Raw genomic sequence first — 57,671 nt, 5'->3', positions numbered from 1 at the left:
CCGCGGCAGGGCGGCGCTACCGCAGCAAGATAACGCTACATTTCGGACTTTCGGCGCAGGGCTGACGCCCTGGGGCGCCGGGTGTCCGGCCGGCTCAGACCTCGGGGCGCAGCATCGGCGGGTTGAGCAGGGTGGCCCCACCGGCCCGGAAGAGCTGGGCGGGGCGGCCGCCCTGGCGCGTGGTGGTGCCGCCGGCCGGGACCAGGAAGCCCGGTGTGCCCGTCACCTTCCGGTGGAAGTTGCGCGGGTCCAGGGACACGCCCCACACGGCCTCGTACACCCTGCGCAGCTCGCCGACCGTGAACTCCGGCGGGCAGAAGGCCGTGGCGAGGGAGGAGTACTCGATCTTGGAGCGGGCCCGCTCCACTCCGTCGGCGAGGATCCGGGCGTGGTCGAAGGCGAGCGCGCCCTCCCCCTCGCCCTCGGCGCCCTGGCCGAGCACCTCGTCGACCGGCGCCCAGCGGGCGCTGTTGGCGTCCCCGCCGGCCCTCGGCGCGGGCAGGTCGGGGGCGAGCGCCAGGTGCGCGACGCTGACCACCCGCATGCGCGGATCGCGGTCGGGGGCGCCGTACGTCGCGAGCTGCTCCAGGTGCGCACCGTTGTCCGGAACGGGCCGCGGCGCGGCCGGGTCGTGGGCGCACAGCCCCGTCTCCTCCACCAGCTCGCGCGCGGCGGCGGCGCCGAGATCCTCGTCCGCGCGGACGAAGCCCCCGGGCAGGGCCCAGTTCCCCTGGAAGGGCGGCTCCCCCCGTCGTACGACGAGGGTGCAGAGCGCGTGGCGCCGCACGGTGAGCACGACCAGATCGACGGTGACGGCGAAAGGCGGATAGGCCGACGGGTCGTAGGGAGACATGCCGCGATCATAGTCGTCTTCCTGACGATAAACACGCCCCGTGACGATCTCCGCGGAGACTTCCCCGCCCCTCAGCGCCGCTTCCCTCGTCTCTGCGCCCGGCATTCCGTCACACCCCCAGTTGAAGACCCTCGGCGGCCTCCTCGACCATACCGAGGCCGAGACGCCCGACCCGCACGGCGAAGGGCTCGCCCGCCACCACGAGGCCCGACAGTCGGATCGCCCCGAGCGGCGCGGAGGCCGGCGGGCGGACCGCCACGGAGCGGCCGGGCGCGTCGGGCCTGATCCCCACGAGGGCCGTGAGGACGTGGACGGCTCCGGCGGCGGCGACCGCGGCCGGCCGGCACGCCGCCGGGTGCGGCACGGGCCGTCCTCCGGCGGTGCGCTGCTGTCCGCCGTACATCTCGGGGAGCCGGTGGCCGAAGTACTCGGCGGCGTCGAGCAGCCCGTTGACGAGGGAGGAGGCCTCCCGCTCGTATCCGGCGGCGACGAGGCCCGAGACGGCGACCGCCGTGTCGTGGACGCGGACGGCGCCCGCCCGGTGGCCGAAGGGATTGTGTCCCGGCTCCTTGGCGCCGAGGCCGCGCAGCCCCCACCCGGTGTCGAACGCGGGGGTGCCGAGGAGGCGCGCCACCTGCTCCGTCTCGGCTTTGTCGAGGAGCCCCTCCGCGGACTGCCCGGCGCCGAGCAGTCCGGTGTCGAGGAGGTGGGCCGCCCAGCCGCCGGCTCCCGCCCAGGTCCGGCCGTCCGCCGCGCGGGCGACGGCGGGCCGCCCGCCCGACCGGTCGTCGATCCAGAACTCCCGGCGGAACCGCTCGCGCAGCGCCCGTGCCACGGCGCGCAGCTCGTCTCCTCCGGGCCGCCCGCAGCCGTCCAGCAGATCGGCGCCGAGCAGGGCCGCGCGGTGGGCGTGGGCCTGGGTCTCGGCCCGCCAGGGTCCGGTCGGCCCCGGGTCGGGCACGAGTCCGTCCTCGGCGGTCGCGCGCCGCAGCCAGCCGAGGCACCGCTCGGCGACGGGAAGCAGCTCCTCCAGGTCGGCCGGAGGAAGCCCCCAGCGGCGGGCTTCGGCGAGGACGACGGGGAAGGCGAGGGTGGCCTCGATCCCGGAGCAGCGCGGCGGAAGGTTCGGGCCTCCGTCCCTGAGGGGTCCGGGGATGCGGCCCGAGTCGGCGGCACCTTCCGGGAGTTGGGCGCGGCCGAGGGCCCTGAGGGTGGTGACGGCGAGCCGGGTGCCGAGGGGCAGGGCCATGCGGGCGGCCCAGAGCGCCTCGGCGGTGACGGGTCCGCAGCGCCAGGGGACGCCTGCGGCGAGGTGGACGTCGGCGGGGTGGCCGGGGTCGCGCTGGAGGAGGGCCCGCAGGTCCTCGACGGAGGCGCGCAGGAGCTCTCCGGCGCGCGGGTCGTCGCACTCGGCGAGCGCCTCCGCCAGGAGGTGGCCGCCGGGCCGTCCGGCACCGCCGCCGCCCGCTGCCGCCCCGGCGCCGCTCGGCCGGTCCGCCCGCACCTGGAGCCGCAGGGTGAAGGAGCCGCCGGGCGCGAGCTCCACCTCCCAGCGGAGCACCCCGGCCGCCGCCAGCGCGTCCATGGGCGGCGGGTCGGCCGTGACGGCGACGGACCGCCCGTCGGCGGCGGTCCAGCGCAGTCCGGTGCCGTGGACGCTCGCGCCGAGCTCCGGCCCGGGTCTGCCCGACGCCACCGTGCCCAGGTCCGCGAGGTCCGTACCCAGAGCGACCTCCACGGGGAGGCGGAGCGGCCGGGTGACGGCACTGCGCAGGGTGATCCGTTCGGTGCCGTCGGCGCTCCTGGTGCGCTCGACGGTGAGGGCCGGGTCGGGGCCGATGTCTCCGGGGACGCGGAGGGCTCCGAGGAAGACGGCGCGGTCGGCCGCGGCGAGGCGGCCCTGGAGGGCGACGGGTTCCCGTCCCGCCACCCGGAGGACGCTGCGGGAGAGGAGCCGCCGCCCCGCGGCGTACACCCCTTCGGCACCGCGGCCGGTGAGCTGTCCGTGCTCGGCGCTGACGGCGAGGGCGGGCAGCGCCACGCAGAGGAGGGCGTCGTGCACGGAGGGCAGCTCGCCCGACCGCTGTGCCCGTGCGGGGCCCGCGGGGCCGGCCGGCGCGGGTCGGTGTCCGGTCGGGTGTCCCGCGGAATGCCCGGGGGCCGGGTGGGGGCTGGGGGCCATGACGGGTGTGAGGTGCTCTCTGTGCGTTCCGGGCGGCCGACGGGACGTCGGTGGCACGGTGCGCGCGACTCCGCCACCGTGGAGAACGCGCCCGCGGGCGACCGGGTCACGGGTGTCATCCGCCGCTCCTCGTTCCGCGCGGACCACCGCTGCGCGCCGGGCCGCCCGCGGGCTTCGCGCGCTCCCGTCCGGCCGGCCGCACCCCGGCGGGCGGCGTCTGGCCCCGCGCGGTCCGGCGTCCGGGCCCGCCCGGCGCCTGCCGGGTGCTCCGGGGGCGGGCGGCGCGGGGCGCGGAGGGCGCCGCCGTCGGGGCCGTCCCGCCCTCGGCCGTCCGCTCCGTGGCGGCCCGGGCGTCCCGCTCGCCCCTCAGGCAGGCGCGCAGCGACTCGGGATCGAGCCCTTCGTTGCACGCCTTGTGCAGCAGCCGGGCGAACGTGTACTCGGAGTCCGCGTCCAGCGCGAGGTCCAGCGCCACACGCGCGGTCGGCTCGTCGCCCAGGGACCAGGAGACCCAGCCCGCGAGGCTCAGGGGCGCGGCGGCGTGCTCCACGTACGGGCCGACGCAGCGCCTGGCGAGCACCCGCCAGAGGCGCAGGGCAGCCGCGCCCTCCCGCCCCTCCATCCATTCGGCCGCCCGGTCGCGGGTGGCGCGGTCCTGGAGGCCGATGACGAGCGCGGCCGCCTCGTCCACGGTCACCAGGGCGTCATCGGCCGCGTCCGCCTCCGCCGCGCCGGCGCCGCCCGGCCGCTCCGGACCCTCGGGGGCTTCGAACCGCCGCAGCACCTCCCGGGCGAGCCGCAGGGTCGACTCGCGCACCTCGCTCCGGCCGCGGTCTCCCGCGGCTTCGAGGATGCGCGGCACGATGGCGGTCGCCGCCGCGTCGAGGGCCGCCCGCTGGTGCTCGTCCCGGGGCGTGCCGGCGGGCTTGAGTCGCGCCTCCATCTCGCGCAGCGAGCCCCGCACCTGGATGCCGGCGTAGGCGGCGGCCGCGGCCATGACGGAGGTGCCGGTGAGCGCGAGCGGAGTTCCGTCGGGCGGGCAACAGCGCGCGTCGGGGCAGCAGTAGGAGAAGTACAGGCCGTCGGAGATGCAGAGGACTTCGTAGACCGGGATGTCGAGGGCTCCGCAGGCCGTGCGCAGGCGCTGCGCGAAGGGCCGCAGCCGCTCCATGGCCCGGCGCGCCGTCTCGCCGGGGGCGGGGTCCTGGCAGAGGAAGGCGACGACGCCGTCGGGGGGCGTGCCCTGCCGGGCGCATCCCTCGACCAGGCAGTCCGCCAGGTGGTCGGCGGTGGACTCCCACTCGCGGGGCGAGCGGGGGATGCCGAGCCGGACGCGGCCGCCGAAGCGGCCGTGCTCGCCGTGGAGCGCGACGAGGACGACCGAGTCCGTGGGGTGGAAGCCGAGCATGAAGGGGAGGGCGTCGGCCAGCTCGGCCGGGCCGCGCAGGGTGATCTGCTGCGTACGGGACGGTCCGCCGAGCCCGCTGGTTTCGTGGTGATTCGCGTTCATGGTCACGACCGTCTCGTGATCTCCCGAAATCCGAAACCCCTGTGGATAACTCCCGGTCCGGGCCGACTTCGTACCATCGGTTTGTCCACAGGTGCGCACTCCGGGCTGGGCGCCCCCACCCTCAGGCACCCGACGCCCCCAGGGTCAGTCCCCGGGCACCGCCGCGCCTCCCGACCCGTCTCCAGGCCCGCCGCCCCGCTCCGCCCCGCCGCTGCACGTGGTGCGGCCGAAGGCGCCGGTGGCCGTGGCGCGTTGGACGTGCTTGCCGCGCACGGTCAGCGCGCAGCTGGCCGTGCCGCCCTTCTCGCCGAGGGTGACGTGGACGATCGGCACGGCGTCGAGCGGGACGGTGACGGTCTTGCGCCAGGGCAGCCCGACGCGCGTCGCGACGTCCGCCTTGTCGCCGTCCGCCCCCCGGTAGGAGATGTCGGCCGCGCCCTCCCCCAGCACCTCGTACGTCACCTCGTGAGTGGCGACGGGCGCCGCGTCGCGGGCCGCCTCGGCACCCGAGGTCGCCGCCCGCCCGTCCGCGGTTTCGTCCCCCGCCAGCCGGACGCCGGCGAGGACCAACGCGCCGCCGACGAGCAGCAGGGCCGCCGCCACGGCCGCCGCGCCGCCCCTGCGCCGACGACGCGACGGAGCTTCCGCTTCCGCCACTTCCGCCAGTTCCGCCGCCTCTTGGGGTTCCGCCGGGCCTTCCGATTCCGACCGATCTTCCGACTCCGCCGGACCTTCCGACTCCGCCGGACCTTCCGACTCCGCCGGACCTTCCGATTCCGCCGGACCTTCCGATTCCGTCGGACCTTCCGATTCCGTCGGACCTTCCGATTCCGCCAGGTTCTCCGATTCCACCGGGTCCCTGGACTCCGGCACATCCTCCGGTATTTCGATCTTCTCCGACATGGCGGCACTTTCTGTCGAGTCGGTCGTGAGGGCCGCGACGGCGGCCGAGGTGAATGCGCGTGACTTATACACCACCCGATTCAGCGTGCGCCAGGCGACGGAGAATTCGGGCAACGCACCCCAATCACCATGGAGGGGCGAGCTGAAATGCCCTGAATGGGCGCATGGTTGACGGCGCGTCGATCCTGTGGTGAAGAATCCGTCCGCCGCGACCGGCACGCCCCGGCCGAGGCCACTTCCCCCTGGGGAAGGTGGCCTGGTTCCGCATGCCCCGAGGCGCTCCGTTCGAGGTCAAGTCCATCGCGACCGGTCGGCACAGCGCCCGGACCGGCGCGTCGGGTGCACCCTTCCGCCCTGCGCGGAGGGTGCCGAAGAAGGGATTGGCGTGAAAGTGAGATACGGGCGGGCGATATCCTGCCTCGTTGTTTCTGCCGTCGTCAGCACCATGATTCCCCAAGTCGCCCAGGCGGCACCGGTCTCGACCAATGACGGCGAAGGCATCTTCGACACCTTGACCGGCTGGTTCTCGGACGACGAAAGCGCCGCGGCCGGAAAGCCGGCGCAGCCGTCGACCGGCGGAACGCCCATACTGCCGAGCCGCGAAAAGCTGCCGCCGGGCAAAGCGGCCGGAAAGGCCCACCGCGTCGCGGAACTGACCGCCGACCGCACGCCGAACGCCCGTTACTGGAAGATGTCCGACGGGCGCGTCCAGGCCGAGGTGTCGGCGGTGCCGACGGCCTACCGGTCGGGGTCCTCGTGGAAGGACATCGACCCGACGGTCATCCCGGCCCGCTCCGGCGGTTTCGCCTTCACCAACACCACCAACCTCGCCCGCAGTTCCTTCGGCACCGATCCGGCGAAGCTGCTGCGCTTCGAGGCCGACGGCGGCCACGCCGTGACCCTGGGCCTGGCCAGCGGCTCCGGCAGGCTCACCCCCGTCGCCGAGGGCGACACCGTCACGTACAAGGACGCGGTGGCCGGCGCCGACCTGACGTACCAGGTGGGTCCGGGGCGGGTGAAGGAGAACATCGTCCTGGACGCGAAGCCGTCCGGACCGGTGTCCTTCACCTTCACGCTGGACCCGGGCGGTCTCACGCCGAAGCAGAACAAGGACGGCTCGGTCCACTTCTACGGCGAGGGCGCGGACCCGGTCCTCGTCATCCCCGCCGCGTTCATGACGGACGCGCGAAAGGACGCCTCCTCGCCGTACGGCACGGGCTACAGCTCCGCGGTCCAGCAGAAGCTCACCCGGGCGGGCCAGGGCTGGAAGCTGACCGTCACGCCGGACGCGAAGTGGCTCGCCGCGCCCGAGCGGCGGTATCCGGTCACCATCGACCCGACGATCTCGATCTCGCCGACGCCGAGCACGGCCCAGGACGTGATGATCTCCTCGGACGGCCCGGGGACGAACTACACGGACAGCTGGCGCCTTTCGGTCGGCAACACCCCCACCGGCTCCTCGCGCGCGCTGCTGCGGTTCCCGCTGACCGGCGTCCCGTCGGGAACCCGGCTCGATTCGGCCGATCTGAAGCTCTACTACGACCAGAGCCACACGACCCAGGACACCGCCGTCCCGCTGGAGGCGCACCGCGCCACCCAGGCGTGGTCCGAGGAGACCGCCACCTGGAACAACGCGAACGCCCTGACCGGCGAACTGTCGGGCACGGCGGTCGTGGTGGACGACGGTGACACCGGCCGGACGGCCGCCGTCGGCGCCTGGCCCACGTCGGGCAACGCCGCCTTCACCCAGTACGCCGTCAACCAGGACTACCTGTACAACAAGGACTCGGTCGCGGGTGACTCGTACACCTGGCAGCCGAGCCTTCCCGAGGACGGCACCTACCAGGTCGAGGCGCACTACGTCCCGGCCTCGGACCGCGCCACCGGCGCGCCCTACACCGTCACGTACGACGGCGGCTCGAAGACGTACACGGTCGACCAGCAGGCCGGTACGGGCGGGGTGTGGAAGACCCTCGGCTCGCATCCCTTCAAGGCGGGCACGCTCGGCAAGGTCGTCCTGGGCGACGGCCCGGCCTCGACCGGCACCTCGGTGATCGCGGACGCCGTCCGCTTCACCAAAGCCAGTGTGGTCACCAAGAAGGTGGGCGAGGCGAACACCTGGCACAGCTTCCCCGTCACCAAGACGGTCCAGCAGTGGATCGACGGCACGTACGCCAACAACGGCTTCGTGATCAAGGCGGCCGACGAGACCGCGACCGGCCCCAAGGGCGGTCCGCGGTACGAGGGCAGCGAGTACGCGTACGGCGGCGAGACCGCCACCTACCCGCGACTCGTCCTGACCTTCGGCCGGCAGGGCGTCGACCTGGCCAACCCGACCACGATCCACGCCACCGGCGCGGCGCTGGACTGGTCCGCCTACCAGGACCCGAACCCGGTCGCGACCGGTGACGACCTGGTCGAGTACCAGGTCCACCGCTCGATCAGCCAGACGTTCACCCCGTCCGCCGCCACGCTCGTCGCCCCCGTCGCACCCGGCACGACGTCCTTCACGGACACCACCGCCGTGCCGACGAGGGCCGACGACCCGGACCCGTTCGGCCGCGCGTACTACTACATGGTCGCGGTCAAGACGCGGGACGGTCAGGTCGTCGGCGCGCCGACCCAGCTCGTCCGGCTGCCGAAGGCCGGCCGGACGACGAAGGTGCTGTACGCGACCCAGGACACCACCCTGTCCTCCGCGCAGCCCTCGTCCCCGCACGACACGATCGAGGAGCTCGGCCCGAAGAACTGGCTGAGCGTCGGCAACAACTCCACCTCGCTCGGCGACACCCGCGCCGTCCTGAAGTTCCCGGCCCTCGGCCTCCCCGCCACCGCGCGCGTCCTCGACGCGCAGGTGCGCCTGTGGAGCATGCAGACCACGACGGACAGCCCGGGGGCGACCTACCAGCTCCGTCCGCTCACGCGGGACTTCGACGAGGCCGCCGCCACCTGGGGCAAGGCGGACGCCGCCACCAACTGGACGTCCGCCGGCGGTGACTTCGGCGCGGTCGTGAGCGACCTGGGGTCCTTCACAAACGACCCGACGCGGCACAACTGGGACGCCACCTCACTGGCACAGTCCTGGGTGACCAGCCCGTCGTCGCAGCGGGGCGTGGTCCTCAAGACGGCCGACGAGTCCGTCTCGCAGGAACGCACGATCTTCCTCTCCTCCGAGGCCGCCGAGGACCGGCTCCGTCCCCGGATCGCGGTCACCTACATCGACTCGACCACCGAGTCGACGTACTACGCGCCGCAGACCCCGGCCCGGATCACCCCGAACAGCGACCACGCGGTCGAGTTCACCCTCACCAACACCACCACCTCCGTCTGGAAGGCCGGCACGCACGCCCTGAGCTACCGCTGGGCGCTGCCGGACGGCACGGACGTCACCACCGGCGGCAACCAGCTCCAGACGGCCCTGCCCGCCGACCTGCTGCCCGGCGACTCGGTCACGCTGCAGGCGAAGCTGCGCGCCCCCGTCAACTCCGACTCCGGCAACAAGCGCACCGAGTACGTCCTCACCTGGGACGTCCGGGACACGGCCGCGGCCACCTGGCTCTCCGGCACGAGCGGCATCCCCGGACTCCGGCAGAACGTCACCGTCGAGGACCCGACCTCGGACCAGCTCGGTCTGGAGAAGTACTACTCGTACAACGGTAAGAACACCGGCGCGGGTTCCTCGCTGATGAACAACACCGCCGCCGGCAACAGCGTCTGGCAGTACAACGCCCTCAGCAACCCGGGCCGCGGACTGAACACCTTCGTCCGCTTCGCGTACAACACCCAGGACACCTCGGACACCGTCGCGGGCCACGGCTGGTCCGTGCAGGCCGCGGGGCCGATCCGGCTCGGCGCCCCGCTGGACTTCCACCCCAACCCGCATCCGCGCGAGGTCCGCCTGCCCGACGGGGACGGCACCACCCACGTCTTCCGTCTGCAGGCCGACGGCACCTGGAAGGCCCCCGCGGGCGTCCACTTCCGGCTGACGTCGAAGCCGGGGCTCGACTGCACCCCGGCCAAGGACCCGGTCCCGGACGCCTGGACGCTGACGCGCCCGGACGGCACCCGGTTCGTCTTCGGCTGCGACGGCTACCAGACGTCCGTCGTCGACAAGAACGGCAACACCCAGACGTTCACGTACGTGGAACGCAAGTCAAACAACAAGCCGACGAAGTTCCTCACGTACATCACCGACCCGACCGGTCGCCAGACGCTGACCGTCACGTACTACAGCAAGTCGGACACCAGCAGCCCGAAGATCATCGACCACCTCAGGTCGATCACCGACATCTCGGGCCGGAAGCTCACCTTCGAGTACTCCGACAAGGGCCTGCTGACGAAGCTGACCGACGGCGCGGGCTCGTCCCAGCCGAAGGTCTTCGGCTTCACGTACGACGCCACCCAGGGCAACAAGAACGTCAAGCTCGTCTCGGTCACCGACCCGCGCGGCAACGCCACCGGGCTCGACTACTACTACCCGAGCGAGGGCGACGACCCGAAGTACCACTGGTGGACCCAGACGATCACCGACCGTCTCGGCGGCACCACCGGCTTCGCCTACGCCCCCGACGCGGCCAACACGCGCTTCACCTCCACGGTCGTCACCGACGGCGAGGGCCACCCGAGCACGTACGTCACCGACGACTTCGGGCGTCCCGTGCGGTCCGTCAACGCCAAGGCGCAGCAGACGAAGCTGGCGTGGGACGCGGACAACAACGTCACCTACATGGAGGAGAACAACGGCGCCGTCACCGCGTACTGCTACGACGCGCTGACCGGCTACCCGCTGTGGAAGCGCACCGCCGAGCAGAACAAGGCCGGCGTGCCGCCCCGGAGCGACTGCGCGCCCGGCACGTACCCGGCCGGCGCCCAGAAGTTCGAGTACGTGAAGCGGCTGGACGGCTACTCCTCCGACCTCTTCCGCAAGACGTCGCCGGAGGGCCGGACCTGGCAGTTCGGCTACGACACGTTCGGCAACCTGAAGACGGTCACCGACCCGAAGGGCGTCGCGACGCCCACCGAGGGCGACTACACCACGCGGTACGAGTACGACGCCCACGGCCAGCTCACCAAGGCGACCGACGCCAACGGCAACGCCACGGTGAACAGCGAGTTCGCCCCGACCGGTTCTCCGGCACGGATCACGGACGCGCTGAACAACAGCTCGACCTACGAGTACGACGTCCGCGGCAAGGTCACCGCGACGACCGACCCGCTGGGCCACCGCACCACGCAGACGTACGACACGTACGGCCGGCCGCTGGTCAGGACGGTGCCGAGGGACCAGGCCAAGAACGACCTGATCACCGTCCCGGCTCCCGACTACGACGCCAACGACAACGTCACCAGGGCGACCGCGCCCACCGGGGCGGTCTCCACCGCGGTGTACGACGCGGCCGACCAGATCACCGAGGCCACCTCGCCGCAGGACTCGCCGACCGCGCCGCTGCGCCGGACCCGGTACACCTACGACAAGACCGGCCACCTGAAGACGACGACCGAGCCGAAGGGCGTGGCCACGCCCGAGGTCCCGGACGACTACACCACGACCCAGTACTACGACGAGATCTACCAGCTCAGCGCGGTGGTCAACGCCGCCGGTGAGAAGATCTCGTACACGTACGACTCGGTCGGCAACACCGTCAAGGTCGTCGACCCGAAGAAGAACCGCACGGCGGACCCCGACGACTTCTCGTCGAAGATGACCTACGACCTGGAGCACCGGGTCACGTCGGTCACCGACCCGCTGGGCAACGTGACGCGCCGCGGCTACGACAAGGACGCGCTGGTCGTCGTCGACACCGACCCCGACGGCAACACGACCCTGTCCAGCTACGACGAGCGGGGCCGCAAGACCGAGGTCAAGGTGCCGCACACGGGCACCGCCGGCGCGATCACCTACCGGACCACCCGCTACGAGTACGACCAGGTCGGCAACGCCACCCGGGTGATCACCCCGCGCGGCACGGAGACCGCGAACGCCGACGACTTCACCCGGCGCACCGAGTACGACGCGCTGAACCGGCCGGTCAAGCAGTACCTGCCGTACGACCCGTCGGACGCCCGCTACAACGACCCCAACGTCTACACGCAGACGTTCTACGACGCGGCCGGCCGCGTCACCCGCACCTCGCTGCCGCCGTCGGAAGGCCAGACGGTCCGCAACGACACCGAGTTCACCTACTACGACAACGGCTGGACGAAGTCGTCCACCGACCCCTGGGACATCCGGACCAGCTACGCGTACAACGACCTGGGGCTGCAGACCTCCAGGACGCTCAGCTCCGCCGGGGGCTCCGTCAGCCGCACCATGGGCTGGAGCTACTACCCGAACGGCAAGCTGAAGGAGAAGACCGACGACGGCGTGCCGGTCGGCACCTCCGTGCCGCTCGTCGACAACTCCGACTTCCAGCACACCGGCTCCACGGGCACCTGGACCACCGCGAGCGCCGCCGGTCAGCAGGGCTTCGACCACCGCGTGCACGCGGCGGGCACCGGGACGGACGCGTACTCCTGGGCGCTGAACGTCCCGAAGAACGGCAAGTACACCGCCTATGTGAAGTTCCCGCAGGTCACCGGGGCCAGCAAGACCGCGAAGTACAAGGTCACCCATGCCGCGGGAAGCACCGAGCGGACGGTCGACCAGACCACCGCGGCGGGCACCTGGGTCGCCCTCGGCACGTACGACTTCATCCAGGGCAACGCCGCGAAGCTGGAGCTGTTCCAGGCCGCCGACGGCAAGGTCGTGGCCGATGGGGTCAAGCTGGTGCGCGACCTGACCGGCGACATCGACGCGGAGAAGCACCACTTCCGCTACGCCTACGACCTCAACGACAACCTCTCGCTGATCGACGACCTCTCGAGCGGTGCCGAGGTCGACACGTACACGATCTCCTACACCGGTCTGAACCGGGTGTCCCGGATCACCGAGACCCTGGCCGGCCAGGAGAAGACCACCACCTCCTACACCTACGACCCCAACGACCAGCCCGAGACGATCACCCACCCCGACCAGTACTCGAAGTACACCTACGACCTGAGGGAGAAGGTCGCCTCGGTATCGGTGGGCACCTCGCCCACGGACACCGACCCCAAGGTCACCTCCTACACCTACGCCGACCGCGGTGAGGTGCTGAAGGAGACGAAGGACAACGGCAACACCGTCGACTTCGCCTACTACCTCGACGGCACGGTGCGCTCCAGCACCGAGAAGAAGGCCGACGGCACGCTCGTCGCCTCGCACGCCTACGCCTACGACGCCAACGGCAACAAGGCGAAGGACACGGCGAAGAAGATGAACGCCGACAACCACTCGGCGTATCTGGAGTCCACCACCGACTACACCTACGACCCGGTCGACCGGATCGCGAAGTCGGTGAAGACCGGCAACGGCGCCGCCACCGAGACGTACGTCCACGACGACAACGCCAACGTCGTCCGGCAGACCGTCGGCGGGGCCACGACCGACTTCCGCTACGACCGCAACCGGCTGCAGACGTCCACCACCGCCGGGTCCGTCACCTCCTTCACCTACGACCCGCTGGGCCGCCAGGAGTCGACGACCCAGAACGGCCAGATCGTCTCGCGCAGCGTCTACGACGGCTTCGACCACGTCGTGGAGTCCCAGCAGCGCGGCGCCGACGGCGCGATGAAGTCGACGACGTACACCTTCGACCCGCTCGACCGCACGTCCTCGAAGACCGCCGAAGGGAAGACGACCGACTACCGCTACCTCGGCCTCTCCCAGGAGGTGCTGACCGAGGAGGTGGCCGGCAAGCTCACCAAGTCCTACCAGTACAGCCCGTGGGGCCAGCGCCTGTCGCAGGTCAAGCACAACGACAACGGGACGACCGAGGACGCGTACTACGGCTACAACAGCCACACCGACGTCGAGACCCTGACCGACACCAGCGGCAACACCAAGGCGACGTACGGCTACACCGCCTACGGCAACGACGACTCCTCGGAGTTCACCGGCATCGACAAGCCGGACGCCGCCAACCCGACGAAGGAGGACTACAACTCCTACCGCTACAACGCCAAGCGGTGGGACGCCGGTTCCGGCACGTACGACATGGGCTTCCGCGACTACGACCCGGGGCTGAACCGCTTCACCAGCCGGGACATGTACAACGGGGCCCTGGCCGACATGGGTCTGGGCAGCGATCCCTTCACGGGCAACCGCTACGCCTTCACCGGCGGCAACCCGATCAGCAACGTCGAGATCGACGGTCACTGGTTCGCGCTCGCGATCCCGGCGGTCGCGGTGGCGTTCGTCGCCGCGGTCGTGGTCACGGTCGCCATCATCGCCGTGGCCGCCGCCGTCGAGTACGTCGTCAACGAGGTGCGGGACCGGATCGACGAGGCCTCGCGGAGCCGGGACGACACCGACGACCAGCCCGCACCCGACCCGCGGCGCGTCCCCCGGCCCCAGCCGGAGCCCGACAGCGGCGACGACGACGATGACTCCCGCTGCGGAGAGGGCTGGATCCAGTACGGCGAGCGCGACGCGGCCAACGGGAACCGGGCCACGGCGGCCGAGGCCTGCCTGACCAAGGAGTACCTGCAGAAGAACAAGGGCACCGCGGTGGGCTCGAACCCGCCCGGCTACCAGTGGGCGCAGGACTTCGCCAAGGGCAAGGGGCTCGACGCGCAGAAGAACGTCAACGCCTGCCACCTCATCGGCAACAAGCTGGCGGGCAAGGGCGTCCTGGCGAACCTCTCCCCGTGCGCCCGCGGCGCCAACGCCAAGCAGGTCGGCTCCACCCAGGGCGACGACCACATGCGGAAGTACGAGGCCATGGTCTACGACGCCGTGATGGCCGGCCAGGACGTCATGTACACGGTGTCGCCGCGCTACGAGGGGAACCGCACGGTGCCGACCGGGTACGACATGTCGGCGTACGGCATCAACCCCGACGGCTCGGTCGGGATCAACTTCACGACGTTCATCCCGAACGAACTGAGCACGGGAGACAATCTGGGAACCCAATTCGACAACACCGGTGCGCAGGCGCCCACGGGGAGCACCCCATGACGCGGGCCGACGCCACCGGCCGGACCGACGATCACGTCGGGACCGACGGAATCCGAACGGACACGGAACGAGGTACCGATGAGTGAGCCGACCGACCTGGACGCGCTGCGACGGCTCATGCCGCCGCCCGCGGACGGGGGCACGACGGTCGACTGGGCCGCACTCGCCACGTCGTGGGGCAGGCCGTTCCCGCCCGACTACCGGCGCTACATGGAGGTCTACGGCGCCGGAGCCGTGCAGAACTACCTGTCGATCGGCAGCCCGGAGCCCAAGGTGCCGCTGGAGCGGGCGCAGCGGGACGGCATGGTGATCGAGACGGCGAACGCGGAGGCCGACTGGGAGACCGAGGACAAGACGCCCGAGCTGGAGGGCACGTCCCCGACGCTGATCTCCTGGGGGGTCTCCGCCACCGCGGACATGCTGTGCTGGGACGCCACCGACGAGGACCCCGCCACGTGGCCGGTCGTCGTCTACCAGCGCAACGAGTCCCTGTGGAGCCGGTACGACTGCGGAATGGTGGAGTTCCTCGTCCGGAACTTCCGTGCCGAATGGCCCGAGAACCCCCTGGGCGGCACCTTCCTCTGGGACGTGAGCGAGGTGACGTTCCAGCCGCAGGGCTGACGTCCCCGTCGTCCGACAGGCGCCCGGCCGGGTCTCCCCGGCCGGGCGTTCCGCTGCCGCGGCAGCCCGATCAGCCGGCCGCGGCGAGGACCAGGGGGAGGACCTCACCGCTGCCCGCCCGGCGGAGCAGCCGGGCGGCGACGGCGAGGGTCCAGCCGGAATCCGTGCTGTCGTCCACGAGCAGGACGGGTCCGGCGGCACCGGCCAGTGCCGCGGCCAGCTCGTCGGAGACGGCGAAGGCTCCGGAGAGTGCTCTGAGGCGCTGGGCGGAGTTGCTGCGGCGCGCCGCGTGCGCCCCGTCGGGCCCGGTGTACGTGAGGGAGCCGAGGTACGGCAGGCGCCCGACGTTCGCGATGCCCCGGGCGAGGGAGTCGACCAGCTGGGGCCGGGAGAGCGACGGCACGGCGACGACGCCCACCGGCCGCGCCCCGGCGTCCGGCACGTTCGGAGCCCAGCCGCCCGGCGAACGGGCCCAGTCGGCGAGGACGGCGACGGCGGCCTTCAGGACGTCGTCGGGGACGGGGCCGTCCGGCGCGTTCTCGGCCAGCAGGGGGCGCAGGCGGTTGCCCCAGCCGATGTCCGAGAGCCGGCCGAGGGCCCGGCCGGTGGAGCACTGCTCTCCGGCGGGGATGCGGCCCTTGAGCTCGATCCCGAGGGCCGGCATGCCCGTCGGCCACATGCGCCGGGGCTCGACCTCCACGCCGGGCCGGTCCAGCTCCTTCGCGGCGCCCGTCAGCGCCTCGTTGGACACCGAGGAGCCGATCCAGACACCGGCGCAGTTGTCGCAGCGCCCGCAGGGGACCGCGCCCTCGTCGTCCAGCTGCCGGCGCAGGAACTCCATCCGGCACTCGGACGTGCTCACGTAGTCGCGCATGGCCTGCTGCTCGGCGGCCCGCTGCCGCGCCACCCACGCGTACCGCTCGGTGTCGTACGTCCAGGGCTGCCCGGTGCTCTCCCAGCCCCCCTTGACCCGTCGCACGGCCCCGTCCACGTCGAGGACCTTGAGCATCGTCTCCAGCCGGGTGCGCCGGAGGTCCACCGCGGCCTCCAGGGCCGGGACGGAGAGCGGCCGTCCGGCGTCGGCGAGGGCGGCGAGGGTCTGGCGGACGAGGGTCTCCGGCGGGAAGGCGGTGTCGGCGAAGTAGCGCCAGATCGCCTCGTCCTCCTTGCCGGGCAGCATCAGCACCTCCGCGTGCTCCACGCCGCGGCCCGCGCGGCCCACCTGCTGGTAGTAGGCGATCGGGGACGACGGCGAGCCGAGGTGGATCACGAAGCCCAGGTCGGGCTTGTCGAAGCCCATGCCGAGCGCCGAGGTGGCCACGAGCGCCTTCACCCGGTTCTGCTGGAGGTCGGCCTCGGCCTGGAGCCGGTCCGCGTTCTCCGTGCGGCCGGTGTACGAGTCCACCCGGAAGCCGCGCTGGCGCAGGAAGGCGGTGGCCTCCTCGGCCGCGGCCACGGTGAGCGTGTAGATGATCCCGGAGCCCGGCAGCTCGTCCAGGTGCTCGGCGAGCCAGGCGAGCCGGTGCGCCGCGTCCGGCAGCCGTACGACCCCGAGCCTGAGGCTCTCCCGCTCCAGCGAACCGCGCAGGACCAGCGCCTCGCCGGCGCCGGTGCCCAGCTGCTCGGCCACGTCCGCGGTCACCCGGGCGTTGGCCGTCGCCGTGGTCGCCAGCACCGGCACGCCGGGGGCGAGGTCGCCGAGCATGGCCCGCAGCCGGCGGTAGTCGGGGCGGAAGTCGTGGCCCCAGTCGGAGATGCAGTGCGCCTCGTCGACCACGAGGAGACCGGTGGTGGCGGCGAGCTTGGGCAGCACCTGGTCGCGGAAGTCGACGGAGTTCAGGCGCTCGGGGCTGACGAGGAGGACGTCGGTCTCGCCGCGCTCGACCTCCTCGTAAATCGTGTCCCACTCCTCGGGGTTGGCCGAGTTGATGGTGCGCGCGCGGATCCCGGCCCGCTCCGCCGCCTCGACCTGATTGCGCATCAGGGCGAGCAGCGGGGAGACGATCACCGTGGGGCCGGAGCCCCGCCGTCGCAGCAGGGCGGTGGCGACGAAGTACACCGCCGACTTGCCCCAGCCGGTGCGCTGCACCACCAGCGCGCGGCGGCGCTCCTCCACCAGGGCGGCCACGGCCTGCCACTGGTCCTCGCGCAGCCGCGCGGAGCCGCTCGGGGCGCCGACGAGCTCGGCGAGGATGGCATCGGCTTCGGCGCGGAGGTCCAGGTTGTCCATGCCTCCATGCAACCCGATGGCACTGACAATCGGCGAATCCACCGGCCGTGACGCGGGGGCTCCGGAGCGGAAGGGGTGTTTCCGTCGGTGCGCGCCGTCCAGGGGTGAAACAGGTGGGGAAACGGGGCGTGAACAATGGGCAACTGGGCAGGGATATGAGTGTCATACCGACGCAATCCCGTCAGCGGCCTCAATTGCTCGTTGCCGCTCGCGCACGGCCCAAGCAAGAATTGGGAAACCGCCCCGCACGGCCAGTCGAGCGGTCCGGAAGGACTGTGCCGTGGTGCGCCCTCACCCGACCTTGCCCGCCGCGCGGGCGTGTATCCGAAGGGAGGACCGTGACCCTCGGATTCGCTCCGCCCACAGCCACCTCGATCAGATCGTCGTCCGAGTCCGCCAGCCGCCTCGCCCGGGTACTCGAACCAGCCGAGTGGGCCGCGGCGGGAATCCCCCTGCTGCGCAGTCCGCGCGAGGTCGTCAGCGGACTGCACTCGCGTCACCGGCCCACGCCCGCGACCGCGGTGGTGGCGGTCCTCGACCACGAGGAACGGCTCGCCGCCAGCGCCTCCTTCGTGCGCCGTCCCGTCCCGGCCGACGGCTGGGAGTTCCGCAACGCGCTCCTCGCGCATCTGCGGCGGGTCATCCCGCACGACCTCCGGCGCCGCACCCCGGTGCGGACGGCGGTCCTGCTCTACTGCCGCGACGGCGACGAGCGGTGGACGGAGGAGGACGGGGCCTGGATGTGGGGGCTGCGGGACGCCTGCACGCTCCACGGGCTGCGCTGCGGGGCGTACATCACGCTGACCACGGGAGGCTGGCAGGTGCTCGGGGAGGGCCGTGGAGGCCGTCACCCGAGCTCCGGCTCGTCCCCGCTGGAACTCGGCGACGAGGCGGCCGAACTCGGCCGCCTCACCCCGCGGACGGCCGGCGGGGCGGCCGAGCCCCTGCGCCGCGCCGCGGCCCGCTGAGCCACTGACGCCGGTACCGCCGGGTCCTGCCCGGGACGCCCGACCCGGGACACCCGAGACGCCCCGGACGCCTGACCCGGACACCCGAGAGGCCCCGGACGCCGCGCCGGGCCCGTACGGACCCGGCGCGGCACCGCATGACACCGGTCGCCGGAAGCGGGTGGCCGGACCCGGTCTCAGACCAGGTGCGACCGGCCGGACCCCGTCGGTCAGACCCCGGCACCCAGCGCGGCGGTGATGCGCTGGGGGTCGCCGCAGACGACGAACAGCGCGGTCGCGCGGGTCATCGCCGTGGGCAGGATCCGGGCGGTGGCCTCGTCGTCGCCCCCGTTGACGGCGACGATCACGACGGGACGGGCCGCGGCCCGCTCCACGGCGGCGGCGTCCGCGAAGAACACGTCCTCACGGGTGTCCTGCTGGCCCCAGTAGGCGGCCTCGCCGAAGGACAGCTCGTGCGTGGCCCACGGGTGCGGGTCGCCGGTGGTGAGCACCAGGACGTCGCCCGGGGCGCGCCCGCTCTCCAGGAGCATGTCCAGCGCCTCCTCGGCGGCGTCGAGAGCGCCGTCGGCGGGGGCGGGGATCAGCTGGAGCTGCGGGGCGTCGCGCCGGTCGGAACGATTCTCCTGACGGCCGGACGGGGACTGCCCGGCACCGGGGTGCGGGCGGGGCGCCGGCGGGGCGGGCCTGGCGGGGCCAGGACCCGGGCTCCCGGGGCGCGGGGAGGCCGCGGAACGCGGACCGGGTACGGGACGGGGGGTCGGCGCGGGGCGGCCGGCGGCCGGAGTGGCGCGGGGACCCTGGGCACTCTCGTGAATCTGAGGCTCCTCGGGGATGAGAGGCATGAGTGGATGTCTATCAAATGTCGCTGCGCGCGGCAGCGGCGGGTGGGCACACAGGTGCCCACCGGCTGTCGTGTCGGCCCGGGACGGGCTCGGCAGCCGGAAGTTCAGAAGTCGAAGCCGAGTTGGCCCCCGCTCTCCAGCGCGGCCGCCTCGGCGGAGAGGCGGACCTTCTTGAGGTGCCGCCACCGCGGCAGGGCGTCCAGATAGGACCAGGAGAGCCGGTGGTGCGGGGTGGGCCCCAGCTCCTCGAGGGCGGCCTTGTGGACCGGCGAGGGGTAGCCCGCGTTGGCGGCGAATCCGTACGGCACACAGGCCGCGGACTCGGTTCCGAGCCCGGCCATGAGGTCGTCGCGGCGGACCTTGGCGATGACGGAGGCCGCGGCCACGGCGACGCAGGACTGGTCGCCCTTGATCACCGTGCGGACCTGCCACGGGGCGCCGAGGTAGTCGTGCTTGCCGTCGAGGATCACCGCGTCGGGCCGCACCGGCAGCCCTTCGAGGGCCCGGACGGCCGCGAGCCGCAGCGCCGCGGTCATGCCGAGGCTGTCTATCTCCTCGGGGGAGGCGTCGCCGAGCGCGTAGGCGGTGACCCACCGCTCCAGCTCGGCGGCGAGCGCGGTGCGGCGCTTGGGGGTGAGCAGCTTGGAGTCCGTCAGGCCCTCGGGGGGTCGGCGCAGGCCCGTGACGGCCGCGCAGACCGTGACGGGGCCGGCCCATGCCCCGCGCCCGACCTCGTCGACCCCGGCGACGATCTTGGCGCCGGTGGTGGCTCGGAGCGATCGCTCGACGGTGTGGGTGGGGGGTTCGTACGGCATGGCGCCAGACAGGTTACGCCGCCTGGTGCCGCCCGCGACACCCGGATTCCCCCCGGGCGCCGCCGGCTCCCGTCCCGCGCGTCTCGATTCGCTGCCGCGCACACCGGAACGCGCACGGAACCCCCGGACACCGGCCCTCACGGTCGTACGGCATCACCTTCGCGAAGGGAGGGCGAGGGAGCGGGTTCCGGCGGCCTCAGCCGGTGGCCGACGGCACCCACTCCGGGAGCGCCTCGGTCCGGTCGAGCCATGCCGCGGGCGGGGCGCCCGCGACGGTCGCGGCCACCACTCCTCCGGCGATCGCGCAGGTCGTGTCGACGTCACCGCCGACCTGGGCCGTGGTCCAGAAGACCTGCTCGAAGTCGCCGAGGGCGCGCGCCGCCGACCAGAGGGCGAACGGCACGGTGTCGTGCGCGCTCGTCCGCCGCCCGCTGCCGAGGACGGCCGCGACCGTGCCGGCGTCGCCGTAGTCGAGCATGTCGCGGGCCCTGCGCAGTCCGGCGCCGACCGCGCTGCGCGGCACGAGGGCGACGACGCCGTCGAGCAGGGCCTCGGGGGTGGGCGGCCCCGCCGGGTCGGCCGCGAGGGCCGCCGCGGCGGCGACCGCCATGGCGCCCACCACGGCCTCACGGTGCTGGTGGGTGGTGTACGCCGAGATCTCGGCCTGGTGGGTGGCCTGCTCGGGGTCGTCCGCGTACCAGGCGCCGAGGGGCGCGATCCGCATGGCGGCGCCGTTGCCCCAGGAGCCCTGCCCGTTGAAGAGCGCGGCGGCGAGTTCTCGCCAGTCGCCGCCCTCCCTGATGAGCCGGAGCATCCGGTTGACCGCGGGCCCGTAGCCCCGGTCGAAGTCGTGGTGTGCGGCGAAGGACGCGGCGAGCGCGTCCTGGTCGATCCTGCCGTGGTGGGCGAGGACGGCCAGCACGGAGCAGGCCATCTCCGTGTCGTCGGTCCACTGCCAGGATCCGGACGGCAGCTCGCGCCGCTTCAGCAGGGGGTAGTGGGCGGGAACGAAGAACTGGGAGCCCAGGGCGTCTCCCACGGACAGCCCGCGCAGGCTGGCCAGGGCGCGGTCGAAGCGCCGGTCGAGAGAGGAGTCAGCGGTCATCGCTCCGCCACTCTATCCGGTGGACCCGTACGGTTCCGGGGTGCGCCAGCGTTCGAACGGCCGGTCAAGGCGGTACCTGCCGTCCTCACCGAGCAGCAGCGTCCGCGTCTCGGCGTTGCCCGGGTTCGACAGCGACTCGAAGTCGGCGACGGTCCAGTGGAACCAGCGCATGCAGAACAGGCGCATGGTCAGCCCGTGGGTGACGAGGAGGACGTTCGGCGGGTGGTCGGGCGCCTCGAAACTGCGGTACAGGCTCTCCAGGAACGCCCCGACGCGGTCGTAGACGTCGGCCCCGGACTCTCCCTGGGCGAAGCGGTAGAAGAAGTGCCCGTACGCGTCCCGGTAGGCCTTCTGGAGGCGCACGTCCTCCCGGTCCTGCCAGTTTCCCCAGTCCTGTTCCCGCAGCCGCGGCTCCTCGCGCACCCGGACGCGGTCCGGCGGCAGCCGGAAGGCGCGGAGCGTCTCGTGGGTCCTGCGGTACGGCGAGACGTAGACGCTGACCGCCTCCTCGCCGAACAGCGCCCGCAGCCGCTCCCCGGTCGCCTCCGCCTGGCGCCGTCCGGTCGCGGTGAGCCGGAGGGCGTGGTCGGGCTCCCGTTCGTACACCGTGTCATCGGCATTGCCCTCGGACTCTCCGTGCCGTACGAGGACGATGCGCCGCGGTCGTGCCATACCCCGACCCTAGATCGCCGCCCGGGAGGGGGCGCGGCCGAGGGGGGCCGAGGTGCCAGGAGGGAGGGTCAGACGGTCCAGGAGGGCTCGAGCTGCACCACGTCCCCGGTCAGCGCGGCCACGTCGGCCTCCGTCTGGGCCCGCAGACCGAGCCGTTCGATCCGCTCCACCCGGTACTTCCCGTGCTCCGCCTCCGACCGCCACAGCGACAGCACCAGGAACTCACTGCCCGGCGCCTCGCCGAACAGCCCCCGCAGCATGCCGGGCGACCCGGCCATCGCCGGATTCCACACCTTCTCCTGCATCAGGGCGAAGTGCTCGGCGCGCTCCTCGTGGACCCGGCAGTGCGCCACGCGCGCCACGTCGGCGTCCGCGAACCGCGGTTCGAAGCCCGTCTTCACGTCGAAGCGGTGGTCGAACAACGTGACCTGCGCGTCCTTGAACGTGCCGGCCTGCGAGGCCGCCAGCCGGTCGTGGGACCGCGCCATGAAGGAGTCGTAGAAGGCACGGCTCTCCCAGAACGCGAAGACGTGGGCGACGTCCGGCCGACTCCGGCTCCACCCGCCGCCCTGCCCCCGGAACCCCGGCTCACCGAGCAGCCCCGCCCATTTCCGCTGCCCCCGCTCGAAACCTCGGCGGTCCGTCACGGTGCAGCGAATCCACTTGACCAGCACCGCGCCATCGTACGGGCCGGGGAACCGCCCAGACAGACCGTCTCGGCGACCCGTCGGGCGCGGGCGCCCCACGCCGAGGCACCTCGGCGTCCCGGGCGAGGGGCCGAGAGCCGATTCGAGCCAGAGGTGCGTCGGAATCCGGCTCCTCGGAGCTCCCTGGGGCGCTCCGTCCCGCCGGCCCCGGCCCTTCTGTCGGACCCCCGTGACACCATGAACCGACAGCCCGTCACCAAGGGCTGCGGGCGGAGCGAGGTTCGGGGAGAGCATGCGCGCGAGGGCGCGCGTGGAGAGGGGGAAGCACCGTGAGCGGATTGAACAAGGGCGTCGGCAAGGTCGAGGTGGCGCTCCGATGGGACCCGGCGCCCGCCGGCGCACCGGCCCACGACCTGGACCTCGTGGCCGGGGTCTTCACGGCTGAGCAGCCCTACGGGCCGCCGGCGTATCTGGTGCACTTCGACAGCCGCTCCCCCGACGGCACGATCACCCTGCACCGCGACAGCCAGACGGGCCAGGGGTTCGGGTACGACGAGGCGATGACCCTGGAGCTGAACCGGCTGGCGCCGCGGTACGCCCGGGTGGTCGTGGGGGTCGCCATACAGCAGGGCGGCGGGCGCCTCACCTTCGGCGACATAGCAGGCGCGGGCGTGCGGGTGCGCGAGGGGTACACGGACCTCGCCCTGCACGACTTCGCCGACGTGGCGGAGGCTCGGTCGGCGACGGTCGCCGAGTTCACGCGGGGCGCGGACGGCTGGTCGCACCGGCCGCTGCGCCACGGCTTCGACGCGGACCCGCGGCAGTTCGCGTCGCTGCTCGGCGCCGACCGCTCCTGACCCCTCACGTCCGGGACGGGACCGGCTCCCGCAGCCTCCGAAGACCCCGAAGGGGCACCGACCGGTGGTCGGCGCCCCTTCGGAAGTCGCCCGGATCAGCTGCAGCCGCTGGTCGAGCCGCAGCCCTCGCAGATGTAGCAGGAGCCGGCCCGCTGCATCTTCGTGCCGCAGGAGAAGCAGAGCGGCGCGTCGGCGCTGATGCCGAGCTGCATCTCCACGAGCTCCGCGGAGGTGTGGGCCTGCTTCGGAGCCAGGGCCGGAGCGGGCGCCTCGGCCTTCGGGGCCGGGGCCGCGACGGCCTTCAGCTCCTGGGTGCGCGGGGCGGACTGGGCCAGGGCCTCGACGTCGACCTCGTCCTCGGCCGGCTCGTACGAACCGGTCTCCAGGTGGCGCTGACGCTCCTCGGCCGAGTGGATGCCGAGCGCGGAGCGGGTCTCGAAGGGGAGGAAGTCGAGCGCCAGGCGGCGGAAGATGTAGTCGACGATCGACTGCGCCATCCGCACGTCCGGGTCGTCCGTCATGCCGGCCGGCTCGAAGCGCATGTTGGTGAACTTCGAGACGTACGTCTCCAGCGGGACGCCGTACTGCAGACCGACGGAGACGGCGATGGAGAAGGCGTCCATCATGCCGGCGAGGGTCGAACCCTGCTTGGACATCTTCAGGAAGACCTCGCCGAGACCGTCGTCCGGGTAGGAGTTGGCGGTCATGTAACCCTCGGCGCCGCCGACGGTGAAGGAGGTGGTGATCCCCGGACGGCCCTTGGGCAGGCGCTTGCGGACCGGGCGGTACTCGACGACCTTCTCGACGGCCTCGCGGATCGTCGCCTCGGACTTCGCGGTGACCTCGGCCTTCTCGTCCTCCTTCTTCTTGGCGGAGAGCGGCTGGCCGACCTTGCAGTTGTCGCGGTAGATCGCGAGCGCCTTGACGCCGAGCTTCCAGGCCTCGAAGTAGATCTCCTCGACCTCCTCGACGGTCGCCGTCTCCGGCATGTTGACCGTCTTGGACAGGGCGCCGGAGATCCAGGGCTGGATCGCGGCCATCATGCGGACGTGGCCCATCGCGGAGATGGAGCGCTCGCCCATGGCGCAGTCGAAGACCTCGTAGTGCTCGGTCTTCAGACCGGGGGCGTCGATCACGTTGCCGTGGTCGGCGATGTGGGCGACGATCGCCTCGATCTGCTCCTCCTGGTAGCCCAGGCGGCGCAGGGCCTGCGGGACGGTGCCGTTGACGATCTGCATCGAGCCGCCGCCGACCAGCTTCTTGAACTTGACCAGGGCGAGGTCGGGCTCCAGGCCGGTGGTGTCGCAGGACATCGCGAGACCGATGGTGCCGGTCGGGGCGATGACGGACGCCTGGGAGTTGCGGAAGCCGTTCTTGGCGCCGAGGCGGATCACGTCCTGCCAGGCCTCCGTGGCGGCGGCCCAGATCGGGGTGTCCAGGTCGTCCATGCGGACGGCCTTGTCGTTGGCGTCGGCGTGCTGCCGCATGACGCGCTGGTGCGGCTCGGCGTTGCGGGCGTAGCCGTCGTAGGCGCCGACGACCGCGGCGAGCTCGGCGGAGCGCTTGTACGAGGTGCCGGTCATCAGGGAGGTGATGGCACCGGCGAGGGCGCGGCCGCCGTCGGAGTCGTACGCGTGACCGGTCGCCATCAGCAGGGCGCCGAGGTTGGCGTATCCGATGCCGAGCTGGCGGAAGGCGCGGGTGTTCTCACCGATCTTCTGGGTGGGGAAGTCGGCGAAGCAGATGGAGATGTCCATCGCGGTGATGACGAGCTCGACGACCTTGGCGAAGCGCTCGACGTCGAAGGACTGGTTGCCCTTGCCGTCGTCCTTGAGGAACTTCATGAGGTTGAGCGAGGCGAGGTTGCAGGACGTGTTGTCCAGGTGCATGTACTCGCTGCAGGGGTTCGAGCCGTTGATGCGGCCGGACTCCGGGCAGGTGTGCCAGTGGTTGATCGTGTCGTCGTACTGGATGCCCGGGTCGGCGCAGGCCCAGGCCGCCTCGGCCATCTTGCGGAAGAGGGACTTGGCGTCGACCTCCTCGATGACCTCGCCGGTCATGCGGGCGCGCAGACCGAACTTCCCGCCGGACTCCACGGCCTTCATGAACTCGTCGTTCACGCGGACGGAGTTGTTGGCGTTCTGGTACTGGACGGACGTGATGTCGTCGCCGCCCAGGTCCATGTCGAAGCCCGCGTCGCGCAGCGCGCGGATCTTCTCCTCCTCCTTGACCTTGGTCTCGATGAAGTCCTCGATGTCGGGGTGGTCGACGTCGAGGATGACCATCTTGGCCGCGCGGCGGGTGGCGCCGCCCGACTTGATCGTTCCCGCGGAGGCGTCGGCGCCGCGCATGAAGGAGACCGGGCCGGAGGCGTTGCCGCCGGAGGAGAGGAGCTCCTTGGAGGAGCGGATGCGGGAGAGGTTCAGGCCGGCGCCGGAGCCGCCCTTGAAGATCATGCCCTCTTCCTTGTACCAGTCGAGGATCGACTCCATGGAGTCGTCGACGGCCAGGATGAAGCAGGCGGAGACCTGCTGGGGCTGCGGGGTGCCGACGTTGAACCAGACCGGCGAGTTGAAGCTGAAGATCTGGTGCAGGAGGGCGTAGGCCAGCTCGTGCTCGAAGATCTCGGCGTCGGCGGGCGAGGCGAAGTAGCCGTAGTCCTCGCCGGCCTTCGTGTACGTCTTCACGATCCGGTCGATGAGCTGCTTGAGACCGGTCTCGCGCTGCGGGGTGCCGACGGCCCCGCGGAAGTACTTGCTGGTGACGATGTTGACCGCGTTCACCGACCAGAAGTCGGGGAACTCGACGCCACGCTGCTCGAAGTTGATCGAGCCGTCGCGCCAATTGGTCATGACGACGTCACGGCGCTCCCAGGTCACCTCGTCGTACGGATGCACGCCGGGGGTGGTGTGGATGCGCTCGATTCGCAGGCCCTTGCTCGCCGCCTTGGTTCCCTTGGTGCGGGAACCACGTGCCGGACCGCTCGCCGTCTCTGTCATGCCGCCTCCCATATACGGGCAAAACACCCTTTGGCACCCAGATAGTCCCAGGGCACCGTCTTCTGTACTGCGTTCTGTACTGCTGCCACGAGCGCCGCGCTGGTCTGCTCGGGGCACGTCTGTCGGGGCCGCCCGGCACCCGGTCACCGGGCCGCCGCCGGCCCGGTCCGCCGATCAGTCGGCGGCGGTGGCGGGAACGGGGACCTCGGGGGTCGCACCGGTCCCGCGATTCTCAGCGGGAGGCCGCTCGCGGAGTTCCGCGATCGCGGCCTCGAAGTCTTCGAGGCTGTCGAAAGCCTTGTACACGGACGCGAAGCGCAGGTACGCGACGAGGTCGAGTTCCTGCAGCGGGCCGAGGATGGCCAGGCCCACGTCGTGGGTGGTCAGCTCGGCGCTCCCGGTGGCGCGCACCGCCTCCTCGACCCGCTGGCCGAGCTTGGCGAGGGCGTCCTCGGTGACCGGCCGCCCCTGGCACGCCTTGCGCACGCCGGAGATGACCTTGGTACGGCTGAAGGGTTCCGTGACGCCGGACCGCTTCACCACCATGAGGCTGCACGTCTCCACCGTGGTGAAGCGGCGGGAGCAGCCGGGGCACTGGCGGCGGCGTCGGATCGACGTGCCGTCGTCGGTGGTGCGACTGTCGACGACCCGGCTGTCGGGGTGCCTGCAGAAGGGGCAGTGCATTGGTTCCGACCCTCCCTCACGGCACGACTGACTGACCTCGCCGGTCCCGTCAAGGCCCTGCGAGGCGACCCCCAGCATAGGCGATGCGAGGACCCCCGGCAGACCGGGGACCACTACCCCTGGGTGGTCGGTGACATCCAACCACTAGATCTTGGGTTGAGGGCGACTTGGATGCCCTCCGCGTGTCGCGGGCGGCCAGGCCCCGCTTCCCCCGTACGGATGGGAGACTGGAGGGGCACACCCGGCGCGCCGGGCCCAGCGGCGAAGGCTACCGTAGGGGCCGGTTCGGGCCGCGGGCGAGTTCGCCCATACACCCCCGCACATGCGCACGTAAGGCAATCTGCGGATTTTCACTCGAACGTGTGTTTGGCGCAACCTTTCGAAAGCCACTACCGTTGTGCCAGCCAGGGAGACCATTCGAGAGGGGCCGACGACGTGACCACCACCGCAGACAGCGCCACCATCACCGCCCAGGACCGCTCCCAGGGCCGACTCGAGCCGGTGCACTCGATGAATGACACGGGCATGAACGACGAGGAGGCAGGGCGCCCCGCCCGCGCCCTCCCCGGGCGCCCCCCAGGCATCAGGGCCGACAGCTCCGGCCTCACCGACCGCCAGCGCCGGGTGATCGAGGTCATCCGCGACTCCGTCCAGCGTCGTGGCTACCCGCCGTCGATGCGCGAGATCGGCCAGGCGGTCGGACTGTCCAGCACGTCCTCGGTCGCCCACCAGCTGATGGCCCTGGAGCGCAAGGGCTTCCTCCGTCGCGACCCCCACCGCCCCCGGGCCTACGAGGTGCGCGGTTCCGACCAGCCCAGCACCCAGCCCACCGACACCACGGGCAAGCCGGCCGCTTCGTACGTCCCCCTCGTCGGCCGGATCGCCGCCGGTGGCCCCATCCTGGCGGAGGAGTCCGTCGAGGACGTCTTCCCCCTCCCCCGGCAGCTGGTGGGCGACGGCGAGCTCTTCGTCCTGAAGGTCGTCGGCGACTCCATGATCGAAGCCGCCATCTGTGACGGCGACTGGGTCACCGTGCGCCGCCAGCCCGTCGCGGAGAACGGCGACATCGTCGCCGCCATGCTCGACGGCGAGGCCACCGTGAAGCGCTTCAAGCGCGAGGACGGCCACGTCTGGCTGCTCCCGCACAACGCGGCGTACCAGCCCATCCCCGGCGACGAGGCCACCATCCTCGGCAAGGTCGTGGCGGTGCTTCGGCGGGTGTGACCCCATCCGCCGGTTCGACCGGGCCCCGGGACCCACTGCGCCGGTCCCGGGGCCCGCTCCGTGCCCGCGCCTCTCCCCCGCCGTACGGCCGACCCGTCAGGCCCCGGCCGCCTGCGAGGCGGCGTCGATCGCCGCGAGCGACTTGCGCACCTGGTTCCGGTCCGTGGTGTACCAGAAGTCCGGGAGCGAGGCCTTCAGGTAGCTGCCGTAGCGGGCCGTGGCGAGGCGCGGGTCGAGCACCGCGACCACCCCTCGGTCACCCGTGGCCCGCACGAGCCGGCCCGCTCCCTGGGCCATCAGCAGGGCCGCGTGCGTGGCGGCGACGGCCATGAAGCCGTTGCCGCCCGCCTCCTCCACCGCCTTCTGGCGGGCGCTCATCAGCGGATCGTCCGGGCGCGGGAACGGGATCTTGTCCATGACGACCAGCTGGCAGCTGGGCCCCGGCACGTCCACGCCCTGCCACAACGACAGCGTGCCGAAGAGACACGTGCGGGGATCCGCCGCGAAGTTCTTGATCAGCTCGCCGAGCGTGTCCTCGCCCTGGAGGAGGATCGGCAGCTCGGGAACCCGGACCCGCAGCTCCTCGGCCGCCTGCTGGGCCGCGCGCATCGACGAGAAGAGACCGAGGGTGCGCCCGCCGGCCGCCTGCATCAGCTCGGCGAGCTCGTCCACCATGTCACCGCGGTCCCCGTCCCGCGCGGGCCGCGCGAGGTGCTTGGCGACGTACAGGATGCCCTGCTTGGGGTAGTCGAACGGCGAGCCGACGTCGATGCCCTTCCAGACGGGCACGTCCTCGCCCGTGGTGCCCTCCGGGGCGAGGCCGAGCGAGGCCCCCACTCCGTTGAAGTCGCCGCCGAGCTTCAGCGTGGCCGAGGCGAGCACGACCGAACGCTCCGAGAACAGCTTCTCGCGCAGCAGGCCGGAGACGCTGAGCGGGGCGACCCGCAGCGACGCACCGAAGCGGTCGTGGCGCTCGTACCAGACGACGTCCCACTCCGAGCCCTGCGTGATGCGCTCCGCGACGCCGTGCACGGTCTCGACGGAGGCCATGGCCTGCCTCCGCACGGCGTCCTCGTCCTGGACGGACCGGTCCCGGGTGGAGCCAAGCGCCGTGATCACGGCCCTGGCGGCGTCCCGCAGCGCCATCAGCGCGTACGAGAGGTCCTCCGGGATCTTCTCCAGACGGCCCGGCAGGGCCAGCTCCATGACCCGCTCGAATCCCTCCGCAGCGGTCTGGAGCTGGTCGGCGACCTTCTCGTCCACCAGCTTCGCCGCCCGGCGCACGGCACGGTTGACCTGGCCGGGGGTGAGCTCGCCGGTGGCGACGCCGGTCACCCGGGAGACCAGCTCGTGGGCCTCGTCGACGATCAGCACCTCGTGCTGGGGAAGGACAGGGGCGCCCTCGATGGCGTCGATGGCGAGCAGGGCGTGGTTGGTGACCACGACGTCGGCGAGCTTGGCGCGCTCGCGCGCGGACTCGGCGAAGCACTCCGCCCCGTACGCGCACTTGCTCGCGCCCAGGCACTCCCGGGAGGAGACCGAGACCTGCGCCCACGCCCGGTCGGAGACGCCGGGCGTCAGGTCGTCCCGGTCACCGGTCTCCGTCTCGTCCGCCCAGTCCCGCAGCCGCAGCAGGTCCTGCCCCAGCTTGCTGGTCGGCGCCGCCGCCTCGAAGGGGTCGAAGAGGCCGTCCTCCTCGTCCTGCGGCACCCCCTCGTGGAGCCGGTGCAGGCAGAGGTAGTTCGACCGGCCCTTGAGCATGGCGAACTGCGGTCGGCGGCGCAGCTGCGGGTGCAGCGCCTCGACCGTCCGCGGCAGGTCGCGCTCGACCAGCTGGCGCTGGAGCGCCAGCGTGGCCGTGGCCACCACGACACGCTCTCCGTGGGCCAGCGCCGGCACGAGATAGCCCAGGGACTTTCCCGTGCCGGTGCCCGCCTGGACGAGGAGGTGGGAGTTGTCGTCGATGGCCTCGGCCACGGCCTCGGCCATGGTGACCTGGCCGGGCCGCTCCGTGCCGCCGACGGCGGCGACGGCGGCGTGGAGGAGGTCGGGGAGGGATGGCTTCGTCATAGCCCTTCCAGCCTACGGGGCGGCACCGACAGCCCGGTCACGCGCGCACCTCAGGCGAGGGGGTTCGGGACCGTGCCGTGGACCGCCGCGTGGGGGCGCTCGGGCCGGTCGCGGTAGCCGTCGAGGTGGAGTCGGTTGCGGTTGAGGCAGAGCCGCTCGATGCGGGGGGTGAGGAGATCGAAGAGCTCGAACCGTTCCTTCAGCTCGGGGAAGCGTGCCTGGTGGCCGAGGATCTCCGCGCGCACGAGCTCCCAGAAGTCCTCTTCGGCGACGCCGAGTTGTTCCTGGCAGAGCGGGGCGAGATAGCGGAAGACTCCGACGAAAAGCCCCGAATGGATGAACTGGACGAGGAAGTCGGGCTCCTCGGTGAGCAGCACGGCACGGACGTCGTCCGGCATGGTGGCGTGCTCGGGCAGCGGCCGGGCGCTGACGTTGACGTCGTCGACGAAGTCCTTGATCGCCAGGCGTACGGGTACGTCGTGCTCGTCGTAGACGACGATGGCGTTCTCGCCGTGCGGGGAGAAGACCGTGCCGTACCGGTAGAGGAAGTGCAGCAGGGGCGGCAGCAGCGCGGCGAAGAGGTGCCGGAGCCAGACGGCGGGGGCCAGCCCTGACCGCTCGACGAGTTCCGCGACGAAGGCGCGGCCGTCCGGGTCGGTGTGGAGCAGGGCGGCGAGCGTGCGAGCGCGCTCGCCGGGGGGCAGCCGGAGGGGCTCGCGCCAGATCGCGCCGAGCAGTTCCTTGTACTGGTACGGGACTTCGGGCAGCCGGTCGTAGAGGGGGTGCTCGACGGTGACGGAGGCGACCTCGCCGAGGAGGATCACGCCGCATTCGTCGCGGAGGAAGGGGTCGGCGTCGCGAAGGCCGTGGACCCAGGCGGTCACGGCGGGTGCGGCGAGTGTCCGCTCGGTGGGGAGGCCCCGCCAGACGAGGGTGTTGAGGACCGAGAGCGGGAGCTTCACGGTGTGCCGGTCGGGGCGGGTGGTGTTGAGGAAGGTACGGACGGACTGCTGGGGCAGGCGGAGGTCCGCGTCGGCGGAGAGCGGAACGACGGCGCCGGCCGCGACGGCGGGGGCGTAGAGCGGGAGCACGGTCTCGTCCCACTGCCAGGGGTGGACGGGCAGCAGGAGGTATTCGTCGGGCTGGTGGCCGCGGGCGGCGAGTTCGGTCCGGAAGGCCTCGTGGACCTCGGGGTCGAGTTCCCGGGCGTAGAGGCGGTCGGGGGTGTCGAGGCCGGGGACGCCGCGGTAGGCGGCGATGCGGTTGCTGACGGCGATCCAGGGGAGCCGGGTGGCCCGGCGGGCCTCGGGCGCCCACTGGGCGGCGTCGCCGGCGGAGAAGCCGATGCGGCCCTTGTTGAGGACGAGCCAGGGGTGGCCGGTCTGGTGGCCTTCGAGTGCGGCGTAGGAGAGGTCGGCGAGCCGGGTTGCGGGCAGGGCCGTGCGGTCGAGGCGGGCGTCGGCGGCGAGCGTGGCGGAGAGCTCGCGGATGAGGTGGCCGAGCGTGGCGCCGTCCAGGGCGAGGAGGCGCCGGGCGCGGACCAGGAAGTCGAAGGGGTCGGTCCAGGGCCGGCCGTCGTGGGTGATCGACGCGGGGTCGACGCGCCAGCTGTCGTAGGCGCCGCGGCGGGCGGTGAAGGTGAGCGTGGTGCCGTCGTCGAGGGTGAGCGCGTAGCGGTCGGGGCCGTCCTGCGGGAGGGGGACGGGGGTGAGGATCTGTTCGTAGGAGAACTCCGCCAGCGCCTTGGCGAGGAGGCGGGAGGAGGCGCGGGTCCAGACGGCGGCGGTCAGCTCGGGGGGTGCCAGCAGGGCCGGCGCCGGGACGGGCGCGGGCTGAGCGGGGTGAGTGGAGTCGTGGGGTGCAGGGGACGTCGACACGAGGTCTCCTCGGATGGGGAACCGCTGCGGGACGAGCGGTGTATGTAAGACAGAGGGGCGATCACAGAACGTGACGGAGGGACCGGTCGCGGATCATGAGCGCCGCTCGTTTGTCGGGGAGATCGACTTCCGCCGCGTAGCGGAAGCCGCCGCTGAGGAAGGCGGAGACGGAGGGGGTGTTGCGGATGTCGGGTTCGGCGACGACGCGGGTGCACCGGGGACGGTGGTCGAGGACGAGATCGGCGACGGCGCGCAGCAGTGCCGTGCCGACGCCGCGTCCCCGGTCGGCGACGCCTCCGAGGAGGAGATGGATACCGGTGTCGTGGGGGCGCGCCGGGTAGTGGCGGGCGAGGGGGTCGAGGTCGGCGCGGTAGATCTCGAAGTAGCTCATCGGTGTGGAGTCGAGTACGCCGATGCAGGGGACGCTGCGCCCGTCGCCCTCCAGCTGGGTCCTGAGGTGGTCGGCGGTGACGCTCTCCGGCCCGGCGAGCTCCCAGAAGGCGGCGACGGCGGGGTCGTTCATCCAGCGCGTGAGGACCGGCAGATCACGTTCGGGGCGCACGGGGACGAGCTGGAAGGTGCCGACCGGGGTGGTTGTGGGGCCCCAGGAGGCGACCGCGTCGAGGAGGTCGCCGTCGAGGAGTCCGCCGTCCGGGGACGGTGACGGCTCTCGGGCGGCGAGGAGGGCGACGAGGTCGTCGATCCTCAGGTCCAGGGTGTCGTCCCCGGGTGGTTCGACCGGTGGATGGGTGGATGGCACGGTGTCGCTCTCCTCTCGACGGCGCGGGCTCCGGCGGTAGTTCAGGGACGGAGGGGGTTGGTGATCGTGACGTAGACGGACTGGGTGTCGACCGGGCCGACGAGTTCGTCCAGGCCGTGGAGCCGGGTGAGGAGGTTGGCCTTGCTCCGCAGGGTGGCGGCTTCCAGGAGCCGGTGCGGCAGGGGTGAGCCGAGGCTGGTGGCGCTGGTGAGGAAGCTGCGGAAGGCGGCGAGCAGGACGCGCTCGTCGGCGAGGTGCTGGGAGCCGAAGGCTCCGATCAGGCCGAGGACGTTGTTGATGCCGAGGTAGTAGGCGAAGCGTTCGTCGGTGACCTGGTCGGAGACGAAGGTGTCGCTGTGTGCGCCGATGCCGGGGAGGCGGCTCTCCAGCTCGCCGCGGTGGGACTCGCGGAAGTAGTAGCCCTGGTTGTCGCGGTAGCGGCCGCCGACGGGCCAGCCGTCGGGGTCGAGGAGGACCAGGGTGTTCTGCTGGTGGGCCTCCAGGGCGATGCCGGCGTGGCCGTCGAGCCAGAGGACGGGGCGGACGACCTGGTCGAGGTAGCGCAGGAACCACTCGGCCGAGACGGCCGCGGTGGGGCGGCCGGTGCGGGAGGAGAGGCGGCCGATGACGTCGGCGAGGCGGGAGCGCAGACCGGTGGCGCCGGGCCACGGGCGGGGTGCGGTGAGGGAGGCGATGCAGACGGCGTCGTCGCCGGGCCCGAAGGGGTTGTGGCGGATCATGACGTCGAGGCCGGGGACCGGGGTGCCGTCCTGGTCGTCCACGGCGAGCCAGGCGGGGTCGCGGACGATGTCGAAGCCGGGGTGGACCGCCTGCCACTCGTCGACGAGGCCGGTGCGGAGGAGCCGGTGGACCTCGACGCCGCGGTGGAGTTCCTTGCGGAGGTTCTCCCGGCGGGAGTTGGTGATGCGGAGGCCGAGGGAGAGCTTGAGCATCGCCCGGGCGCCGGGGCGGTGCACGGTGCGGACGGAGGAGGTGGGGTGCCAGGGGCTCCCGTGGGTGCCGAGGTCGAAGAGGAGGCCGTCGTCGAAGAGGGCGCACACCTCGGGGCGGTGCATCAGTTCGCGCGCCTGCCAGGGGTGGAGGGGCAGGGGGACGGTGGCTGCGGGGTGGTGGACGCCTTCGGCGAGGCCGAGGACGAGCTGCTCGGCGGTGACGAGCCGGCCCTGTTCGGTCCAGGCGGAGTCGGTGGCGAGGAGGGAGTCGTCAACGGCGATCCAGTGGAGGGGGAAGGAGCCGTGGAGTTCGGGTGAGTAGAGCCGGGACTCGGCGTCGGAGAGCCCCTCGCGGCTCTTGGGGGTGGGGTGGAGGGGGTGGCCGAAGAGGAGGGCCTGCTCGGCGGCGAGGAACAGGTCGGCGTCCTGCGGGGGCTCGGGGTCGAGGCGTCGCTCGGCGAGGAAGTGCGCGGTCCGGCGGGCGGAGTCGGCGACCCTGGCGACGAGTTCGGTGCCCTCGGGACGGGCGGTCTCGCGGCTGAGCAGGGCGGCGACGGTGACGGCGTCGACGGTCGGGGCGGAGCTGGGCAGGCCTTCGAGGGTCGGGCTGCCGAGGCGGTGCAAGCCGGTGGGTGACCAGTAGCGGACGGGGACGAGAAGGGCGGTGCCGCTGGCGTCGAGGGGGACGCGCAGGGTGGTGGAGGCGGGGGCGGGGAGGTTCTTCTCCCGGATCCAGCAGCGGAGGAGGTGCTCGATGGCGGCCGTGTCGGCGGCGCGCCGCGGATCGGGGTCGTCCAGGGGGTCCGGCCCGCCCTGGTGGGTGTCGGGCGTCGGAAGGGAGGCCGAGGTGGCGGACGGTGAGGCGGTGGGCCGGGGGTCGTACGGACCGGAGTGCTGGCGCGGGACGACGTGTTCCTCGGCGGTGTCCGGGGCGTCGGTCTCGGGCGCCTGGGGGGTGGGGCTCGCGTTCACGGGGCTTCCTTGGGGGTGTGGCCGGGGAAGGTCCGGTCAGTGGGACGGTCCGGTGTCGTTCCGGTGGGCCGTGGCCCTGAGGGAGACGGACGGTCGGGGGGTGTGGGCCCGCTCGGCGGCGGCGAGGGCGTCGGCGAGGCGGTCGAGGACGGCGGTGGCCTGCTCGTCCGTGAGGGTGAGCGGCGGCAGCAGCCGGACCACGGCGGAGTGGCGACCGCCGAGTTCGACGATGAGGCCGCGGGCGAGGCACTCCTGCTGGACGGCGCGGGCGAGTTCGGGGGCGGCGGGCGGCACCGGGTCGTCGGGTCCGGCGGCCTCGGGGTCGACGAGTTCGACGCCGATCATCAGGCCCCGGCCGCGGACGTCGCCGACGCAGGGGTGGGCGGCGGCGAGGCCCTGGAGTAGGGCGAGCATGCGGGCGCCGAGGGTGCCGGCGCGTTCGGCGAGCCGGTTCTCGCGGACGTACGCGAGGGTGGCGGCGCCGGCGGCCATGGCCAGCTGGTTGCCGCGGAAGGTGCCCGCGTGGGCGCCGGGCTCCCAGGCGTCGAGCTCGGAGCGGTAGACGATGACGGCGAGGGGGAGGGAGCCGCCGATGGCCTTGGAGAGGACCATCACGTCGGGGACGACACCGCTGTGCTCGACGGCCCAGAAGGCGCCGGTGCGGCCGACGCCCGTCTGCACCTCGTCGACGACGAGGGGGATCGACCGCTCGGCGGTGACGCGGCGCATGCGGCGCAGCCAGTCGTCGGGGGCGGGGATGACCCCGCCCTCGCCCTGGACGGCCTCGACGATCATTCCCGCGGGGGTGGTGACGCCGCTCTTGGGGTCGTCGAGCAGGCTCTCGGTCCAGCGGGCGGCCAGTTCGGCGCCGCGTTCGCCGCCGACGCCGAAGGGGCAGCGGTAGTCCTGCGGATAGGGCAGCCGGGTCACACGGACGTCGGTCGCTCCGCCCGAGGCGTCCAGGGCTCCGGCGGTCATGCCGTGGTAGGCGCCGGTGAAGGCGAGGAGCCCGCTGCGGCCGGTCGCGGTGCGGACCAGTTTGAGGGCGGCTTCGACGGCGTCGGTGCCGGCGGGTCCGCAGAACTGGATGCGGGCGTCGTCGGCGAGCCGGCCGGGCAGGGTGGCGAAGAGTTCGGAGGTGAAGGCGTCCTTGACCGGGGTGGCGAGGTCGAGCACATGGAGCGGGGCCCCGGAGTCGAGGACCTTCCGGACGGCCTCCAGGACCACGGGGTGGTTGTGGCCGAGCGCCAGGGTCCCGGCGCCGGAGAGACAGTCGAGGTAGCGGCGTCCGTCGGCCCCCTCGATGGTGAGCCCCCGGGCGCGCACGGGCACGATCGGGAGCGAGCGCGCGTAGGTGCGCGCGGCGGACTCGCGTTGGGACTGACGGCGCAGGATGCCCTCGTATCCCCCGCCGTATCCCCCCGCGTGTGCGTCCGGTGCCAGGGACGGGGCTGATTCGGTCACGGCCACGGCTCGGTGTCCTCCCGCTGTAACAGTTGCGTTGCACATCGGCCCGCCCCGGAGCCGCCCCCCATGGGCCGCCCTGAACGCCACCGTTGTGTCCCCCGTACGTACCAACGACGGGAACTCCCGGGGATCACGGGCCCGGGACAAGTTCCTCGGCGTGTCCCGGATCACGGGCCGGCAACGGCTGTGCCGGGTTCGGAACCGGTGGCCGGGCGCGTACCGTCCCCTCCGGCACCGGCATAGTGGGGGGTCGGCCGGCCGTGGTCCGGTCTTCGGCCGTCGTTCACTCATGCACAAGTTGACGTAGTCCCAGGGGGATCACGAGATGCGATCGATTCGTCCGTGGCTGATGGCGGCGTCCGCCGTCGCGGCGCTGACGCTCACCGCCACGGCCTGCGGGCCGACCGAGGAGAACGCGGGGGACAAGCCCAGCGCGCCCGCGAACCAGAGCCCGGCAGACAAGATCAGGATTCCGGCGGACCTCAAAGAGCGTCTGAAGGAGCACGGGATCGACCTCGAAAAGTGGCGCGACGGCGAGTGGAAGAACTGGGACCGCGACACGTGGCTGCGTGAGGCCAAGGACTTCGTCAACCCGATCATCGAGGACCTCTGGAACCCGGACCGGATGCGCGAGGCCGAGCGGCCCGACAAGCCGGTCGAGGAGGAGGACATCTCGGGTGACACCGGCGTGACCGACCCGACGCCGGACCCCGTGCGGGCGAAGTCCGTGGCGCCCAAGTACCACAGCAGTGCCCCGGAGTCCGGGAAGGTGTTCTTCGACGGCCCCGAGGGCTCGATGGTCTGCTCGGCGACCGTCGTGCAGGACCCGGCGCACCCGGGCAAGTCCAACATGGTCTGGACGGCCGGTCACTGCGTGCACAAGGGCAAGCAGGGCGGCTGGTACCGGAACATCGCGTTCGTGCCCTCGTACAACGACACGGCCATGCCCACCTCCGCGCTGGAGAAGGCGACGCGTGAGCAGATCGCCCCGTACGGCGTGTGGTGGGCGGAGTGGGTCAAGACCTCCGACCAGTGGATCGCCCAGGGCGCTGCCACCGGTGGCGCGGGCGCGCCCTACGACTACGCGGTCATCCAGGTGACCCCGGAGAAGGGCGGGTCGGGCAAGTCGCTGGAGGAGACGGTCGGTTCGGCGCTCCCCGTGGAGTTCAACGCTCCCGCCGTGCCGAAGATCGCGAACATGACCGCCACCGGTTACCCGGCGGCGCCGCCGTACGACGGCCAGCGGATGTTCCAGTGCCAGGACAAGCCGGGCCGGCTGTCGCTGAAGGCGGAGCAGCCGACCATGTACCGCATCGGCTGCACGATGACGGGCGGTTCGTCCGGCGGCGGCTGGGTGGCCACGGGCAGCGACGGCAAGCCCGCGCTGGTGTCGAACACCTCCATCGGCCCGGCCTCGGCGGGGTGGCTCGCGGGTCCGCGCCTCGGATCCGAGGCCAAGGCGATCTTCGACGAGGTCAGCAAGAAGTACGCCGACCGCTAGCGGTGAGGCTGCGACGCGGAGGCGGGGCACCCGGTGCCCCGCCTCCCCCACGTCCGGGCCGCGCCGCCGCACCACCGACCGGCCGCCCGGCCAACCGGCCGCCCGGCCAACCGGCCGCCCGCCCGGCCTCCCGGCCTCCCGGTCGACCGGCATACTGTGCACCGCAAATGACGCGTCCATGGCAATGACCTCGGGGGAACCACCGGCCGGGTCGACCGTCCGGACGCGGGACACACCTCAGGGGGACACCACCAGATGCGTTCCGTACGACTTCTGCCCGCCGTCTCGGGCCTGGCACTGGCGCTCGCGCTGACCGCCACCGCCTGCGGCCCCACCGAGACGCCGACGGCCGACAAGCCCGCCGCCGTCACCTCCGCGCCCTCCTCCGACGGCAGCGGCGGCGCCGGGGACGGCTCCGCCCTCGCCCAGGACCTGGCCGACAAGCTCAAGAAGCACGGCGTCGACCTCGACCAGTGGAAGGAGGGCGAGTGGAAGAACTGGGACCGCGAGACCTGGCTCCGTGAGGCGGAGGACTTCGTCAACCCGGTGATCGAGGGCCTCTGGGACCCCGCGCGCATGCAGTCGGCGCAGAGCCCGGACCAGACGATCACCGCACAGGCCGGCACCGGCGGCACCGATCCGATGCCCCGCCCGGTCCCCGCCCAGCGCGAGAAGACGCCCTACCACCGCAACGCGGCACCGGTCGGGAAGATCTTCTTCGACTCGCCGCAGGGCCACATGGTCTGCTCGGGCACCGTCGTCAAGGACCCGCGACGCCCCGGGAAGTCCAACCTGGTCTGGACGGCCGGTCACTGCGTCCACGCCGGCACGAAGGGCGGCTGGTACCGCAACATCACCTTCGTCCCGGCCTACAACGACCTGGGCAAGTCGTCCTCCGCGCTGCGCGACGCGCAGCCGCACGAGATCGCGCCGTACGGCCAGTACTGGGCCGACTGGGCCGTGACCTCCGGTGAGTGGATCGACAGCGGCGGCACCGACCAGGCCTGGCCGTACGACTACGCCGTGCTGCACGTGCAGCCCGAGCGGGGCCGCAAGTCGCTGGAGGAGACCGTGGGCGTCGCCCTGCCGGTCGACTTCTCCGCTCCGCCGGCCGCGCGGGCCGGGACGATCGGCGCCTGGGGATACCCGCAGGCCGCTCCGTACAACGGTCTGATCATGCACAAGTGCCTGGACCGGGCGACCCGTATGACGACGGCCCCCGCGACGCCGACGATGTACCGCATCGGCTGCACGATGACCGCCGGGTCCTCGGGCGGCGGCTGGTTCCGCGTCCTGTCGAACGGCACGACGGCGCTGGTGTCGAACACCTCCATCGGCCCCGCCGGCAGCAACGGCTGGCTCGCCGGCCCGCAGCTCGGCCCGGGCGCGAAGGCCGCCCACGACATGGTCAGCAAGAAGTTCGCCCGCTGACGTCGACGTGACCGACGCCGTCCGGCCCCACACCGACGGCACCGGGAACAGACGAAGGCGCCGGTCCCCTCCCCGCAGGGAGGAGGCCGGCGCCTTCGCCGTCCGTCAGTGGGCGGCCGGGACGAACGGCGCGAGCAGCGCCGCCAGTTCCTCGTTCACCCGCCCCTTGAGCAGCGTGCCCTCCGGGGTGTGCTCCTCGGAGTTCACCTCACCCTCGGCGTGCACGCGCGAGACGAGACCACCCTCCGTGTACGGCACGAGGGCCTCGATCTCGACCTCGGGGCGCGGCAGTTCGGCGTCGATGAGCGCGAGCAGCTCCTCGATGCCCATGCCCGAGCGGGCCGAGACGGCGATGGAGTGCTTCTCGACCCGCAGCAGCCGCTGGAGCACCACCGGGTCGGCCGCGTCCGCCTTGTTGACCACGACGATCTCCGGGACGTTCACCGCGCCGACCTCGCGGAACACCTCGCGCACGGCGGCCAGCTGCTCCTCCGGAGCCGGGTGCGCGCCGTCCACCACGTGCAGGATGAGGTCGGAGTCGGCGACCTCCTCCATGGTGGAGCGGAAGGCCTCGACCAGGTGGTGGGGCAGGTGCCGGACGAATCCGACGGTGTCGGCGAGGGTGTAGACCCGGCCGGTGGGCGTCTCCGCCCGGCGGACGGTCGGGTCGAGGGTGGCGAACAGCGCGTTCTCCACCAGCACGCCCGCGCCGGTGAGGCGGTTGAGCAGGGACGACTTGCCCGCGTTGGTGTATCCGGCGATGGCGACCGACGGCACCTTGTTGCGTCGGCGCTCCTGCCGCTTGATGTCGCGGCCGGTCTTCATCTCCGCGATCTCCCGGCGCATCTTCGCCATCTTCTCGCGGATCCGACGCCGGTCGGTCTCGATCTTGGTCTCACCGGGACCACGGGTGGCCATGCCGCCACCGCCGCCGCCACCCATCTGCCGGGACAGCGACTGCCCCCAGCCGCGCAGGCGCGGCAGCATGTACTGCATCTGCGCGAGCGCGACCTGCGCCTTGCCCTCTCGGGACTTGGCGTGCTGGGCGAAGATGTCGAGGATGAGGGCGGTCCGGTCGACCACCTTCACCTTGACGACGTCTTCGAGGGCGATGAGCTGGCCGGGGCTGAGCTCGCCGTCGCAGACGACGGTGTCGGCGCCGGTCTCGACCACGATGTCCCGCAACTCGCGGGCCTTGCCGGAACCGATGAAGGTCGCCGGGTCCGGCTTGTCACGGCGCTGGATGACGCCGTCGAGCACGAGCGCGCCGGCCGTCTCGGCGAGGGCCGCGAGCTCGGCGAGCGAGTTCTCCGCGTCCTGGACCGTCCCCGTGGTCCAGACGCCGACCAGCACGACGCGCTCCAGGCGCAGCTGGCGGTACTCGACCTCGGTGACGTCCTCGAGTTCGGTGGAGAGGCCGGCGACGCGGCGGAGGGCCGCGCGCTCGGAGCGGTCGAACTGGTCGCCGTCCCGCTCTCCGTCGATCTCGTAGCTCCAGGCGACGTCCTCTTCCATCAGGGCATCGGCCCGAAGGCTCTCGGTGCGGCTCGTGTCCGCGAAGCTCTGCTCGTCCTGGGAAGGGGAAGAAGAGGAGGTCATTGGATCCTTACGTCGATGCGCGATGACGCGCCCGGACGGTCTCCGGGCGGTCCGTATCAGTGGCAACGCGTGGCGGCACCGGATGATTCCCGGGCCCGGCCGCGTCGCCGACGGGAAGATGGTGACACGGCCGGACGGGGCCCGTCACCCCGGTTTCACGGCGGTCGCGGGGGTCCCGGCGGACGCGGGGGTCCCGGCGGTCGCGGGGGTCCCGGGAGCCGGGAGGGCGCGCCAGTCGGGGTGGCCCGGCATGGGCGGGGTCTTCTTCCCGTACAGCCAGCCCTGGAAGAAGGCCGTGAGGTCCCGGCCCGCGATCTCGCCGGCCAGGGCGGTGAAGTCGGCGGTCGTCGCCGTGCCGTCCCGGTGGTCGGCCACCCAGCGGCGCTCCAGGCGGCGGAAGGCCTCGGTGCCGATCTCCTGGCGCAGGGCGTAGAGGACGAGCGCGCTGCCGTCGTAGACCACGGGCCGGAAGAGGCTGATCTTCCTGCCGGGCGCGGGCGGCTCGGGGGCGGCGGGCGGGCCGCCGGACGCCCGCCACCGGTCGGAGGCGGCGTAGGCGGCCTTCATGCGCGCTTCCAGGGAGCGGCCGGCCTTCTCCTCCGCGTACACCGCCTCGTACCAGGTGGCGTGCCCCTCGTTCAGCCAGAGGTCGGACCAGGTGCGGGGCGAGACGCTGTTGCCGAACCAGTGGTGGGCCAGCTCGTGGACCATGACCGCGTCGACGTACCACTCGGGGAAGGCGGGCTCGGTGAAGATCCGCCGTTCGAAGAGGGAGAGGGTCTGCGTCTCCAGTTCGAAGCCGGTGTGGGCGTCGGCGACGAGCACGCCGTACGTCTCGAAGGGGTACGGCCCGACCTGGGCCTCCATCCATTCCAGGTGGCCGGGGGTCCTGCGCAGCCACGGTTCCATCAGCTCGCGGTCGGCGGTGGGGACGACGTCCCGTACGGGCAGGCCGTGCGGGCCCGTGCGGTGCAGGACGGTCGAGCGGCCGATGGAGACCTGGGCGAGCTCGGTGGCCATGGGGTGGTGCGTGCGGTACGTCCACGTCGTGGTGGCGCCGTGGGTGACGCGGCCCGTGGGGAGGCCGCCCGCGACGGCGGTGAGCCCGTTCGGGGCGGTGATCCGGAAGGTGAAGTACGCCTTGTCGGCCGGGTGGTCGTTGGACGGGAATACCCGGTGGGCGGCGTCGGCCTGGTTGGCCATCGCGAGGCCGTCCGTGGTGCGGACCCAGCCGCCGCTGGCGGCGGGGCCGCTCGGGTCGCTCGTGTGGGTGACGGTGATCTCGATCCGTTCGCCCGTGTCGACCGGTACGACCGGCGTGATCACCAAGTCCTCGCCGCTGGTGGTGTGCGCGGCGGCGATGCCGTCGACGGTGACCGCAGCGACCGTGCCGTGCGTGAAGTCGAGGTTGATCCGCTCCAGCTCGTCGGTGGCGACGGCCTCGATCCGGGTGACGGCGTCGAGCGGCTCGGTGTTCTTCCCCGGGTACGTGAACGCGATGTCGTACGCGAGAACGTCGTAGCCGGGGTTGCCGAGGTGCGGGAAGAGCGGGTCGCCGATCCCGAGCGGCGCCGGGGCGGGCAGGGCGGCGGCGACGAGCCCGGCCGAGGCGGCGACGAGGACGGCGGCGCGCAACCACCGCGCGCGGGGCGCGCGGCTCCGGGGCGCGCGGCTCCCGGAAGCGGCGGTCCGGCAAGCGGCGGTTCCGGAGGCGGCGGTCCTCGGGTCGGGGGCGGTGCGGGGAGTGAGCGGCATGGGCTACCGCTACCAGGGCCGTCCGCACCACGGCGGGGCGACGCGCTCGCCCGCCACCCGAAGGGGCTCATGCGCCGCGCGCCGGGCCGGGCCCGTGCGCCGTCAGGGCCGGTGCCGCTCCCCCGTGCCGGGGCGCCGGGTGCGGGCGCGGCCGACGTCGTACACCCCGGGAACGTCCCGCATGGCCCTCATCAGGGCGGGGAGGCCGGCGGCGTCGGGGAGCTGGAGGGTGTACGTGTGCCGGACGCGCTGCTCGCTGGGGGGTTCGACGGTCGCGGAGACGACCTCGGCGCCTGCGGTGGCGATGGCCTCGGTGAGGTCGGCGAGCAGCCCGGGGCGGCCGAAGGACTCGGCGACGAGGGTGACGCGGCAGTGCGCGGTCTCGCCCCAGCGCACGGTGACGGGCGCGCGCCCGCTCCTGCGCATGGCCTCGACAGCCGCGCAGCCGGAGCGGTGGACGGTGACGGAGCCGCCACGGACCTGGAAGCCGGTGATCTTGTCGGGCGGTACGGGCGTGCAGCAGCCGGCGGGGCGGACGGCCGGGGGCGGGCCGCCGTCGAGTTCGGCGTGGAGCTCGGCGTCGGAGCGGCGGTCGGCGGTGACGCTCAGGGGCGGCCGGGGGTCCGTGGAGGCGGCGGGCGCCGCCGCTTCGGGATGGGCTTCGAGCCAGCCGGTGATCGCGATCCTGGCGGCGGGGGTACGGGCGTGGTCGAGCCACTCCGGTGAGGGCCCGGCGGCGGTGTCCTGGCCCGGTCTCGCGCCGGGTGCGGGGGTCCCGGGGAGCAGGAGCTGCACGGTGTCGCCGTCGGCGAGGACGGTGCTCAGCGGTGCGAGGCGGCCGTTGACCCGGGCGCCGAGACATGTGTGGGCGGCCTCGCCGTGCTGGGCGTACGCGGCGTCGACGCAGGTGGCTCCGGCGGGCAGGCCGAGGGTGCCGCCGTCGGCCCGGAAGACGGTGATCTCGCGGTCCTCGGCGAGGTCGGCGTGGAGCGAGGTCCAGAAGGTGTCCGGGTCGGGGGTGGACTGCTGCCAGTCGAGGAGCCGGGAGAGCCAGCCGGGGCGGGTGGGGTCGGCGCGCTCGCCGTCCTCGGTCTGCGGCCCGGTGGCGGTCTGGGCGGCGAGGGCGTCGGGCTGCTCGGCCGGCTCCTGGCCGACGTGGGGGTTGCCGAGGGCGACGACGCCGGCCTCGGCGACCGTGTGCATCCGGTGGGTGCGGATGAGGACCTCGGCGACGGAGCCGTCGGGGGCGGCGATCGCGGTGTGCAGCGACTGGTAGAGGTTGAACTTCGGGGCCGCGATGAAGTCCTTGAACTCGGAGACGACCGGGGTGAAGCAGGTGTGGAGCTCGCCGAGGACCGCGTAGCAGTCGGCGTCCTCGGCGACGAGGACGAGCAGGCGGCCGAAGTCGCAGCCGCGCAGCTCGCCCCGCTTGAGACGGACCCGGTGGACCGAGACGAAGTGGCGCGGTCTGACGAGGACTTCGGCGCCGATCCCGGCCTCGCGGAGCACCCCGGTGACCCTTTCGGCGAGGGAGCCGAGGACGTCCCCGGAACGATCCGGCCCGGAGCCGGTGTTGGCCGCGATCAGCGCCCTGGTGTTCTCGTACTCCTCGGGGTGGAGGATGGCGAAGACCAGGTCCTCCAGCTCGGTCTTGAGCGCCTGCACGCCGAGCCGTTCGGCCAGGGGGATGAGGACGTCCCGGGTGACCTTGGCGATCCGGGCCTGTTTCTCGGGGCGCATCACGCCGAGGGTGCGCATGTTGTGGAGGCGGTCGGCGAGCTTGATCGACATGACCCGGACGTCGTTGCCGGTGGCGACGAGCATCTTGCGGAAGGTCTCCGGCTCGGCGGCGGCGCCGTAGTCGATCTTCTCCACCTTGGTGACGCCGTCGACGAGGTAGGCGACCTCGTCGCCGAACTCCCGCCGCACCTGATCGAGCGTCACGTCGGTGTCCTCGACGGTGTCGTGGAGGAGGGAGGCCGTCAGGGTGGTGGTCTCCGCGCCCAGTTCGGCGAGGATGAGGGTGACCGCGAGCGGGTGGGTGATGTACGGCTCGCCGCTCTTGCGGAACTGGCCGCGGTGCGAGGACTCGGCGAGGACGTACGCCCTGCGGAGCACGCGCAGGTCGGCGTCGGGATGGTGCGCGCGGTGGGCCTCGGCGACGTGGCTGATGGCGTCCGGCAGCCGGTCCCGGGGGGCGGGGCCCGCCGTGGCCCCGAGGAGGGCGGCCCGGCCGATCCGGCGCAGGTCGATCCGGGGGCGTCCGCGCCGGCGGACGGCCGTGTCGGTGTCGGCGGCGGGGTCCGCCGCGCTCATGGGGTTGGTGGCCTCTGCACTCATGGGGCACCTCCGGCAACGTCGACCGGCGGTGGGCGGGCCAGGCGTGCCCGGGGGGCCGGTGCTTGATGCTACCGACCCCACCACGTGGCGCAGTCGCGCTCTCGCTCAGCGTGAATCGGATCACCCATTCGAGCGACAGATCAGTCGTTGACCGTTTCGAATCCGGCCTCGGCGAGCCAGGACGGGTCGACCGTGCCCTCGGCGACGATCACGGCGGGACCGGTCATGTCGATCTCGCCGTCGGGGTGCTCGGTGATGACGAGCGTCCCGCCGAGGACGTCGACGGTGTACGTGACGGGGGCGCCGCTCTCCGCGGGGTCGACGCCGTCGCGGCGGGCGGTGGCGACGGCGACGGCGCACGCGCCGGTGCCGCAGGAGCGGGTCTCGGAGGCGCCGCGCTCGTGGACGCGCATGGCGACGTGCCGGGGGCCCCGGTCGGCGACGAACTCGATGTTCACCCCGTCCGGGTAGACGCCTGCGGGCTCGTACGGCGGCTCGTCGTACAGCGTGCCGGCGTGGGCGAGGTCCTCGACGAAGGCGACGGCGTGCGGGTTGCCCATGTTCACGTTGCGCGCGGGCCAGCTGCGGCCGTCGACGGTGACGGTGACCCCGGCCTCGGGGAGGGCGGCGCGGCCCATGGAGACGGTAACGGAGCCGTCCTTGTCGAGGTGGACGCGCTTGACGCCGCCGCGGGTGGCGACCGCGACCTCGCCGGCCGTGACGTGTCCGGCGTGCTCCAGGTAGCGGGCGAAGACCCGGACGCCGTTGCCGCACATCTCGGCGACCGAGCCGTCGGCGTTGCGGTAGTCCATGAACCACTCGGCCTCGTCGGCGAGGTGCCGGGCCTCGGGGTGGGCGGCGCTGCGCACGACGTGCAGCACGCCGTCGCCGCCGATGCCGGCGCGCCGGTCGCAGAGCCGCGCGACGAGCGCGGGGGGCAGGTCGAGAGCGTTCTCCGCGTCGGGGACGATCACGAAGTCGTTCTCGGTGCCGTGGCCCTTGAGGTACGGGAGCGGGGAGGTCTGCGTGCTGGTCACGCGATCAACTGTACGGGTCGGCACCGACAGGCGGCGCGGGCGTCCAGGGGCCGGGCGGGGCGCGGCGCCGGGCGGGGGGTGGGCAGGGGGCGGGCGGCGGCGAGGGTACTGATGGCCGACGGGGCGGCCGGGGGCGGCGCCGGGGCCCGGGGGCGGGGCCGGCGGTGCCGCGCGTCAGCGGAGGCGGGCCACGCGCCAGACGGCCAGGGCGACGAGGGCCGCGATCGTCGTCACGTACAGGGCGAGCACGCGCCAGTCGGGGCGCTCGCCCGAGCCGCGCGCCGGGAGACCGGGCCAGGTGTAGCCGACCTTGCGGGCGGCCATCATGCCCCAGCCCGCCGCGCAGGAACTGATCAGCAGCCCCAGCATGGCGACGACGGCGCCGCCGTCGCCCGAACCGAAGGCGAGCGGGAAGGCGAACATCAGGGAGCCGACGGCGGCGAGGCCCACGATCGGCGCGAGCTGCCAGATCCGCAGTCGGCGCTGCGGGCGCAGCTCGACCTCGACCTCGGCCGCGTCCACCTCGACGGCGGTGCCCTCGGCCTCGTCCGGACCGTCCGGGGTCAGCCCGGGGACGGGCGCGGCCGGGGTCCGGCCGGAACCCCGGCCCGACGGGTCACCGAGGACCGCGTCGTGCTGTTCTCTGTCGCGAGGGCCGGCCTCCATCGCCACGCGCCCTCCCACTCGGACTCCACTTGGTCGATCGATGCTCGATGATGGCACGCTCCCGACCGCCGGAATGACTGCCAGTGCGTCCCGATGCCATCACGTGATCAGGCTGTAATCGCTCGTTCGAGCAACGACAGCGCCTCCCGCGGGAGTTCCCCCCGGTGATCGGCGGCTCCGCTGAGCCAGTGGACCCGGGGATCCCGGCGGAACCACGAGTCCTGACGGCGCGCGAAGCGCTTGGTGGCGCGCACGGTCTCGGCGCGCGCCTCGTCCTCCGTGCACTCCCCCGCGAGCGCCGCGAGCACCTGCTGGTAGCCGAGCGCGCGGCCCGCCGTGCGCCCCTCGCGGAGTCCCCGCGCCTCCAGCGCGCGCACCTCGTCGACCAGACCCGCCTCCCACATCCGGTCCACGCGCGCGGCGATGCGGGCGTCGAGTTCGGGGCGCTCGACGTCGACGCCGATCTGGACGGTGTCGTAGACGGAGTCGTGACCGGGGAGGTTGGCCGTGAAGGGCTTGCCGGTGATCTCGATGACCTCCAGGGCCCGGACGATGCGGCGCCCGTTGCTGGGGAGGATCGCGCGCGCCGCGTCCGGGTCGGCGGCGGCGAGGCGCGCGTGGAGGACGCCGGAGCCGCGCTCGTCGAGTTCGGCTTCCAGGCGGGCCCGGACCTCGGGGTCGGTGCCGGGGAACTCCAGGGCGTCGACGGCGCCGCGTACGTACAGTCCGGAACCGCCGACGAGGACCGGGGTGCGGCCTGCGGCGAGCAGCCGGTCGATCTCGGCGCGGGCGAGGCGCTGGTACTCGGCGACGCTGGCCGCCTCCGTCACGTCCCAGATGTCGAGGAGGTGGTGGGGGACGCCGCCCCGCTCCTCCGGCGTCAGCTTGGCGGTTCCGATGTCCATCCCCCGGTAGAGCTGCATGGAGTCGGCGTTGACGACCTCGCCGCCGAGCTGCTGGGCCAGGAAGACGCCCAGATCGGACTTTCCGGCCGCGGTGGGACCGACGACGGCGATGACCCGCGGGGCGGGAGCTGCAGTTCTCACCGTCCCAGTCTCGCAAACCTCCGGGCCCGTCCCCGAACGAGCGACGTGACGGGCCCCGCAAGGCTTCGTTGCCTGTTGCGAGGTTCCGGCCGCCGTTCGCCATGGAACCCGTCCCATCCGAGTACGCTATGGAGTGAATATGGGCGTTTTCTCAGCGTTTCGCCGTAAGAAGAAGGATGTGGCCGAGGTCTCGTCGGAGGTCCCCACGACGGAATCGGACGCGACCGCGGAGCCGGAGCCGGGTTCCGAACAACCGGGTCCGGAGGCGGAGTCGACGTCGGAGGCGGTCTCCGGGACGGCGCCGGAGTCGGACGTCGTGGAGGTCGTGGACGTCGTGGAGGTCGAGGAGGTCGTCGACACCGTCGACATTCCGAAGCAGCAGTCGACCGAGGCCGCCGCCGACAGTTCGGCGGGGGAAGGCGCCCGGACGTAACCGTACGGACAGGCGTACACAGGCAGGACACGGAACACGGGCCCCTCGGGGGTCCCGGGAGGGAAGGTGCCCCATGGGTCTCCTGGATTCGCTGAAGGCCAAGCTCGCCCCGGCCAAGGACAAGGTCGCCGACCTCGCGCAGCAGCACGGGGACAAGATCGACCACGGCCTCGACAAGGCCGCGAGGATGGTCGACGAGAAGACCAAGGGCAAGTACAGCGACAAGATCCATTCCGGTACGGGCAAGGCCAAGGACGCGCTGGACAGGATCGGTCACAAGGACGACGGCACGCCGGGGAGCGGCGGCACCCCCGGCGGTGGCAACCCCGGCGGCGGTGGCGCGCCCGGGAGTGGCGGCCCCACCCCGCCGCCGACCGTCTGACACCGGCCGTCCCCCGGTCCCTCCGCGCGGCGGACGGCCGCGGAGCAGCACGCTCCGCGGCCGTCCGCCGTTTCGTGCGGGCGGCGGTCGCGGGAGCGGGTGGCGGGGGTGGGTGGTGCTGCTACGACCAGGTGGCCACGGCGTAGCCCACGCCGTAGGGGGCGTCCTCGAAGAGGAGGCGGCCGTCGAGGCCGGCGCCGTCGGCGGCGCCCGCGAGCACCTGCCACGGGGCGCGGCCCGCCGCCTTGAGGTCCCGCGCGAGCCCTTCGTCCAGCGCCAGCAGCGCGGCCACGTCGGCGGCGCCGAGGGCGCGGGCGGCCCCGGCGTCGAAGCCGGCCGCCCGCTCGTCGAGGTAGCCGGGGGCCTTGACCGTCCGGCAGGCGCTGCCGTCGCCCATCACCAGGAGGGCGACGCGGTCGGCCGAGGCGGCGAGGGCGCGGCCGGTGCCGGCGCACTCCTCCGCGGTGGCCGAGTCCGCGACGCCGAGGCCCTCGACGGGCCCGTCGGCCCAGGCGGCCCGGTCGAGGAGCCAGGCGCCGACGGCGAGGGAGGCGGGCAGCTGCCGGTCTCCGGCCGGTCCGGCACCGAGGCGTACGGAGAGGTCGACGCCGAATCCGGCGAAGGTGCCGGTCGTGCCGGACGGGAAGGCGCCGCGGTCGTCCTCGCCGACGGGCCCGACGACGTACAGCCGGTCGGGGCGCGAGGCCGCCAGCACGCCGAGCGCATCGGCGCAGGCCACCCGCGCGGCGTCCAGTTCGGGTGCGGCACCGGTCGCGACCTCGGGCACGAGGAGCGGGGGGCAGGGGCAGACGGCTGCGGCGACAAGCATGATCCGCAGCCTACTGGCCCGCCCGCGCGGGCGGCGGAGGTCCGGCCGAGGCCCGCAGGGGCGCACGAGACGTCGGGCCTCGGCCCACGCGCGCGCGGAGCATCCCGACCGCCACCGCCGAGCGGAACCACGCGCGCGCGAGACGTCAGGCCGTGGCCCGACAACGGCGCGCGGAACATCCGAACCGCCGACCGGAGCCCGCCCGGGCGGCCGGGCGTCTACCCGGGCGCGGCAAGAGAGGAGCCCCTTGCTGCCCTTACGGCCGCTCCGCCTCCGCCGCTTCCCCTTCTGCCTCCCGTACCCGCGCCGCCACGCTCGGGTCGGTCGAGTCGTGGACGAGCTCGGCGATGCTCAGGGTGATCTCGTTGAGGGACACCGCCCCCTTGACGATCACCAGGTAGCTGTCGCCACCCGGGAAGCGGTAGACCTCGCGCCACTTCTCGCGCATCGGGGCGCGATAGGTGCGCGTGGCGGCCGTCAGGGCCCGGCGGGCGTCCTCGCGCGTGCCCGTCAGACGGGTGACGACCTCCGTGAGGTAGGAGTCACCCGATCCCAGCTGCGCGACGACGATCCACTTCCCCATCGTTCGTTCCCCCCTGGCCCCCGTGACGGCGTCAGTGACTTCCGCAGGCCGGGGCGTCGGCCACCGGCAGCGGTTCCGGGACGCCGATCTTCGGCAGCCCCAGCAGGACGCCCGCCGGCTTGGCGGCGGCCGCGGTGGTGCGCTTCTCCCAGGCGTCGCCCGCGCGCGTGCGGCGGACGGACGCGACCGGTCCTTCGGCGAGGAGGTGGTGCGGGGCGGCGTAGGTGATCTCGACGGTCACCACGTCGCCGGGGCGCACGTCCTCGTCCGGCTTCGTGAAGTGGACGAGGCGGTTGTCGGGGGCGCGGCCGGAGAGGCGGTGCGTCTCGCCGTCCTTGCGGCCCTCGCCCTCGGCGACCATGACCTCCAGGGTGCGCCCGACCTGCTTCTTGTTCTCGTCCCAGGAGATCTCCTCCTGAAGGGCGACGAGGCGCTCGTAGCGGGCCTGCACGACCGCCTTCGGGATCTGGTTCTCCATCTCGGCGGCGGGGGTCCCCGGCCGCTTGGAGTACTGGAAGGTGAAGGCGTTCGCGAAACGGGCCTCGCGGACGACGTGCATCGTCTGCTCGAAGTCCTCCTCGGTCTCGCCGGGGAAGCCCACGATGATGTCCGTCGAGATGGCGGCGTGCGGGATCGCGGCGCGCACCTTCTCGATGATGCCGAGGAAACGCTCCTGCCGGTACGAGCGGCGCATCGCGCGCAGCACGGTGTCCGAGCCGGACTGGAGCGGCATGTGCAGCTGCGGCATCACGTTCGGGGTCTCGGCCATGGCGGCGATGACGTCGTCGGTGAAGTCGCGCGGGTGCGGGGAGGTGAAGCGCACGCGCTCCAGGCCCTCGATCTCGCCGCAGGCGCGCAGCAGCTTGCTGAACGCCTCGCGGTCACCCAGGTCCGAGCCGTACGCGTTGACGTTCTGGCCGAGCAGGGTGATCTCGGAGACGCCCTCGCCGACCAGCGCCTCGATCTCGGCGAGGATGTCGCCGGGGCGGCGGTCCTCCTCCTTGCCGCGCAGGGCGGGGACGATGCAGAAGGTGCAGGTGTTGTTGCAGCCGACGGAGATCGAGACCCAGGCGGCGTACGCGGACTCGCGGCGGGTCGGCAGCGTGGAGGGGAAGGCCTCCAGGGACTCGGCGATCTCGACCTGCGCCTCCTCCTGGACGCGGGCGCGCTCCAGCAGGACCGGCAGCTTGCCGATGTTGTGCGTGCCGAAGACGACGTCGACCCAGGGGGCCCTCTTGACGATGGTCTCGCGGTCCTTCTGGGCCAGACAGCCGCCCACGGCGATCTGCATGCCGGGACGTGCGGTCTTCATCGGGGCGAGATGACCGAGGTTGCCGTACAGCTTGTTGTCGGCGTTCTCGCGGACCGCGCAGGTGTTGAAGACGACGACGTCGGCGCCGTCGGCGCCCTTGGCGGCGCGGACGTAGCCGGCGTCCTCCAGCAGACCGGAGAGCCGCTCGGAGTCGTGGACGTTCATCTGGCACCCGTAGGTGCGGATCTCGTAGGTCTTGGGTACGTCAACGCTCACTGCGGGGCTCCGGTCGCTGCTGCTCGTCATGCGTCAAGGGTAGGCGGTCCGGGACCGCCCTCCGTCCGGGCGGCGGAGGCGCACGCCTGGCGCCGACGGGGGCGGGCGCCGTGGGCCGGGTGCGGTGTCCCGCGGGGTGCGGGGCACGGGATGCGGCAGGAGGGCGGGAGGGAGCGCGCGTACGGGCGCTGAGCTGGGGTTTCTACTCCCCGCCGGAGCGCAGCAGGTCGCAGAGGCGCAGGAGCGCCCGTGCGTCGCCGAAGCCGCCGGCCTTCACCAGGACCGGTACGGGGAGGGCACCAGGACCGGAGAGGGCGGTACGGCCGGTGGCGGCGGCGAGCAGCACCCCGCGGGCGACTCCGGGTTCCGGCTCGTCGTGGAGGTCGATGCCCTCGGCGCCGAGGGCGCGCAGGACGGCCTCGGCGGTCGCGCCGCCGGTGAGGAGGAGCCCGTCCACGGCACCGTCCACGGCACCGTCGGCGGAGCCCTCGACGGCCCCGCCCGCGGCACGGGCCGCGGTACCGCCCACGGGGTCGAGGGCGAACCGGGCGGCGGCCGCCGCGAGGAGGGCGGTCGGCTCGTCCGGGTCCGCCCGCCGCTCGTCGGGCGTGTGGAGAACGCGTACGGCGCTCTCGGCGGCCCGCAGCTTGTCCGCCGCCGTCCCGGGGTCGTCGGCCACGACGGCGGTCGTGTCCGGCTCCGCCGCCAGCAGGGCCAGTTGGCGCCGGGTGGCGGGGTTGGCACTGCCCACGGCGATCAGCGGCCGCCGGGAACGCGGCAGCTCGTCGAGCGGTGCGGCGGGGGTGCGGCCGTGGTGCCGGGCCAGGGCGGCGGCGAGGCCCGGGGAGCCGACCCACAGCACGTCGCGCGGGTCGCGTACGGCGGCGACGATCCGGTCGAGGTCCTCGTCCGTGGCCGCGGAGCAGACGAACACGCCCCCGGCGGACGCGACCCGGCGGGGCAGCTCGTCGAGGCCGTCGGGAGTCAGGTGCTCGGCCTCCGGCAGCAGCCGCGTGAGGTCGGCCGTGCGGACGGGGTGGGCCGGGTCCCGGGCGAACTCGCTCTCGTCGACCCGTACGCCCCGCACGTACTGCACGCCCGCGACCGTCGTGCGGCCCTCGGCGGGGAAGGCCGGGGCGATCACCACCGCGCGGCGGCCCGCACCGTCCCGGGCGGCGCGGAGCTCCGCCGCCACATGGCCGCGGAGCGTGGAGTCGACGGTCTTGAGCAGCAGGTCGGCGGCGGCGAACGTACGGGCCGCCCTCCGCGTACGGCTGACGGCACCCGCCTCGTCCAGCAGCCGGCTGCCGAGGTCGAGGGCGACGACGCCTCCGCCGTCCGCGGCGTCACCGGCCTCCGGGCCCCCGCCCCCCGGCCCGTCGGCCCACGCCCCCGTCGCGGTCCCCGCGAGGAGGACGCGGGCACGGTGGCCCGCCCTGCGGAAGGGGGCCGCGCCGTCCGCCGCGCTGGTCAGGTCGTCGGCGAGGACGGCGATGCGGCGGGGCGGACGGACGGAGGCGGGCGCGGTGGCGGTTGCGGGGGCGGGTGCGGGTGCGGTGGCGGATCGACGCATCGGTGGACGTTCCTCGGAGTCTCGCGGCGGCGGGCCCCTCCACCCTGGCGTCCGCCGCGCCCCGCGGGCAACCGCCACCGCGCTTCCCCGTCAGTCCAGGGGCACGCTCCCGTACAGGGACACCCTCCCGTACAGGGACACCCTCCCGTGCTGGGGCACGCTCCCGTACAGAGGCGTGCTCCCCTGCGGAGGCGTGCTCGGCGACGCCAGGACGGCGCCTTCTCTTGGGTACGACGGAACTCCCCTGGGACTGGGGACGGTTGACGGCTCGGCCGGGTGCCAGGGGCGGGCAGGGGGAACTGCCCTCAAGATCACCGAGCGCTTCTCGACGCTAACCGGCGGGGCCGCGACGCCACGACAGGACACACGGCGCGGCGCGCACCCCGGTCCGCGCTCACCGCTTCGGCGGAGCGCACTCGGGGCCGCCGGATCCGGGTGCCGCCGGGCCTCGCAGCCCGGGCCCGCCGTCCCCGTCGTACACCGCCCCGGGAGCCCGCCGTGGGGCCCGCCGGGAGCCCGGGAGCCCGCGCCCGTCCCGTACCACCGGCGAGCCTGGCCAGGACCGGCGGGAAGCTGGCAGGATCGCTGCATGCTCGCCGCCCTCTCCCGTGCCGCCCGCCGCCGCCTCCTCGCGGTGTCGGCCGCGCTGCTCGCGCTGTGCGGGGTGCTGGTCTGGTGGCTGGTTCCCTTCGGTGCCTCGGAGCCTAGCGGTTCGGTCACCTTCAGCACGGGCGTCCCCAGCGGCGTCTACCAGCGGTACGGCAAGCTGCTCCAGCAGGCCCTCGCGCGTGATCTGCCCGACGTGTCGATACAGCTCATGGACAGCGAGGGCTCCCAGCAGAACCTGGCCAGGGTCGCCTCGGGCGAGGCCGATTTCACGGTGGCGACGGCGGACGCGGTGGCCCAGTTCCAGCTGGAGCGCCGGCCCGGCTTCGACCGGCTGCGGGGGTGCGCGCGGCTGTACGACGACTACGTGCAGCTGGTGGTGCCCAAGGGGTCCTCCGTGCGGAAGGTGTCGGACCTGCGCGGTCTGCGGGTCGGGGTCGGCCAGCCCGGCTCCGGCGTGCGGCTGATCGCCGACCGGGTCCTCGCGGCGGCCGGGCTCACCCCCGTCCGGGACGTCGAGTCCGTCTCCGCGGGCATCGACACGATGCCGGCGCTCCTGGAGCGGGGCGAGCTGGACGCGTTCTTCTGGTCGGGCGGCCTGCCCACGCTCGCCGTCCAGTCCCTGTCGGAGCGGACTCCGATCCGGCTGGTCTCCCTGGACGCGCCGCTGGTGGAGGGGCTGCGGGACGTGGGCGCCTCGACCCGTCACTACCGGTCCGCGGTGATCCCCGCGGACGCGTACTCGCTGGCGCAGGACGGCCAGCCCGTCGACACGCTCGCCGTGGCGAACCTGCTGGTCACGACCGACGCGGCCGACGACGACCTGGTCGAGGGCTTCACCCGCACGGTGATCGGGAGCCGCGACCGCATCGGCAGCCAGGTCCACCCGGCCCAGCTGGTGGACCTGCGCACCGCCATCTACACGGAGCCCCTGACGCTCCACGACGGCGCCCGCCGCTACTACCGCTCGGTGAAGCCCTGACCCCGGGGTCCGTACGGATCCCCCACGTACAGCCTCCGGTGCGTCCGGTGCGTCCCGTGCCTTCGGTGCCTCCGGTGCCTTAGGTGCCCCCGGTGCCCCCGGTGCCTCCGGTACGTCCCTACGCGGTGAGCCCGGCCCCGTCCGCCGGGGCGTCGCGTGGAACGGTGACCGTCACGCGCAGGCCGTGCGGTTCGTTCGGGGCGAAGGACACGCCGCCGCCGCCCGCCGTCAGCAGGACGCGGGCGATGGAGAGGCCGAGGCCCGAGCCCTTGACGTTCTGATGGCGTCCGGAGCGCCAGAAGCGGTCGCCGACGCGGGTCAGTTCGTCCTCCGTCAGGCCGGGGCCGCGGTCGGCGACGACGATCTGGATGTTCTCGCCTGCCGGGACCACCGTCACGGTGACCTGCTCCCCCGGCGGCGTGAACTTCAGCGCGTTGTCGATCACCGCGTCGAGGGCGCTGGAGAGCGCCACCGGGTCCGCCCAGGCCGTGGCCGCCCCGCAGGCGCCGGTGAGCCGGACGCCCTTGTCCTCGGCGACCGGCCGCCAGGAGGCGACGCGCTCGGCGGTGAGCGCGCCCACGTCCGTGAAGCGCAGGTCGGCCGCGGCGTGCTCGGCGAGCGCGAGGTCGAGGAGGTCGTCGAGGACCTGGGCGAGCCGCTTGCCCTCGGTGCGTACGGAGGCGATCTCCTCGTTGCCCTCGGGGAGTTCCAGGGCGAGCAGCTCGATCCGCAGGAGCAGCGCGGCCAACGGGTTGCGCAACTGGTGGGAGGCGTCGGCGACGAACGCCCGCTGCTGTTCCAGCGACTCCTCGACGTTGTCGGCCATCTCGTTGAACGAGCGGGCGAGGCGGCGCAGTTCGGGCGGCCCTCCGGCCGCCGCGACCCGGGAGTTCATGCGTCCGGTGGCGATGTCGTGGGTGACGGCGTCGAGGACGCGGACCGGCCGCAGCACCCAGCCGGTGAGCCGGAAGGCGGCCCCGACGGCGACGAGCATCGCGGCCGCCTCGCCGGCGAAGATCAGGAGCCAGCCGCGCAGGATGCGGGAGCGCAGCTGCCCGGTCGGCGAGTCGGTGACGACGACGGCGACGACGTCTCCGTCCCGGACGACGGGCGAGGCGATGGTGAGCCGCGCGTGCGGCTGCCAGGGCCAGACCTGCGGCGGGTCGTGGCTGCGGCGGCCGAGGAGGGCCTCGTTGAACGCGCGCCTGCCCTCCCCCTCGTACGGGACGACCCAGCCCTCGGGCGCGGCGGCCATGGACCGGTTGTTGCGGTAGAAGACACCGGCCCGGATGTCGTAGACGTCGTGGTAGCTGGCGAGTTCGCCGCCGAGGGTGGTGCGCCGCTCGTCGGTGCCGGGGCTGCTCTCGCTGACGAACTGGGCGAGCGCGGCGAAGCGCGCGGCGTCGTCGAGCCGGTCGACGACGACCCGCTGCTGCTCGGAGGCGGCGAGGCTGGCGGCGAGCGGGAAGCCGAGGGCGAGGAGCACCCCGGCCATGAGGACGATGAGGAGGGGGAGGAGTCGGGTGCGCACGGGTCGGCGGGCTCCCGGTCAGGCGGCCGGCGCGACCAGGCGGTAGCCGACGCCCCGCACGGTCTCGATGAGGGCCGGCATCCGCAGCTTGGAGCGGAGGGAGGCGACGTGCACTTCGAGCGTGCGGCCGGTCCCCTCCCAACTGGTGTGCCAGACCTCGCTGATGATCTGTTCGCGGCGGAAGACGACGCCGGGCCGCTGGGCGAGGAGGGCGAGCAGGTCGAACTCCTTGCGGGTGAGCGGGACGCTCACGCCGTCGACGCTGACGCGCCGGGTGGGCAGCTCGATGGCGACGGGGCCGAGTCGCAGCAGCGTGTCGGGGGCGCCGCCGCCGGACGGCTCGTCGGCTCCGGGGTTGCGCCGGCTGACCGCGTGGATCCGGGCGAGCAGCTCACCGGTGTCGTACGGCTTGACGACGTAGTCGTCGGCGCCGAGGTTGAGTCCGTGGATCCGGGAGCGGACGTCGGCGCGCGCCGTCACCATGATCACGGGGGTGCTGGTGAGCTTCCGGATGCGACCGCAGACCTGGTAGCCGTCCTGGTCCGGGAGGCCGAGGTCGAGCAGGATCACGCCGTACGAGGGCCGGTCGCCCTGCGCGGTGGGGAGGACGGCCTGGAGGGCCTCCTCACCGTTGCGGGCGTGGGTGACCGTGAAGCCGTGCCGGGCGAGGATCGCGGAGAGGGCGGCGGCGACGTGGTCGTCGTCCTCGACGAGCAGCAGTCGCATGGGTACCTCCTCCGGGATCCGTGTCGTGCCGACCGTCGTGCCGGCGGCTCTCTGTGTACCAGGTGGTACCAGGGCATGAACGCCGATCACCGGCGTCACAGTCAAGTGTCCTCCTGTTGACCCGGCGTTTCTGTTATCCACCCGGTACGGCATCCTCGCCGGGTTCACGGAGAGTGTCCGTTTGAGGCCGTATCGTTATCCTCAATTTCCGCTCAGATGTAATGACGCTGGTCTCACCGGGTCTCTAGTGTCCTCCCCAACCGAGGAGGACGGAGCAAGAGGCCGATGAGCGGAGTGTCAGTGTCCAAGGGTCCGGAGGACGCCCCGCGGGCCACGGACGACCTGGTCGTACTGTCCGGCGTCAACAAGCACTTCGGCGCGCTGCATGTCCTTCAGGACATCGATCTCACGATCGCCCGCGGCGAGGTCGTGGTCGTCATCGGGCCCTCCGGGTCCGGCAAGTCGACGCTGTGCCGGACGATCAACCGGCTGGAGACCATCGACTCCGGCACGATCACGATCGACGGGAAGCCGCTGCCAGCGGAGGGCAGGGAGCTGGCCCGGCTGCGGTCGGACGTCGGCATGGTGTTCCAGTCGTTCAACCTCTTCGCGCACAAGACCGTGCTCGAGAACGTGATGCTGGGTCAGATCAAGGTCCGCAAGACGGAGAAGGTGGCCGCGGCGGCCAAGGCGCGTGCCCTTCTCGACCGGGTCGGCGTCGGCACGCAGGCCGACAAGTACCCGGCGCAGCTCTCCGGCGGGCAGCAGCAGCGCGTGGCGATCGCCCGCGCGCTCGCGATGGACCCGAAGGTGATGCTCTTCGACGAGCCGACGTCGGCGCTCGACCCGGAGATGATCAACGAGGTCCTGGAGGT

Annotated in this window: 40 protein-coding genes; 11 read left to right on the top strand and 29 right to left on the bottom strand. The window is 72.9% G+C overall.

The annotated features are described in order from the left end of the window. Window positions 1-94: 94 nt before the first annotated feature. From ACWDVG_RS16060 to ACWDVG_RS16045, 4 genes are all read right to left on the bottom strand, one after another. Entirely contained in the window at window positions 95-853 is a 759-nt protein-coding gene (locus ACWDVG_RS16060) for an NUDIX hydrolase (protein ID WP_451699791.1), read from the bottom strand. Between the two features lie 109 nt (window positions 854-962). Further along, window positions 963-3,035: an amylo-alpha-1,6-glucosidase gene (locus tag ACWDVG_RS16055; protein ID WP_451699790.1), complete on the bottom strand. Its 2,073-nt coding sequence runs from the start codon at window positions 3,033-3,035 to the stop codon at window positions 963-965. 115 nt (window positions 3,036-3,150) lie between these two features. Continuing rightward, window positions 3,151-4,545, bottom strand: a complete 1,395-nt coding sequence (locus ACWDVG_RS16050; RefSeq protein ID WP_451699789.1) for a DUF4192 domain-containing protein — start codon at window positions 4,543-4,545, stop codon at window positions 3,151-3,153. Between the two features lie 144 nt (window positions 4,546-4,689). Further along, window positions 4,690-5,202, bottom strand: coding sequence for an MmpS family transport accessory protein (locus ACWDVG_RS16045; RefSeq protein WP_451699788.1), 513 nt, complete (start codon window positions 5,200-5,202; stop codon window positions 4,690-4,692). 691 nt (window positions 5,203-5,893) lie between these two features. Between ACWDVG_RS16045 and ACWDVG_RS16040 the strand changes: the two genes are divergently transcribed. Further along, window positions 5,894-14,485, top strand: coding sequence for a golvesin C-terminal-like domain-containing protein (locus ACWDVG_RS16040; protein WP_451699787.1), 8,592 nt, complete (start codon window positions 5,894-5,896; stop codon window positions 14,483-14,485). 78 nt (window positions 14,486-14,563) lie between these two features. Then, window positions 14,564-15,106, top strand: a complete 543-nt coding sequence (locus tag ACWDVG_RS16035) for a hypothetical protein (RefSeq protein ID WP_451699786.1) — start codon at window positions 14,564-14,566, stop codon at window positions 15,104-15,106. A gap of 70 nt (window positions 15,107-15,176) precedes the next feature. Here the strand turns inward: ACWDVG_RS16035 and ACWDVG_RS16030 are convergent, their stop codons facing one another. Then, window positions 15,177-17,336, bottom strand: a complete 2,160-nt coding sequence (locus ACWDVG_RS16030; protein WP_451699784.1) for a RecQ family ATP-dependent DNA helicase — start codon at window positions 17,334-17,336, stop codon at window positions 15,177-15,179. A gap of 338 nt (window positions 17,337-17,674) precedes the next feature. Here ACWDVG_RS16030 and ACWDVG_RS16025 point away from each other — a divergent pair, with 338 nt between their 5' ends. Next, window positions 17,675-18,304 (top strand): hypothetical protein, encoded by a 630-nt coding sequence (locus tag ACWDVG_RS16025; RefSeq protein WP_451699783.1) that lies wholly within the window; start codon window positions 17,675-17,677, stop codon window positions 18,302-18,304. 209 nt (window positions 18,305-18,513) lie between these two features. Here ACWDVG_RS16025 and ACWDVG_RS16020 read toward each other — a convergent pair whose 3' ends face one another. From ACWDVG_RS16020 to ACWDVG_RS16000, 5 genes are all read right to left on the bottom strand, one after another. Next, entirely contained in the window at window positions 18,514-19,146 is a 633-nt protein-coding gene (locus ACWDVG_RS16020) for a hypothetical protein (protein ID WP_451699782.1), read from the bottom strand. 104 nt (window positions 19,147-19,250) lie between these two features. Beyond that, on the bottom strand, window positions 19,251-19,961 hold the full coding sequence (locus tag ACWDVG_RS16015) for a ribonuclease HII (RefSeq protein WP_451699781.1): 711 nt from the start codon (window positions 19,959-19,961) through the stop codon (window positions 19,251-19,253). Window positions 19,962-20,157: 196 nt separating this feature from the next. Beyond that, window positions 20,158-21,066, bottom strand: coding sequence for an ADP-ribosylglycohydrolase family protein (locus ACWDVG_RS16010; protein ID WP_451699780.1), 909 nt, complete (start codon window positions 21,064-21,066; stop codon window positions 20,158-20,160). 12 nt (window positions 21,067-21,078) lie between these two features. Beyond that, complete coding sequence (locus ACWDVG_RS16005) at window positions 21,079-21,738, bottom strand: histidine phosphatase family protein (protein WP_451699778.1); 660 nt, start codon at window positions 21,736-21,738, stop codon at window positions 21,079-21,081. 68 nt (window positions 21,739-21,806) lie between these two features. Next, window positions 21,807-22,412: a YdbC family protein gene (locus tag ACWDVG_RS16000; RefSeq protein ID WP_451699777.1), complete on the bottom strand. Its 606-nt coding sequence runs from the start codon at window positions 22,410-22,412 to the stop codon at window positions 21,807-21,809. 302 nt (window positions 22,413-22,714) lie between these two features. Between ACWDVG_RS16000 and ACWDVG_RS15995 the strand changes: the two genes are divergently transcribed. Beyond that, entirely contained in the window at window positions 22,715-23,242 is a 528-nt protein-coding gene (locus ACWDVG_RS15995) for a TerD family protein (protein WP_451699776.1), read from the top strand. 95 nt (window positions 23,243-23,337) lie between these two features. Here ACWDVG_RS15995 and ACWDVG_RS15990 read toward each other — a convergent pair whose 3' ends face one another. Further along, a complete protein-coding gene (locus ACWDVG_RS15990) occupies window positions 23,338-26,241 on the bottom strand; it encodes a vitamin B12-dependent ribonucleotide reductase (protein ID WP_451699775.1) in 2,904 nt (967 codons plus the stop codon). 174 nt (window positions 26,242-26,415) lie between these two features. Beyond that, window positions 26,416-26,925: a transcriptional regulator NrdR gene (nrdR, locus tag ACWDVG_RS15985; protein ID WP_451699774.1), complete on the bottom strand. Its 510-nt coding sequence runs from the start codon at window positions 26,923-26,925 to the stop codon at window positions 26,416-26,418. Between the two features lie 435 nt (window positions 26,926-27,360). Here nrdR and lexA point away from each other — a divergent pair, with 435 nt between their 5' ends. Continuing rightward, entirely contained in the window at window positions 27,361-28,149 is a 789-nt protein-coding gene (gene lexA, locus ACWDVG_RS15980) for a transcriptional repressor LexA (RefSeq protein ID WP_451699773.1), read from the top strand. A 96-nt stretch (window positions 28,150-28,245) separates the two neighbouring features. On the opposite strand, the gene ACWDVG_RS15975 is transcribed toward lexA, so the two are convergent. The 5 genes from ACWDVG_RS15975 to ACWDVG_RS15955 form a co-directional block, all read right to left on the bottom strand. Beyond that, the gene (locus ACWDVG_RS15975; protein ID WP_451699772.1) at window positions 28,246-30,219 is read right to left on the bottom strand and encodes an ATP-dependent DNA helicase; all 1,974 of its coding nucleotides are present in this window, start codon (window positions 30,217-30,219) and stop codon (window positions 28,246-28,248) included. 50 nt (window positions 30,220-30,269) lie between these two features. After that, window positions 30,270-32,096, bottom strand: coding sequence for an IucA/IucC family protein (locus tag ACWDVG_RS15970; protein ID WP_451699771.1), 1,827 nt, complete (start codon window positions 32,094-32,096; stop codon window positions 30,270-30,272). Between the two features lie 61 nt (window positions 32,097-32,157). Continuing rightward, window positions 32,158-32,856 carry a GNAT family N-acetyltransferase gene (locus ACWDVG_RS15965; protein ID WP_451699770.1) on the bottom strand — a complete coding sequence of 233 codons (699 nt, stop codon included), beginning with the start codon at window positions 32,854-32,856 and terminating at the stop codon, window positions 32,158-32,160. A gap of 41 nt (window positions 32,857-32,897) precedes the next feature. Beyond that, window positions 32,898-34,781 carry an IucA/IucC family protein gene (locus ACWDVG_RS15960; protein ID WP_451699769.1) on the bottom strand — a complete coding sequence of 628 codons (1,884 nt, stop codon included), beginning with the start codon at window positions 34,779-34,781 and terminating at the stop codon, window positions 32,898-32,900. 36 nt (window positions 34,782-34,817) lie between these two features. After that, the gene (locus ACWDVG_RS15955) at window positions 34,818-36,251 is read right to left on the bottom strand and encodes a diaminobutyrate--2-oxoglutarate transaminase family protein (RefSeq protein ID WP_451699768.1); all 1,434 of its coding nucleotides are present in this window, start codon (window positions 36,249-36,251) and stop codon (window positions 34,818-34,820) included. A 322-nt stretch (window positions 36,252-36,573) separates the two neighbouring features. On the opposite strand from ACWDVG_RS15955, the gene ACWDVG_RS15950 reads away from it, so the two are divergent. Both ACWDVG_RS15950 and ACWDVG_RS15945 read left to right on the top strand, forming a co-directional pair. Beyond that, window positions 36,574-37,749: a trypsin-like serine peptidase gene (locus ACWDVG_RS15950; RefSeq protein WP_451699767.1), complete on the top strand. Its 1,176-nt coding sequence runs from the start codon at window positions 36,574-36,576 to the stop codon at window positions 37,747-37,749. Between the two features lie 255 nt (window positions 37,750-38,004). Next, window positions 38,005-39,180 carry a trypsin-like serine peptidase gene (locus ACWDVG_RS15945; RefSeq protein WP_451699766.1) on the top strand — a complete coding sequence of 392 codons (1,176 nt, stop codon included), beginning with the start codon at window positions 38,005-38,007 and terminating at the stop codon, window positions 39,178-39,180. A gap of 105 nt (window positions 39,181-39,285) precedes the next feature. Here ACWDVG_RS15945 and hflX read toward each other — a convergent pair whose 3' ends face one another. From hflX to miaA, 6 genes are all read right to left on the bottom strand, one after another. Beyond that, a complete protein-coding gene (hflX, locus tag ACWDVG_RS15940) occupies window positions 39,286-40,779 on the bottom strand; it encodes a GTPase HflX (protein ID WP_451699765.1) in 1,494 nt (497 codons plus the stop codon). A 144-nt stretch (window positions 40,780-40,923) separates the two neighbouring features. Further along, window positions 40,924-42,534 carry a M1 family metallopeptidase gene (locus ACWDVG_RS15935; RefSeq protein WP_451699764.1) on the bottom strand — a complete coding sequence of 537 codons (1,611 nt, stop codon included), beginning with the start codon at window positions 42,532-42,534 and terminating at the stop codon, window positions 40,924-40,926. A gap of 102 nt (window positions 42,535-42,636) precedes the next feature. Further along, window positions 42,637-44,874: a RelA/SpoT family protein gene (locus tag ACWDVG_RS15930; protein WP_451699762.1), complete on the bottom strand. Its 2,238-nt coding sequence runs from the start codon at window positions 44,872-44,874 to the stop codon at window positions 42,637-42,639. 140 nt (window positions 44,875-45,014) lie between these two features. After that, the gene (gene dapF / locus ACWDVG_RS15925) at window positions 45,015-45,911 is read right to left on the bottom strand and encodes a diaminopimelate epimerase (RefSeq protein ID WP_451699761.1); all 897 of its coding nucleotides are present in this window, start codon (window positions 45,909-45,911) and stop codon (window positions 45,015-45,017) included. A gap of 174 nt (window positions 45,912-46,085) precedes the next feature. Beyond that, window positions 46,086-46,577, bottom strand: a complete 492-nt coding sequence (locus ACWDVG_RS15920) for a hypothetical protein (RefSeq protein WP_451699827.1) — start codon at window positions 46,575-46,577, stop codon at window positions 46,086-46,088. 107 nt (window positions 46,578-46,684) lie between these two features. Further along, on the bottom strand, window positions 46,685-47,623 hold the full coding sequence (gene miaA, locus ACWDVG_RS15915) for a tRNA (adenosine(37)-N6)-dimethylallyltransferase MiaA (RefSeq protein WP_451699760.1): 939 nt from the start codon (window positions 47,621-47,623) through the stop codon (window positions 46,685-46,687). 178 nt (window positions 47,624-47,801) lie between these two features. On the opposite strand from miaA, the gene ACWDVG_RS15910 reads away from it, so the two are divergent. Both ACWDVG_RS15910 and ACWDVG_RS15905 read left to right on the top strand, forming a co-directional pair. Next, window positions 47,802-48,056 (top strand): hypothetical protein, encoded by a 255-nt coding sequence (locus ACWDVG_RS15910; protein WP_451699759.1) that lies wholly within the window; start codon window positions 47,802-47,804, stop codon window positions 48,054-48,056. A gap of 73 nt (window positions 48,057-48,129) precedes the next feature. Further along, window positions 48,130-48,438 carry an antitoxin gene (locus ACWDVG_RS15905; protein WP_451699758.1) on the top strand — a complete coding sequence of 103 codons (309 nt, stop codon included), beginning with the start codon at window positions 48,130-48,132 and terminating at the stop codon, window positions 48,436-48,438. A 121-nt stretch (window positions 48,439-48,559) separates the two neighbouring features. On the opposite strand, the gene ACWDVG_RS15900 is transcribed toward ACWDVG_RS15905, so the two are convergent. The 4 genes from ACWDVG_RS15900 to ACWDVG_RS15885 all read right to left on the bottom strand — a co-directional run bounded on the left by ACWDVG_RS15900 (window position 48,560) and on the right by ACWDVG_RS15885 (window position 52,951). Next, window positions 48,560-49,267 carry a class III extradiol dioxygenase subunit B-like domain-containing protein gene (locus tag ACWDVG_RS15900; protein WP_451699757.1) on the bottom strand — a complete coding sequence of 236 codons (708 nt, stop codon included), beginning with the start codon at window positions 49,265-49,267 and terminating at the stop codon, window positions 48,560-48,562. Window positions 49,268-49,523: 256 nt separating this feature from the next. Continuing rightward, window positions 49,524-49,850 (bottom strand): hypothetical protein, encoded by a 327-nt coding sequence (locus tag ACWDVG_RS15895; protein ID WP_451699756.1) that lies wholly within the window; start codon window positions 49,848-49,850, stop codon window positions 49,524-49,526. Window positions 49,851-49,881: 31 nt separating this feature from the next. Next, window positions 49,882-51,408, bottom strand: coding sequence for a tRNA (N6-isopentenyl adenosine(37)-C2)-methylthiotransferase MiaB (gene miaB, locus ACWDVG_RS15890; RefSeq protein WP_451699755.1), 1,527 nt, complete (start codon window positions 51,406-51,408; stop codon window positions 49,882-49,884). A gap of 172 nt (window positions 51,409-51,580) precedes the next feature. After that, window positions 51,581-52,951: a four-carbon acid sugar kinase family protein gene (locus tag ACWDVG_RS15885; protein WP_451699754.1), complete on the bottom strand. Its 1,371-nt coding sequence runs from the start codon at window positions 52,949-52,951 to the stop codon at window positions 51,581-51,583. Window positions 52,952-53,540: 589 nt separating this feature from the next. On the opposite strand from ACWDVG_RS15885, the gene ACWDVG_RS15880 reads away from it, so the two are divergent. After that, window positions 53,541-54,539, top strand: a complete 999-nt coding sequence (locus ACWDVG_RS15880; RefSeq protein ID WP_451699753.1) for a TAXI family TRAP transporter solute-binding subunit — start codon at window positions 53,541-53,543, stop codon at window positions 54,537-54,539. Between the two features lie 118 nt (window positions 54,540-54,657). Here ACWDVG_RS15880 and ACWDVG_RS15875 read toward each other — a convergent pair whose 3' ends face one another. Further along, a complete protein-coding gene (locus ACWDVG_RS15875; protein ID WP_451699752.1) occupies window positions 54,658-56,070 on the bottom strand; it encodes a sensor histidine kinase in 1,413 nt (470 codons plus the stop codon). 18 nt (window positions 56,071-56,088) lie between these two features. Next, window positions 56,089-56,796, bottom strand: a complete 708-nt coding sequence (locus ACWDVG_RS15870) for a response regulator transcription factor (protein ID WP_451699751.1) — start codon at window positions 56,794-56,796, stop codon at window positions 56,089-56,091. A 285-nt stretch (window positions 56,797-57,081) separates the two neighbouring features. On the opposite strand from ACWDVG_RS15870, the gene ACWDVG_RS15865 reads away from it, so the two are divergent. Further along, window positions 57,082-57,671 (top strand): amino acid ABC transporter ATP-binding protein (locus tag ACWDVG_RS15865; protein ID WP_451699750.1); only part of this gene is annotated, 590 nt, incomplete at its 3' end.

The sequence above is a fragment of the Streptomyces sp. NPDC003327 genome (assembly GCF_053589515.1).
The sequence above is the reverse complement of the archived record's forward strand: the minus strand, read 5'-3'. Positions and strand labels throughout refer to the sequence as shown.

What these genes read in the sequence shown, in the direction of transcription:
- ACWDVG_RS16055 (WP_451699790.1), bottom strand. Translation starts at nt 3,035, where the DNA reads ATGGCCCCCAGCCCCCACCCGGCCCCCGGGCATTCCGCGGGACACCCG.
- ACWDVG_RS15885 (WP_451699754.1), bottom strand. Translation starts at nt 52,951, where the DNA reads ATGCGTCGATCCGCCACCGCACCCGCACCCGCCCCCGCAACCGCCACC.
- ACWDVG_RS15935 (WP_451699764.1), bottom strand. Translation starts at nt 42,534, where the DNA reads ATGCCGCTCACTCCCCGCACCGCCCCCGACCCGAGGACCGCCGCCTCC.
- ACWDVG_RS15905 (WP_451699758.1), top strand. Translation starts at nt 48,130, where the DNA reads ATGGGTCTCCTGGATTCGCTGAAGGCCAAGCTCGCCCCGGCCAAGGAC.
- ACWDVG_RS15895 (WP_451699756.1), bottom strand. Translation starts at nt 49,850, where the DNA reads ATGGGGAAGTGGATCGTCGTCGCGCAGCTGGGATCGGGTGACTCCTAC.
- ACWDVG_RS15930 (WP_451699762.1), bottom strand. Translation starts at nt 44,874, where the DNA reads ATGAGTGCAGAGGCCACCAACCCCATGAGCGCGGCGGACCCCGCCGCC.
- ACWDVG_RS16030 (WP_451699784.1), bottom strand. Translation starts at nt 17,336, where the DNA reads ATGGACAACCTGGACCTCCGCGCCGAAGCCGATGCCATCCTCGCCGAG.
- ACWDVG_RS15880 (WP_451699753.1), top strand. Translation starts at nt 53,541, where the DNA reads ATGCTCGCCGCCCTCTCCCGTGCCGCCCGCCGCCGCCTCCTCGCGGTG.
- ACWDVG_RS15945 (WP_451699766.1), top strand. Translation starts at nt 38,005, where the DNA reads ATGCGTTCCGTACGACTTCTGCCCGCCGTCTCGGGCCTGGCACTGGCG.
- hflX (WP_451699765.1), bottom strand. Translation starts at nt 40,779, where the DNA reads ATGACCTCCTCTTCTTCCCCTTCCCAGGACGAGCAGAGCTTCGCGGAC.
- ACWDVG_RS15870 (WP_451699751.1), bottom strand. Translation starts at nt 56,796, where the DNA reads ATGCGACTGCTGCTCGTCGAGGACGACGACCACGTCGCCGCCGCCCTC.
- ACWDVG_RS15990 (WP_451699775.1), bottom strand. Translation starts at nt 26,241, where the DNA reads ATGACAGAGACGGCGAGCGGTCCGGCACGTGGTTCCCGCACCAAGGGA.
- ACWDVG_RS16010 (WP_451699780.1), bottom strand. Translation starts at nt 21,066, where the DNA reads ATGACCGCTGACTCCTCTCTCGACCGGCGCTTCGACCGCGCCCTGGCC.
- ACWDVG_RS16060 (WP_451699791.1), bottom strand. Translation starts at nt 853, where the DNA reads ATGTCTCCCTACGACCCGTCGGCCTATCCGCCTTTCGCCGTCACCGTC.
- ACWDVG_RS16050 (WP_451699789.1), bottom strand. Translation starts at nt 4,545, where the DNA reads ATGAACGCGAATCACCACGAAACCAGCGGGCTCGGCGGACCGTCCCGT.
- ACWDVG_RS15920 (WP_451699827.1), bottom strand. Translation starts at nt 46,577, where the DNA reads ATGGAGGCCGGCCCTCGCGACAGAGAACAGCACGACGCGGTCCTCGGT.
- ACWDVG_RS16040 (WP_451699787.1), top strand. Translation starts at nt 5,894, where the DNA reads ATGATTCCCCAAGTCGCCCAGGCGGCACCGGTCTCGACCAATGACGGC.
- ACWDVG_RS15975 (WP_451699772.1), bottom strand. Translation starts at nt 30,219, where the DNA reads ATGACGAAGCCATCCCTCCCCGACCTCCTCCACGCCGCCGTCGCCGCC.
- nrdR (WP_451699774.1), bottom strand. Translation starts at nt 26,925, where the DNA reads ATGCACTGCCCCTTCTGCAGGCACCCCGACAGCCGGGTCGTCGACAGT.
- ACWDVG_RS15950 (WP_451699767.1), top strand. Translation starts at nt 36,574, where the DNA reads ATGCGATCGATTCGTCCGTGGCTGATGGCGGCGTCCGCCGTCGCGGCG.
- ACWDVG_RS16035 (WP_451699786.1), top strand. Translation starts at nt 14,564, where the DNA reads ATGAGTGAGCCGACCGACCTGGACGCGCTGCGACGGCTCATGCCGCCG.
- ACWDVG_RS16020 (WP_451699782.1), bottom strand. Translation starts at nt 19,146, where the DNA reads ATGCCTCTCATCCCCGAGGAGCCTCAGATTCACGAGAGTGCCCAGGGT.
- ACWDVG_RS16015 (WP_451699781.1), bottom strand. Translation starts at nt 19,961, where the DNA reads ATGCCGTACGAACCCCCCACCCACACCGTCGAGCGATCGCTCCGAGCC.
- ACWDVG_RS15900 (WP_451699757.1), bottom strand. Translation starts at nt 49,267, where the DNA reads ATGCTTGTCGCCGCAGCCGTCTGCCCCTGCCCCCCGCTCCTCGTGCCC.
- miaB (WP_451699755.1), bottom strand. Translation starts at nt 51,408, where the DNA reads ATGACGAGCAGCAGCGACCGGAGCCCCGCAGTGAGCGTTGACGTACCC.
- ACWDVG_RS16005 (WP_451699778.1), bottom strand. Translation starts at nt 21,738, where the DNA reads ATGGCACGACCGCGGCGCATCGTCCTCGTACGGCACGGAGAGTCCGAG.